50 protein-coding genes and 1 pseudogene are annotated in these 57,549 nt (G+C 62.9%); 28 read left to right on the top strand and 23 right to left on the bottom strand.

The features are described from left to right. Nucleotides 1-2: 2 nt before the first annotated feature. Nucleotides 3-1,640, bottom strand: a complete 1,638-nt coding sequence (locus MB818_RS13185) for a GMC family oxidoreductase (RefSeq protein ID WP_238905380.1) — start codon at nt 1,638-1,640, stop codon at nt 3-5. Between the two features lie 217 nt (nt 1,641-1,857). Between MB818_RS13185 and MB818_RS13180 the strand changes: the two genes are divergently transcribed. Genes MB818_RS13180 through MB818_RS13155 form a run of 6 tightly spaced genes read left to right on the top strand, consistent with a single transcriptional unit; the run spans nt 1,858 to nt 9,131 of the window. Then, nucleotides 1,858-2,859 (top strand): TRAP transporter substrate-binding protein, encoded by a 1,002-nt coding sequence (locus tag MB818_RS13180; protein ID WP_238905379.1) that lies wholly within the window; start codon nt 1,858-1,860, stop codon nt 2,857-2,859. Between the two features lie 27 nt (nt 2,860-2,886). Next, on the top strand, nt 2,887-3,366 hold the full coding sequence (locus MB818_RS13175; RefSeq protein WP_238905377.1) for a TRAP transporter small permease: 480 nt from the start codon (nt 2,887-2,889) through the stop codon (nt 3,364-3,366). Nucleotides 3,367-3,369: 3 nt separating this feature from the next. Further along, complete coding sequence (locus MB818_RS13170) at nt 3,370-4,632, top strand: TRAP transporter large permease (protein ID WP_234217047.1); 1,263 nt, start codon at nt 3,370-3,372, stop codon at nt 4,630-4,632. A gap of 11 nt (nt 4,633-4,643) precedes the next feature. Then, entirely contained in the window at nt 4,644-6,329 is a 1,686-nt protein-coding gene (locus MB818_RS13165; protein WP_238905375.1) for an FAD-binding oxidoreductase, read from the top strand. Nucleotides 6,330-6,379: 50 nt separating this feature from the next. Then, nucleotides 6,380-7,207 (top strand): TauD/TfdA dioxygenase family protein, encoded by an 828-nt coding sequence (locus MB818_RS13160; RefSeq protein WP_238905373.1) that lies wholly within the window; start codon nt 6,380-6,382, stop codon nt 7,205-7,207. Nucleotides 7,208-7,247: 40 nt separating this feature from the next. Beyond that, the gene (locus MB818_RS13155; RefSeq protein WP_238905371.1) at nt 7,248-9,131 is read left to right on the top strand and encodes an alkyl/aryl-sulfatase; all 1,884 of its coding nucleotides are present in this window, start codon (nt 7,248-7,250) and stop codon (nt 9,129-9,131) included. A 52-nt stretch (nt 9,132-9,183) separates the two neighbouring features. Here MB818_RS13155 and MB818_RS13150 read toward each other — a convergent pair whose 3' ends face one another. The 4 genes from MB818_RS13150 to MB818_RS13135 are packed head-to-tail and all read right to left on the bottom strand — an operon-like array spanning nt 9,184 to nt 13,130. After that, the gene (locus MB818_RS13150) at nt 9,184-9,798 is read right to left on the bottom strand and encodes an amino acid synthesis family protein (protein ID WP_234137631.1); all 615 of its coding nucleotides are present in this window, start codon (nt 9,796-9,798) and stop codon (nt 9,184-9,186) included. A 13-nt stretch (nt 9,799-9,811) separates the two neighbouring features. After that, the gene (locus tag MB818_RS13145; RefSeq protein WP_238905370.1) at nt 9,812-11,923 is read right to left on the bottom strand and encodes a CoA transferase; all 2,112 of its coding nucleotides are present in this window, start codon (nt 11,921-11,923) and stop codon (nt 9,812-9,814) included. Then, nucleotides 11,920-12,726 carry an alpha/beta fold hydrolase gene (locus MB818_RS13140; protein WP_234217043.1) on the bottom strand — a complete coding sequence of 269 codons (807 nt, stop codon included), beginning with the start codon at nt 12,724-12,726 and terminating at the stop codon, nt 11,920-11,922. The genes MB818_RS13145 and MB818_RS13140 overlap by 4 nt, the downstream gene beginning before the upstream one ends. Beyond that, a complete protein-coding gene (locus MB818_RS13135) occupies nt 12,726-13,130 on the bottom strand; it encodes a RidA family protein (RefSeq protein ID WP_234137634.1) in 405 nt (134 codons plus the stop codon). The genes MB818_RS13140 and MB818_RS13135 overlap by 1 nt, the downstream gene beginning before the upstream one ends. A gap of 144 nt (nt 13,131-13,274) precedes the next feature. On the opposite strand from MB818_RS13135, the gene MB818_RS13130 reads away from it, so the two are divergent. Genes MB818_RS13130 through MB818_RS13115 form a run of 4 tightly spaced genes read left to right on the top strand, consistent with a single transcriptional unit; the run spans nt 13,275 to nt 17,586 of the window. Continuing rightward, on the top strand, nt 13,275-14,756 hold the full coding sequence (locus MB818_RS13130) for an aldehyde dehydrogenase (RefSeq protein WP_234137635.1): 1,482 nt from the start codon (nt 13,275-13,277) through the stop codon (nt 14,754-14,756). Between the two features lie 27 nt (nt 14,757-14,783). Then, nucleotides 14,784-15,818, top strand: a complete 1,035-nt coding sequence (locus tag MB818_RS13125) for an LLM class flavin-dependent oxidoreductase (RefSeq protein ID WP_234143299.1) — start codon at nt 14,784-14,786, stop codon at nt 15,816-15,818. 14 nt (nt 15,819-15,832) lie between these two features. Further along, nucleotides 15,833-16,636, top strand: coding sequence for a carnitinyl-CoA dehydratase (locus MB818_RS13120; protein ID WP_238905367.1), 804 nt, complete (start codon nt 15,833-15,835; stop codon nt 16,634-16,636). Further along, the gene (locus MB818_RS13115) at nt 16,633-17,586 is read left to right on the top strand and encodes a 3-hydroxyacyl-CoA dehydrogenase NAD-binding domain-containing protein (protein ID WP_238905365.1); all 954 of its coding nucleotides are present in this window, start codon (nt 16,633-16,635) and stop codon (nt 17,584-17,586) included. Before MB818_RS13120 ends, MB818_RS13115 begins: the two co-directional genes overlap by 4 nt. Here the strand turns inward: MB818_RS13115 and MB818_RS13110 are convergent. Next, a complete protein-coding gene (locus MB818_RS13110; RefSeq protein ID WP_234137639.1) occupies nt 17,552-18,637 on the bottom strand; it encodes a GlxA family transcriptional regulator in 1,086 nt (361 codons plus the stop codon). The two genes, MB818_RS13115 and MB818_RS13110, sit on opposite strands and share 35 nt — an antisense overlap. A 576-nt stretch (nt 18,638-19,213) precedes the next feature. On the opposite strand from MB818_RS13110, the gene MB818_RS13105 reads away from it, so the two are divergent. Further along, on the top strand, nt 19,214-20,104 hold the full coding sequence (locus tag MB818_RS13105) for a cation diffusion facilitator family transporter (RefSeq protein ID WP_238905363.1): 891 nt from the start codon (nt 19,214-19,216) through the stop codon (nt 20,102-20,104). Nucleotides 20,105-20,124: 20 nt separating this feature from the next. Here the strand turns inward: MB818_RS13105 and gcvA are convergent, their stop codons facing one another. Continuing rightward, nucleotides 20,125-21,054, bottom strand: coding sequence for a transcriptional regulator GcvA (gcvA, locus tag MB818_RS13100; protein ID WP_238905361.1), 930 nt, complete (start codon nt 21,052-21,054; stop codon nt 20,125-20,127). A gap of 108 nt (nt 21,055-21,162) precedes the next feature. Here gcvA and MB818_RS13095 point away from each other — a divergent pair, with 108 nt between their 5' ends. After that, a complete protein-coding gene (locus tag MB818_RS13095; RefSeq protein WP_238905359.1) occupies nt 21,163-22,359 on the top strand; it encodes a serine hydrolase domain-containing protein in 1,197 nt (398 codons plus the stop codon). Here the strand turns inward: MB818_RS13095 and MB818_RS13090 are convergent. The 4 genes from MB818_RS13090 to MB818_RS13075 are packed head-to-tail and all read right to left on the bottom strand — an operon-like array spanning nt 22,344 to nt 26,451. Beyond that, nucleotides 22,344-22,790, bottom strand: a complete 447-nt coding sequence (locus MB818_RS13090; protein ID WP_234217039.1) for a hypothetical protein — start codon at nt 22,788-22,790, stop codon at nt 22,344-22,346. The two genes, MB818_RS13095 and MB818_RS13090, sit on opposite strands and share 16 nt — an antisense overlap. A 51-nt stretch (nt 22,791-22,841) precedes the next feature. Continuing rightward, the gene (locus MB818_RS13085; RefSeq protein ID WP_238905357.1) at nt 22,842-24,635 is read right to left on the bottom strand and encodes an ABC transporter ATP-binding protein; all 1,794 of its coding nucleotides are present in this window, start codon (nt 24,633-24,635) and stop codon (nt 22,842-22,844) included. Next, entirely contained in the window at nt 24,632-25,507 is an 876-nt protein-coding gene (locus tag MB818_RS13080) for an ABC transporter permease (protein WP_234137645.1), read from the bottom strand. The genes MB818_RS13085 and MB818_RS13080 overlap by 4 nt, the downstream gene beginning before the upstream one ends. Then, on the bottom strand, nt 25,504-26,451 hold the full coding sequence (locus MB818_RS13075) for an ABC transporter permease (RefSeq protein WP_234143313.1): 948 nt from the start codon (nt 26,449-26,451) through the stop codon (nt 25,504-25,506). The genes MB818_RS13080 and MB818_RS13075 overlap by 4 nt, the downstream gene beginning before the upstream one ends. A 201-nt stretch (nt 26,452-26,652) precedes the next feature. Between MB818_RS13075 and MB818_RS13070 the strand changes: the two genes are divergently transcribed. The 3 genes from MB818_RS13070 to MB818_RS13060 all read left to right on the top strand — a co-directional run bounded on the left by MB818_RS13070 (nt 26,653) and on the right by MB818_RS13060 (nt 30,409). Continuing rightward, entirely contained in the window at nt 26,653-27,489 is an 837-nt protein-coding gene (locus MB818_RS13070) for an alkaline phosphatase family protein (RefSeq protein WP_238905355.1), read from the top strand. Nucleotides 27,490-27,622: 133 nt separating this feature from the next. Continuing rightward, the gene (locus MB818_RS13065) at nt 27,623-29,200 is read left to right on the top strand and encodes an ABC transporter substrate-binding protein (protein WP_234137648.1); all 1,578 of its coding nucleotides are present in this window, start codon (nt 27,623-27,625) and stop codon (nt 29,198-29,200) included. 105 nt (nt 29,201-29,305) lie between these two features. Further along, nucleotides 29,306-30,409 (top strand): glycine cleavage T C-terminal barrel domain-containing protein, encoded by a 1,104-nt coding sequence (locus MB818_RS13060; protein ID WP_234237712.1) that lies wholly within the window; start codon nt 29,306-29,308, stop codon nt 30,407-30,409. Nucleotides 30,410-30,485: 76 nt separating this feature from the next. Here the strand turns inward: MB818_RS13060 and urtE are convergent, their stop codons facing one another. From urtE to urtA, 5 genes are read right to left on the bottom strand one after another with little or no spacing between them, the layout of a single operon-like run. After that, the gene (gene urtE / locus MB818_RS13055) at nt 30,486-31,181 is read right to left on the bottom strand and encodes an urea ABC transporter ATP-binding subunit UrtE (RefSeq protein WP_234217036.1); all 696 of its coding nucleotides are present in this window, start codon (nt 31,179-31,181) and stop codon (nt 30,486-30,488) included. Nucleotides 31,182-31,184: 3 nt separating this feature from the next. After that, nucleotides 31,185-31,925, bottom strand: coding sequence for an urea ABC transporter ATP-binding protein UrtD (gene urtD, locus MB818_RS13050; RefSeq protein WP_234137651.1), 741 nt, complete (start codon nt 31,923-31,925; stop codon nt 31,185-31,187). Further along, on the bottom strand, nt 31,922-33,151 hold the full coding sequence (gene urtC, locus MB818_RS13045) for an urea ABC transporter permease subunit UrtC (protein ID WP_234137652.1): 1,230 nt from the start codon (nt 33,149-33,151) through the stop codon (nt 31,922-31,924). Before urtC ends, urtD begins: the two co-directional genes overlap by 4 nt. 3 nt (nt 33,152-33,154) lie before the next feature. Continuing rightward, nucleotides 33,155-35,107 (bottom strand): urea ABC transporter permease subunit UrtB, encoded by a 1,953-nt coding sequence (urtB, locus tag MB818_RS13040; RefSeq protein WP_234217035.1) that lies wholly within the window; start codon nt 35,105-35,107, stop codon nt 33,155-33,157. A gap of 59 nt (nt 35,108-35,166) precedes the next feature. Beyond that, a complete protein-coding gene (urtA, locus tag MB818_RS13035) occupies nt 35,167-36,447 on the bottom strand; it encodes an urea ABC transporter substrate-binding protein (RefSeq protein ID WP_234137654.1) in 1,281 nt (426 codons plus the stop codon). 379 nt (nt 36,448-36,826) lie between these two features. On the opposite strand from urtA, the gene MB818_RS13030 reads away from it, so the two are divergent. The 8 genes from MB818_RS13030 to ureG are packed head-to-tail and all read left to right on the top strand — an operon-like array spanning nt 36,827 to nt 41,902. Beyond that, entirely contained in the window at nt 36,827-37,663 is an 837-nt protein-coding gene (locus tag MB818_RS13030; RefSeq protein ID WP_500808191.1) for an urease accessory protein UreD, read from the top strand. A gap of 1 nt (nt 37,664) precedes the next feature. After that, a complete protein-coding gene (locus tag MB818_RS13025; protein WP_234137656.1) occupies nt 37,665-37,967 on the top strand; it encodes an urease subunit gamma in 303 nt (100 codons plus the stop codon). An 18-nt stretch (nt 37,968-37,985) separates the two neighbouring features. After that, a complete protein-coding gene (locus tag MB818_RS13020; protein WP_234217032.1) occupies nt 37,986-38,147 on the top strand; it encodes a hypothetical protein in 162 nt (53 codons plus the stop codon). Next, nucleotides 38,144-38,449: an urease subunit beta gene (locus MB818_RS13015; RefSeq protein ID WP_234137658.1), complete on the top strand. Its 306-nt coding sequence runs from the start codon at nt 38,144-38,146 to the stop codon at nt 38,447-38,449. Before MB818_RS13020 ends, MB818_RS13015 begins: the two co-directional genes overlap by 4 nt. Then, nucleotides 38,449-40,158, top strand: a complete 1,710-nt coding sequence (gene ureC, locus MB818_RS13010; RefSeq protein ID WP_238905353.1) for an urease subunit alpha — start codon at nt 38,449-38,451, stop codon at nt 40,156-40,158. Before MB818_RS13015 ends, ureC begins: the two co-directional genes overlap by 1 nt. Nucleotides 40,159-40,177: 19 nt before the next feature. After that, the gene (gene ureE, locus MB818_RS13005) at nt 40,178-40,630 is read left to right on the top strand and encodes an urease accessory protein UreE (RefSeq protein ID WP_234143322.1); all 453 of its coding nucleotides are present in this window, start codon (nt 40,178-40,180) and stop codon (nt 40,628-40,630) included. Next, nucleotides 40,614-41,267: an urease accessory protein UreF gene (locus MB818_RS13000; RefSeq protein ID WP_238905352.1), complete on the top strand. Its 654-nt coding sequence runs from the start codon at nt 40,614-40,616 to the stop codon at nt 41,265-41,267. The genes ureE and MB818_RS13000 overlap by 17 nt, the downstream gene beginning before the upstream one ends. Then, the gene (gene ureG / locus MB818_RS12995) at nt 41,264-41,902 is read left to right on the top strand and encodes an urease accessory protein UreG (RefSeq protein WP_234137662.1); all 639 of its coding nucleotides are present in this window, start codon (nt 41,264-41,266) and stop codon (nt 41,900-41,902) included. Before MB818_RS13000 ends, ureG begins: the two co-directional genes overlap by 4 nt. A 28-nt stretch (nt 41,903-41,930) precedes the next feature. Here ureG and MB818_RS12990 read toward each other — a convergent pair. The 6 genes and pseudogenes from MB818_RS12990 to MB818_RS12965 form a co-directional block, all read right to left on the bottom strand. After that, nucleotides 41,931-42,850 (bottom strand): annotated as a pseudogene (locus MB818_RS12990) (IS5 family transposase). A gap of 263 nt (nt 42,851-43,113) precedes the next feature. Beyond that, nucleotides 43,114-44,226, bottom strand: a complete 1,113-nt coding sequence (locus MB818_RS12985) for an aminomethyl transferase family protein (RefSeq protein ID WP_238905351.1) — start codon at nt 44,224-44,226, stop codon at nt 43,114-43,116. A gap of 14 nt (nt 44,227-44,240) precedes the next feature. Next, the gene (locus MB818_RS12980; protein WP_238905350.1) at nt 44,241-46,280 is read right to left on the bottom strand and encodes an oxidoreductase; all 2,040 of its coding nucleotides are present in this window, start codon (nt 46,278-46,280) and stop codon (nt 44,241-44,243) included. A 1-nt stretch (nt 46,281) separates the two neighbouring features. Continuing rightward, nucleotides 46,282-47,517, bottom strand: coding sequence for a Tm-1-like ATP-binding domain-containing protein (locus tag MB818_RS12975; RefSeq protein ID WP_238905349.1), 1,236 nt, complete (start codon nt 47,515-47,517; stop codon nt 46,282-46,284). 25 nt (nt 47,518-47,542) lie between these two features. Further along, nucleotides 47,543-49,993: an FAD-dependent oxidoreductase gene (locus MB818_RS12970; protein WP_238905348.1), complete on the bottom strand. Its 2,451-nt coding sequence runs from the start codon at nt 49,991-49,993 to the stop codon at nt 47,543-47,545. Further along, nucleotides 49,990-50,715, bottom strand: a complete 726-nt coding sequence (locus tag MB818_RS12965; RefSeq protein ID WP_238905347.1) for an IclR family transcriptional regulator — start codon at nt 50,713-50,715, stop codon at nt 49,990-49,992. Before MB818_RS12965 ends, MB818_RS12970 begins: the two co-directional genes overlap by 4 nt. Before the next feature lie 149 nt (nt 50,716-50,864). Between MB818_RS12965 and MB818_RS12960 the strand changes: the two genes are divergently transcribed. From MB818_RS12960 to MB818_RS12940, 5 genes are all read left to right on the top strand, one after another. Further along, nucleotides 50,865-51,806 (top strand): tripartite tricarboxylate transporter substrate-binding protein, encoded by a 942-nt coding sequence (locus tag MB818_RS12960; protein ID WP_439653288.1) that lies wholly within the window; start codon nt 50,865-50,867, stop codon nt 51,804-51,806. A gap of 67 nt (nt 51,807-51,873) precedes the next feature. Next, a complete protein-coding gene (locus MB818_RS12955; RefSeq protein WP_238905346.1) occupies nt 51,874-52,410 on the top strand; it encodes a tripartite tricarboxylate transporter TctB family protein in 537 nt (178 codons plus the stop codon). 8 nt (nt 52,411-52,418) lie between these two features. Continuing rightward, nucleotides 52,419-53,942 (top strand): tripartite tricarboxylate transporter permease, encoded by a 1,524-nt coding sequence (locus MB818_RS12950; RefSeq protein ID WP_238905344.1) that lies wholly within the window; start codon nt 52,419-52,421, stop codon nt 53,940-53,942. 6 nt (nt 53,943-53,948) lie between these two features. Continuing rightward, complete coding sequence (locus tag MB818_RS12945; RefSeq protein ID WP_238905415.1) at nt 53,949-55,433, top strand: aldehyde dehydrogenase; 1,485 nt, start codon at nt 53,949-53,951, stop codon at nt 55,431-55,433. After that, on the top strand, nt 55,418-56,413 hold the full coding sequence (locus MB818_RS12940; protein ID WP_238905342.1) for a GlxA family transcriptional regulator: 996 nt from the start codon (nt 55,418-55,420) through the stop codon (nt 56,411-56,413). The genes MB818_RS12945 and MB818_RS12940 overlap by 16 nt, the downstream gene beginning before the upstream one ends. A 10-nt stretch (nt 56,414-56,423) precedes the next feature. Here the strand turns inward: MB818_RS12940 and MB818_RS12935 are convergent, their stop codons facing one another. Continuing rightward, a complete protein-coding gene (locus tag MB818_RS12935; RefSeq protein WP_234177888.1) occupies nt 56,424-57,167 on the bottom strand; it encodes an IclR family transcriptional regulator in 744 nt (247 codons plus the stop codon). Nucleotides 57,168-57,549 lie beyond the last annotated feature (382 nt).

Raw genomic sequence — 57,549 nt, 5'->3', positions numbered from 1 at the left:
GTTCACTCGGCGGCCGCAGCAGCGGCGCTGTATTCGGCCTTGATCATGTCGGCGCATTTCTCGCCGATCATGATCGAGGGCGCATTGGTGTTGCCCGAGACCAGGAGCGGCATGATCGAGGCATCGGCCACGCGCAACCCGTCGAGCCCGCGCACCTTGAGCTGCGGATCGACCACAGCCATGTCGTCGATGCCCATCTTGCAGGTGCCGACCGGATGATAGACCGTATCGGCGCGGTTGCGGATATGCTGTTCCCACTCGGCGTCGGTGGTGTTGTCATGCACCCCGAACAGTTCCTTGTGCTTGTATTTCGCCATCGCGGGCGCCTCCAGAACGGCGCGGGTCATCTTGGCGCCCTTGATCAGGGTTTTCAGGTCGCGATCGTCGCTGAGGAATTTCGGGTCGATACCGGGATCGGTCATCGGGTCGCCCGATTGCAGGAACACTTCGCCGCGCGAATGGGGGCGCAGCACGCAGACATGGCAGGAATAACCATGACCCAGGTGCAGTTTGCGCGCGTGATCGTCGACGATCGAGATCACGAAATGGGTCTGCACGTCGGGCCGGTCGAGGCTTGGGTCGGTCTTGAAGAAGCTTCCCGCTTCGGTGATGGTCGAGGCCACCATCGAATTGCCGTGCCTGCGCCATTTCAGAATCTCGCCGAACAGCTTTCCGGTCGCGCGCAGGCCGATGCCGATATTGTCGGTATCCTTGGTGGTGTAGCCAAGAATGAAATCGAGGTGATCTTGCAGATTCTGGCCGACGCCCGGCAACTCGTGCACCATGCCGATCCCGTGCGGGGTGATGTCCTGTGGCCGGCCCACGCCCGACAATTGCAGTATCTGCGGTGACTGGAAGGCACCAGCACTCAGGACCACTTCCTTGCCCGCCATGGCGCGATGCGTCGCCTTGCCGACCCGGTATTCGACCCCGATGGCGCGCTTGCCTTCGAACAGGATGCGCGTGGTGCGCGCCTTGGTGATCACGGTCAGGTTGGGACGCTTGTCCATCACCGGGAACAGATAGGCCGCCGCGGCCGAGCAGCGCTCGCCATTCTTGTCGGGGCTGTGGTGGATGGTCGCCTGCCAATAGCCTGCGCCGCTGTTGTCGCCCCGGTTGAAATCCTCGGTCCGGCGGATCTGCATCTGGGTGCTGGCCTCGATGAATGCCTCGGAGATCGGGCGTGGAGCCTTCTGGTCCGAGACCTGGAGCGGCCCGCTGTCACCATGCGCCGCGTCGGCGCCGCGCACGTTGTTTTCGGCCTTCTTGAAATAGGGCAGGACGCTGTCCCAATCCCAGCCATCGTTGCCCAGTTCCGCCCAGCTGTCGTAATCCTCTTTCTGGCCGCGCACATAGAGCATCGCGTTGATCGCGCTCGACCCGCCCAGCGCCTTGCCGCGCGGCTGATAGCCCTGGCGCCCGTTCAGCCCCGGCTGCGGTACCGTCTTGAAGGCCCAGTTGTTGATCTTGCCATAGCCGGGCAGCATCGCCACCACGCCCATTGGGGCGCGGATCAGGATGTCCCGGCCGCCGCCACCCGCCTCGAGCAGGCAGACTTTGACACTCGGGTCCTCGCTCAGGCGCGATGCGATCGTCGCTCCGGCGGACCCGCCGCCCACGATCACGAAATCATAGCTCATTTCCAACTCCCTGGTTCTCCCCATCGGACCGTGCCTATTGCCCTGCCATTCTTACCCTTCGCAGGGCGAATCCCAGTCCGATCCATCTCCTCGAAAAAGATTAAGCGAATTTATTGGACAAAAGTCCAGAAATTTTGTTTGCTTCCTGTAAGGCGGCGATTCCCGGAGGAGGGGGGAGCCGAAATATGAACGAAAACGTTCAATCAGGGAGAGAGTAATGAAAAAGTCCATGCTCAAGGGCCTTGCCCTTGCGTGCGGTCTGGCGGCCATCAGTGCACCAGCCGTTGCGGAAACGGTTCTCAAGCTCGGCTCGGTGGCGCCATCCGGCTCGCCCTGGGGCAAATGGGCGACCGGGGTCGCCGCCAAGATCGAAGAGGTTTCGGGCGGCGAGTTGAAGATCGAGCTGCTGCTGGATGCGCAGGCTGGTGACGAACAGACGGTGCTGCGCCAAACCTCCAAGGGGCGGTTGGATATCGCCTTTGTGTCCAACGTGCCGCTGACCCTGCTGAGCCAGGAAATGGCGATCCCTTCGGCGGCCTATCTGTTCGACAGCCCCGAACAGGGGACCTGTGTCACCTATGAGCATCTTTCGGATACGCTGGGCGGCATCATGGAGGGCGCCGGCGTGGTGCCGCTGACCTGGATGGAAGTCGGCCACTATGTCCTGTTCTCCAAGGAGCCTGTTTCCAGCCCGGCGGACCTGGCCGGCAAAAAGATGCGCATCGCCCCCTCGATCGCCGACGCGGCGCTGGCCAAGGCCTGGGGCGTTCAGGGGGTTCCTATGGGTACGTCGGACGCGATCCCGGCCTTGCAGACCGGCACTGTCGATGCGGCCTGGTTCCCGACGCTGTTCGGGATCGGGATCGGAACCCACAAGGTCGCCCCGCATGTCACCGTCACCAATCACGCACGCCTGATCGGCACCGTCGCTGTATCGGGGCGGACCTGGGCCAAGCTCTCTGACCAGGAAAAGCAATGGCTGGGTGTGTTCACCGCCGCCGGGCCGCAATTGACACAAGGTATTCTCGGGGCCGAGCCTGCGCTCCTTGGGCAACTCGAAGGCGCGGGCGTGCCGGTCAAGCATCTGAGCGCCGAGGAAGGCGCCGTGTGGAAGGCCGCGGCGGACGGCGTTTTGGCGGCGATCATCGAAGAGGCGGGCGGCGATGCCCAGGCCGTCGCCGACCGGATCGCGCAGGCCAAGGCCGCCTGCGGGTCGTGACCCCGGCCGCAACCTGGGGCTGACACGATGCAGCGCTATCTTACAATGCTCTTGCGGGTCGAAGGCATGGTCGCGGTCACCGCTTATGCGGTGACCTGCGGGCTGCTCCTGGCGGATGTCTTTGCCCGCGAATTCCTGTCCCAGGCAATCTGGGGGGCTCAGAAAATGGCCGTGTTCGGTGCCATCGTCGCCGGTATTCTGGGCCTGACCATCGCGGTGGGCAACAATGCCCACCTGCGCGCCAATTTCGCCGACCGCGTGCTGCCCTATCCCTGGGTCGACCGGCTGGGCGACCTGATCTCGGCGATCCTGTTTGGCTGCCTGTGCTGGTACGCAATCGAATTTGTCAGTGAATCCATTCAGTTCAAGGACAAGGCCGAAGTGATCCATATCCCGCTCTGGCCCATCCAGCTGGTGTTTCCCTATGCGTTCGGCACCGCCGCTTTACGGCATCTGATCTTCTTTCTCGTTCCGGGCACCAAGCCCGAACACACCGGCGAGGGCTGACATATGGAGGTGCTTGGCCTGTTTGCCCTGTTCGCCGCGCTTCTGATCCTGCGGCAGAGCGTCATTCTCATCCTGCTTGCCGCCACCGCCTATGTACATCTGGTCTGGGGCGACGGGCTGGTCGTCTACCTGATCGAGGACATCTGGACGGCGATGGACAATTCCGTCCTGCTGGCCATCCCGATGTTCATCATCGCGGGCGCCCTGATGTCGCGTGGCTCGATAGCCGAACGGCTGATCGAGATCGTGCGCGCCGCGACCGAGTGGATGCCGGGCGGGCTGGGCTTTGCCACGATCCTCAGCTGCGCGCTGTTCTCTGCCATTTCTGGATCGTCGCCCGCGACGCTGTTGGCGGTGGGGGCGGTGATGTATCCGGCCCTCAAGGAGGCGGGTTATACCCGAAAATTCGCGCTTGGGTCCGTCACCTCGGCTGGGACGCTGGGGATTATCATCCCGCCCTCGATCCCGCTGATCATCTATGGGATCATCACGGAAACCTCGATTGTCGATCTGTTCCTGGCCGGGATCATCCCCGGCATCCTGCTGACCGTGGCACTGGGCATTTACAGTCTGGTCAGCAACCGCCACGTCCCCCGGACCCGGTTTTCCCTGTCCCGCCTGATGGCGGCGCTTCGCAACGGCATATGGTCGCTGATGCTGCCGGTGATCCTGTTGGGGGGCATCTATTCGGGCTATTTCTCGCCCACCGAGGCAGCGGCGGTGTCGGTCGGCTATGCGATGCTGGTCGAATTGCTTGTGCACCGCGAACTGGGGCCAAGGGATTTCTTTGCGGTGGGCCTGCAAACCGCCCAGATGCTGGGCACGCTGTTTCCCATCGTGGCGGTGGCGCTGTCGATCAAGACCATCCTTGCGATCGAGGGCATCCCGCAGGATTTCGCCCAGTGGCTGCAAGGGGCGGTCAGCTCGAAAATCGCCTTCCTTTTGGCGGTCAATGCCGCGCTTATCGTGATCGGCTGCCTGATCGATGTGGTCTCGGCCATCCTGCTGCTCGGGCCGATCCTGTTTGCTGCCGCGCAAAGCTTTGGCATCAACCCGGTGCATTTCGGGATCATCATGGTGATCAACCTGGAAATCGGGCTGCTGACGCCACCTGTCGGGCTGAATGTGCTGGTGGCGATGACCGCCTTTCGCGAGCGGTTCTGGGATATCTGCCATGCCGTGCTGCCGTTCATCGCGATCATGTTCGCGGTGTTGATGCTGGTCACCTTTGCGCCCCAGCTTTCACTCTATTTCGTCTCGCCATAGGAGAAAGCGCGATGCCCAAAATCCCTGCGAACAAGGAGCGCTCGTTCTGGGGCTGGGGTCGGGCGGATTTTGCCCTGACCCAACCCGAGACCGCGCTGATCGACGGTATAGCGCGCGCATTCGGACGCGACCCCGCTGCCATCGCGCCGGAACCCAAGCTCGCGGATTTCAAGCTACGGGCGCCGCGCGTGACACCTCCGGCAAGCCTTGCCGAAATCATGTCCGACGGCGCCCATGACCGGCTGTCGCATTCCTATGGCAAAAGCACTGCCGACAATATCCGCATGGTGATGCGCCATGTGCCGGAACCGGTCGATCTGGTCGCATTCCCAAAGACCGAAGACCAGATCGCGGCGCTTCTCGACTGGGCCGGCGCGAATGACATCGCGGTCATCCCCTATGGCGGCGGGTCGAGCGTTTGCGGCGGGGTCGAGCCCGATGTCGGGCCAGCCTATCGCGGCACGGTTTGCGTGGACATGCAGAATTTCGACCGCGTCCTCGAGGTCGACAGCCTGAGCCGCGCCGCGCGCATTCAGGCCGGGATCCATGGTCCGGCACTGGAAGAGCAGCTGCGCCCACATGGTCTGACGCTGCGGTTCTTTCCGCAAAGCTTTGAATTCTCGACCTTGGGCGGATGGATCGCCACCCGTGCGGGCGGGCATTATGCCACGCTGATGACCCATATCGATGATCTGGTCGAGGCGACCCGGATGGTCACACCAGCGGGCATCATGGAGACCCGGCGCCTGCCCGGCTCGGGGGCCGGGATATCCGGCGACCGTATGGTATTGGGGTCCGAAGGGAATCTGGGGCTCATCACCGAGGCCTGGATGCGCTTGCAGGACCGCCCGCGGTTCCGCGCCTCGGCTTCGGTGCGGTTCGACAGTTTCTTCAGCGCCGCCAAGGCCGTGCGCGCGCTGTCTCAATCAGGGCTCTATCCGACGAACTGCCGCTTGCTCGACGAGGCCGAGGTTGCGGCCTATGGCATCGGCGACGGCAAGAGCGCGACGCTGGTCCTGGGGTTTGAGAGCGCGGATCATGCGCTGGACCCGTGGATGGAGCGGGCACTGGAGCTGATGGCCGATCATGGCGGGCGCTGGGATGCCGAGACGGTGGCGGCCTCGCTCAGGGGCGGCGACGAACACCGCAAGGGCGCGGCGGGCGCCTGGCGCGAGTCCTTTATCCGCATGCCCTATTACCGCGACCGTCTGACCCGGCTGGGGGTCATTGTCGACACGTTCGAATCCGCGATCACCTGGGACCGGTTCGAGGATTTCTATCGCAATGTCATGGCCGATGTCGGCAGGGCGATCAAACGGGCGACAGGCAAACCCGGGCGGCTGAGTTGCCGCTTTACCCATGTATACCCCGATGGCCCGGCGCCCTATTTCACCTTCTACTGCGATGGCGGCGCGCCCGGCGACATGACCGGAGCCTTGGAGGCCTGGCGCCGTATCAAACAGGCCGCGAATACCGCCGTCACCACGCATGGTGGCACGGTCACCCATCACCACGCGGTGGGCCGTGATCACCGTAGTGGCTATGAGGCCCAAAGCCCGGCCCTGATGCGCGCCGCGATTGCCGCGATGAAAAGCCGCTTCGACCCTGCGGGCATCCTCAACCCCGGCGCCTTGATCGACCCCGAGAACAGGCAGGTCGGTCGGCGCGGCGTGCTGATGACGCAACCATCCGAATGACACCTCAAACGCCCGAGGACCGGGCACCACAGACAAGCAAGGAGAAGGCAATGGAAATCATACCCATGACCACCGCGCTGGGCGCCGACATCTACAGCGCGGATGTGCGCAACCCCGAACATGTCGCCCGGATCAAGGACGCCTTTGCCAAATACTCGGTCCTGTCGATCCGCGATCAGCATCTCGAGCCGGAAGAGCACATCGCCTTTGCCGAGGCGATTGGCAAGATCAACATCAACCGGTTCTTCACGCCGCTGGATACCCATCCGAACATCGCAATCGTTCTGAAGGAAAAGGACCAGACAGGCGCGATCGGCGAGGTCTGGCATACCGACCATTCCTATGATGCCGAACCGGCGCTGGGTTCGATCCTGAGCGCCAAGGAGATGCCGCCGGTGGGCGGTGACACCGCCTTCAGCTCGATGGCGGCCGCCTATGACGCCCTGTCGGACCGGTTCAAGAAAATGCTGGAGGGGCTCGAGGCCTGGCACGGCACCTATCATGTCTTCGTCAACAGCCCGGCGGCCAAGAAGGCGCGCGAAGAGGGGCGGCTGAACGAAAACGCCATGCCCGAGCCGGATGTGAAACACCCGATGGTGATCCGGCATCCGCTGTCCGGGCGCCCGTGCCTGTTTGTGAATCCGCAGTTCACCACCCGTATCGACGGGATGTCCCCCACCGAATCCGACGCGATCCTGAACGGTATCTACCAGCATTGCCAACAGCCCGAGTTCCAGTGCCGCGTGCGCTGGCGCGAGGGCGATCTGACCATGTGGGACAACCGGTCGACCTGGCACAAGGCGATCAACGATTATCACGGCTACCGCCGCTACATGCACCGCATCACCATCGAAGGCTGCGCCCTGAGCGCCGCCTGAGCCTCTCGCCGCATCGCCGATCCCGCCCAGGAGGTTTCCAATGTGCAAGAACCCCGCAACCGACCATACCGCCGCCGCCAACCGGGCGGTGCTGGACCTGCTGAACTTTGGCGACCGGCAGGATTTCGAGGATGCCAGTCGCGGCTTTGTCGCGACCTTTGAAGAGGATGCAATCACCGGGGCCGAGGGCAAGACCGTTTTTGACCTGAATCGCTATGCGTTCATGCAGGGCGCGGCGCCCGATACCGTGAACCCCAGCCTTTGGCGGCAGGGTCAGTTGAACGCCATTCACGGGCTTTTCACCATCCATCCGCGTATCCATCAGATACGCAATGCCGACATCTCGAACATGACGCTGATCGCGGGTGACACCGGCTGGATCGTTATCGACCCGCTGTTGACCGTGGAAACCGCGCGCGCCTCGCTGGCGCTGGCAAACCGGCATCTGGGCGAACGTCCGGTGGTGGCGGTGATCTATACCCATTCGCATGCCGACCATTTCGGTGGCGTGCGCGGTGTTGTCGATCAGGCGGATGTGGCGGCGGGCAAGGTGCCGATCATCGCGCCCGACGGGTTCATGGAATACGCGATCTCCGAAAACGTGCTGGCGGGCAACGCGATGAACCGGCGGGCGCAGTACCAGTTCGGCATGGGGTTGGACGCGGGCCCCCGGGGCCATGCCGGCTGTGGTCTGGGTCCGGCGGCCGGGGCCGGTTCGATCAGCCTGATCCCGCCGACCGACACGGTGTACCGGACCGGGGAAACCCGTATCGTGGACGGGGTCGAGATCGAATTCCAGATGGCCAACGGCTCCGAAGCGCCCTCGGAGTTCATGTTCTATTTCCCTCAGTTCCGGGCGCTTTGTGCATCCGAGGTCACCACGCATAACATGCACAACATCCTGACCCCGCGCGGCGCCGAGATCCGCAATACCCTGGGTTGGGCCAAGTATATCGACGAATCCATCGCGCTTTTTGCCGAGCGGACCGACCTGATCTTTGCCTCGCATCACTGGCCGCAATGGGGCACCGAGCGCATTCGGGGTTTCCTGACCCGGCAGCGCGATCTCTATCGCTTCATCCATGACGAGACGCTGCGGCTGGCCAATCACGGCCATACGATCCACGAGATCCCGGACATGGTGGAACTGCCCGAGGGGTTGCGGCACGATTTTGCCTGTCGTGGTTATTACGGCACGCTGAAACACAACATCAAGGCGGTCTATCAGTTCTATCTGGGCTGGTGGGACGGCAATCCGTCGACCTATGATTGCCTGCCGCCCGCAGAAAGCGCCACGCGGCTGGTGCGCGCCATGGGCGGCGCTGATGCGGTGCTGGCCGAAGGGCAGCGGGCCTATGACGAAGGCGACTATCGCTGGGCAGCCGAGATCCTGAACAAGCTGGTCTTTGCCGAACCGCAGAACGCGGCGGCGCTCAAGCTTCAGGCCGATACGCTGGAACAGATGGGGTATCAGGCCGAGGCCGGAACATGGCGCAACATCTTCCTGCTGGGGGCGCAGGAGTTGCGCGAGGGCATCCGCCCTTCGACCGTCAATACCTCGAACCCGGATGTGCTGTTCAACATGGGGGTGGGGATGGCGCTCGATTTCCTGGGCGTGAAGTTCAATGCGGCCAAGGTGACGGGCGATTTTACCGTTCTGTTGAACTTCTCGGACAGCGGCCAGAGCCATCTTCTGGCCGCGCAGAACGGCGTGCTTGCCAACACCACCTATCACGACGGCACGGCGGACCTGGTCCTGACCCTGACCGAGGCGGCGTTCTTTCAACTGCTGGGGCAGATCGCCGGGGTCGAGGACCTGATCGGACAAGGCATTCTGTCGATGCAGGGCGATGCCACGAAACTCGGCGCCCTTTTCGGAGCGCTGGATGCGTTCGACCCGAATTTCGCAATCGTGACGCCCTGAGGCCGTCGCGCCCGCTCCTCCCGGCAGTGCCTCGGGAGGAGCGGGTCTGGTCCTAGCCGTCCTTGCCGACGCCGGCGGGGTCCTGCACGTCGCGGCCCAGCGCGGCCAGATCGGAATAGCGGTCGCCGATACGGTGATGCGGCCGCCCGCGTGTCGCGGCGCCCAGCGCGACCACCAATTCGTCACAGGCGGGCGCGTCATAGATTGAGAACTGCACCGTCAGGTAATGCGAGCGGCGGCCGGTATCGTGCTTGTCCATCAGCGGGATCTGGATCTGGGTGTTGGCGGGGCCGCGCGTGTTGGTAAAGCCCAGATAGCTTTTGGCGCCCACCGCCTCGCGATAGAAATTGCCGAATTGCAGCGTATGGATCAGCGCCGAGGCGTGTTCGACCTCGCAATTGGTGCCCGAGATGCAGGCCTTGCCATAGGCCTCGATCGCGTCGCCCGATCCGGCCAGCGCGATCAGGCGGTCGGTCAGCAGCTTGCCCAGAACCGGCGCCATGCGGCGGATCTCGGGCGAGAGATCCTCGACGAAACCGCGCCCGGCCCAGGGGTTGGCCACCACCGCCGCGACCCCGATCATACGCAGGACCGGGTCGGCGGCGCGGCCGCCCTCGGTGTGGATATCCTCGTCGAAGGTGACGACTTTTCTCAGTTCCGGAAGCATTGGGGGTCTCCTGTCAAACGGTGTATTCGGTGTGATCGGCAATGGAATGGACGATGCCGCTGCGTTCGGTGCCGTGGTAAATCCCGAAACTGCCATGGCGGTATTCGCGTTGATAGCGCGCCAGCATCGAGCGTTCGGTATCGTTGGCGACCTGATCCAGCGGCAGCGCGGCAAGGTCGTGATAGCGCATGCCCTCGGGCGCGGCGCCGCTGACCGTGCCGTGATAGACGATCGAATGCGCGCCGGTCTGGCTGTTCTGGAACACGGCATAAAGGTGGTCGAGCCGGGCGGTCAGGCCGCGACTGTCCATGTGCCGCACAAAGCCCGCGACCGTGTTGTCGCGCGCGGGTGACTTGGGAACCGTCAGCGTGCCGTCTGGTGTCTCTTCCAGCAGGATCCGCTCACCTTCGGCCAGAACGGCGGCGATGACCCCGTTTGTGTCCTTGGTCGCCGCGTCGGCCAGCCGGTTTTCCAACCCGAGGTCGAAATAGGCGCCGTTGTGAAACCCAAGCGGTTTGCCCTCGGTCACCGCGTGGTTCAGGACGCGCCCGATCAGGATCATGTGATCGCCGGCATCGACCAGCTTGTGACGGGCGCAGGCAAATGTCGCCAGCGCCCCGTTGATCAGCGGCAGATCTTGCGGGCCTGGATGCCAATGGGGGCCGGCGAATTTTTCGGTCGAGCGCGAGGCGAACAGGCCCGAGATCTCTTTCTGCGCATCCGACAGGATGTTCACAGCGAAATGCGGCGCCTGGGCAAAGACATCGCAGCTATGCGCGGTCTTGGCGAGGCAGACCAGCAGCAGCGGCGGGTCGAGTGAGACCGAGGTGAACGAATTGGCGGTAAAGCCGCGGGGCGTTCCATCCTCTTGCCGGGTGGTGAGTACCGTCACCCCGGTGGCGAACTGCCCGAAGGCGCGGCGCAGGTCGCGCCGGGCCTCGTCGTCGAGCGGCGCGCTTTCTGCCAGCGTGTCGAGCATCGCGTCATGCTCGCCCAGCCGGGGCGGGGCAGGCAGGGGAGGCGCCGCCTGCCCGGCAAAGCGCAGCGGATTGGCGGCCACGGTCCAGGGGGCATGGCCGGGTTCGGGATGGGGAATATGCGCCAGCATCTGCCGCGCCGCGACATGCGGATCGGCGGTGATATCGGCCACCGTGTTGAGCGGGCCAAAGGGAACCTGACCACCCAGCAGGCCGGTCAGGTCCGCCTTGCTGCGGGTGGCGGTCCAGCCCGAGACGATCGCGTTGATCTCGTCCGCATGGGCGGACCGCCCCGCACGGGTGGAAAACCGCGCATCGCTGCCCAGGTCGGGCCGGTTCATGATCGCGGTCAGCTTTTGCCAGAAACTGTCATCGACAATGCCCAGTGCCACCTGACCATCGGCGGCGGGAAACAGGCCAAAGGGCGCCAGCAGCGGATGGCCGTTGCCCTCGGGGCCGGCTACCTGTCCGGTCATGTCATGCAGATAGACCATCCGCTCGCACATCGAGATCATCGCGTCATACATGGCGACGTCGACGAACCGCCCCTTGCCGGTCGCCTCGGCCTCGCGCAGGGCGGCGAGAATGCCAAAGGACATCATCATGCCGGCAAAGATGTCGCCGATGCCGGGGCCGACCTTGGTGGGCGTGTTGGCATCGGGGCCGGTCATCGCCATCAGCCCGCCCATCGCCTGCGCCACCACGTCATAGGAGGGCCAGTCGGCATAGGGGCTGGCCCCGGTGCGCGGGTCGCCAAAGCCGCGAATGGCGGCGTAGACCAGCCGGGGATTGGCCTCGGTGAGCGATTCATAGGACAGCTCGAGCCGGTCCATCACGCCGGGCCGGAAGTTCTCCAGCACAACATCAGCTGTTGCCGCCAGCCTGCGAAAGGCGGCCTTGCCCTCGGGCGATTTCAGGTCCAGCCGGATGCTTTTCTTGCCCCGGTTCAGGCTGACGAAATAGCCCGCCCAGTCATGGCCCGGATCGTCGGCGCGATAGGGGCCGTTGTTGCGGCTGGTGTCGCCGCTGCCGCCCTCGATCTTGATGACCTCGGCGCCGTGATCGGCCAGGAACATGCTGCAATAGGGGCCGGACAGCATGCGGCTGAGATCCAGCACGCGTATCCCCTTGAGGAGAGTGCTGCTCATCCGGTCGCCCCCTTTGGCAGGCTATCCAGAAACCGGCGCAGCGGGGTGTTGACGGCGTCCGGGTCCTCGGCCAGTGCCATGTGGCGCAGTCCCGGCAGGATCAGCGCCTGCGCACCCGCGATCTCGGCGGCGATGGCGCGGGTCATCTCGGGGCCGTTGCCATAATCCTCGTCCCCGGTGATCACCAGCGCCGGGCAGGTGAGCGGCGGGACAGGGGCGGTGATCTCGTCGATCCCCTCGGCCAGAACCCGGTAGATCCGGTGATAGACCTCTTTGCGGTTTGCCGTGACCCAGCCGCGCACGGTGTCCATCATCGCAGGGTTGGCAGCGCGGAAACCTTCGGTGAACCAGCGCTCCAGCGCTGCCTCGACGGTAGATTGCGGGCCCTGATCGCGGGCCTGTTCGACCCGTGCCAGGATCGCGGCCTGCGCCTCGGCGCTGCGTTGATGCGGCGAATGCAGGATGACCAGCGCGCGCGCGCGGTCTGGGCAGTCCTGCGCGAAACGGCGCGCGATCATGCCTCCCAGAGAAAAGCCGACAATGACCGCATCCGCGATACCACAGTGATCAAGCAGGCCCTGCAATTGCCGCGAAAAGAGCGACAGGCTGGGCGTCTCGGGCGGAACCGCCGACTCGCCGTGACCATACAGGTCATAGCTGAGCACGCGATAGCCATCGGCCAGCGCCGGACCGGTCCATTGCCAGCAGGCCCGGTTCAGCCCCAGACCATGGATCAGCACCACGCAGGGCGCATCCGCTGGGCCGGTAATCTCATAGGTGCTGCCGTCAGGTGCTACCGGCATCAGCCCTCTCCCTCCAGCGGCTTGTACGCCATCACCTCGACCTCGACCCGGACATCGACCAGCAGATCGCTGACCACGGCCGAGCGGGTCGGCGGATCGTGCGGGAAATACTCGCCATAGACCGCGTTGAAGCCGGGGAAATCGCTGCGGTCGCGCAGCCAGACCATCGCCTTGACCACATCGTCGCGGGTACAGCCAGCGAGGGCGAGCGTGGCGGTAATGTCGTCCAGCACGGCGCGGGTCTGTTCCTCGACCGAGCCGGTGGTCAGCGGGACACCGTCCCGCATCGGGACCTGGCCGGTCAGAAAGACAAAATCGCCGGCCCGGATGGCGCGGGAAAGCGACAGAACCCTGCCGCCTATTTCAAGGGGGCCGCCAATCACCTGTTTCTTGCTGCTGGTCACGTTCGCATCTCCTTTTGCGGCCAGCCTGCCCTGATCCCCAATCCTCAACTTAAGAATTTTCGACACATGGATGCCGATTTTTCGCACAACTCATCGCCGATTCGCCGCTTTGTATGAGACGAGAGACAAAAAGGGAGGACCGAGATGGCCGATATCCAGAGCTATCGGATGCTGATCGACGGCGCTTGGGTCGATGCCTCGGACGGGGCGCTGTTCGACAGCACCAACCCCGCCGACGGCAAGGTGTGGTGCCGGGTTCCCGAGGCCACCGAGGCGGATGTGAACCGGGCGGTCGAGGCGGCGCATCGCGCCTTTACCTCGGGGCCATGGGCCCGGATGACACCGACCGAGCGCGGCAAGCATCTGCGGCGGTTGGGCGATCTGCTGGCCGACCGGTCCGAGGAACTGGGCCGGATCGAGTCGGTGGATACCGGCAAGATGCTCAAGGAAACCCGCTGGCAGGCGAAGTACATCGCCGAATTCTTTCACTTCTTCGCAGGCTGCGCCGACAAGGTCAGCGGTGAAACGCTGCCGATCGACAAGCCGGACATGTTCGTCTTTACCAAGCGCGAACCGCTGGGCGTGGTGGCCGCGGTGGTGCCGTGGAACAGCCAGCTGTTCCTGGTCGCTGTCAAGATCGGCCCGGCCCTGGCCGCAGGCAATACGGTTGTTCTGAAAGCCTCTGAACATGCCAGTGCCGCGATGCTGGAATTCGGCAAGCTGATCGAAGAGGCCGGTTTCCCGCCGGGTGTCGTGAACATTGTCACCGGCCACGGCGAACCCTGCGGGCGGGCGCTGACCGGGCATCCTCTGGTGGCGCGGGTTTCCTTCACCGGCGGGCCGAATGCCGCGCGCCACGTGCTGGAAAACGCCAAGCGCAACTTTGCCGAGGTCTCGCTGGAACTGGGGGGCAAATCGCCCTTTATCGTCTTTGAGGACGCCAATATCGAAAGCGCGGTCAACGCCTCGATTGCGGGCATCTTCGGTGCAACCGGGCAAAGCTGTGTCGCCGGATCCCGGCTCTATTTGCACGAGGATATCGCCGATGAGTTCCTCGACCGGATGGTGGCACAGGCCCGCGCCATCGTGATCGGCGACCCGCTGGCCGACGAGACCCAGATGGGGCCGCTCTGCACCACCGGGCAACTGAAGCATATCCAGCGCGAGGTCGCCCATGCGCAATCCGAGGGCGGCACCGTGCTGACCGGCGGCAAGCAGCCCGAGGGGCTGGACGGTCTCTACTACGAACCTACGATCATCGACTGCCCGCGCCAGGACCTGCGCATCGTCGATACCGAACTGTTCGGCCCGGTCCTGAGCGTCCAGCGTTTCCGCACCGAAGAAGAGGTTCTGGCGCTGGCCAATGACTCTGAACACGGGTTGGCGGCGGGAATATTCACCCGTGACAGCGCCCGCTCGCTCAGGATGGCGGGCGCGGTGCGCGCGGGCATCGTCTGGGTCAACACCTATCGCGTGGTCTCTCCCATTGCCGAATTTGGCGGCATCAAGGGATCCGGTTATGGCCGCGAAAGCGGGTTTCAGGCGATCTACGATTACACCCGGCCCAAGACGGTCTGGATGAACACATCCGACGAACCCATGGCCAACCCCTTTGTCATGCGCTGAGCGAGAGCCCGGAAAGGAACACGGACAATGAAATTCCAACTTGCCATCAACCTGGAACGGATCGACGACAGTCTCGACATGAACGACGTCGCGCGCCACACGCTTGAAATGGTGCAAATGGCCGAAGAGGGCGGTTTCGACATCGTCTGGGCCGCAGAACATCACGCCATCGAGATGACGATCGCGCCGAACCCGTTCCAGATCCTGACCTGGTGGGCCGGAGAGACCAGCAATATCCGGCTGGGCACCGCGGTCGCCACGGCGGCCTATTGGCACCCCATCAACCTCGCGGGCGAGGCCGCGTTTCTTGACCTGATCAGCGGCGGGCGGCTGGAATTCGGCATCGGCTCGGGCGCCTATCAGCGCGAGTTCGACCGGATGAAACCGGGTCTCAAGCAATCCGATGCCTGGCGCTACATGCAGGAAATGCTGCCGGCGGTACGCGCGCTGTGGCAGGGCGATTATGCCCATGACGGCGAGTACTGGCAGTTCCCGACCTCGACCTCGGTGCCCAAGCCGGTACAGGCCGACATGCCGGTCTGGGTCGCCGCACGTTCGCCCATCACCTATGACTATGCGGTGCGCAACCGCTGTCATATCAACTGCTGGCCCTTGACCCGGCCCTTTGCCGAGGCGGAACTGTACAAAAAGCAGTTGGACGAGGCCATCGCCAAGGCCGATAACGGCTGGTCGCCCCGTTTCGCGCTGATGCGCCATGCCTGCATCTATGACAATGCCGCCGACCGCCAACAGGCGCTGGACGCGATCCGGCGGTTGCTGTCGCAATTCGAGAACCTGTTCCGCAATGCCGGTGATGTGGTCAACGGCTTCCCCGCCGCGCTGCCGCTGGACCAGATCGCGGGCCGCGAGCAATACGATCCCGAGATGCTGGAAGAGAACCTGATGTTCGGCTCGCCCGAAACCGCTATTGCCAAGCTGAAACGGTACGAGGACCTGGGTGTGAACGAGTTCATCTATTACGCGTCGATGGGGCTGGATCATGACGCGCAGAAGCGCTCGCTCAGGATGTTCTGCAATGAAGTCATGCCGGAATTCCGGTGATGGAGGAGACCCCGATGAGCGAAGGTGTCAGCACCCGCCGTGAAGGCCATGTCCTTGAGGTCACGCTGTCGCGTGGCAAGGTCAACGCCATCGACGTGCCGACTAGCCAGGCACTGGCGGCGGCGTTTCAGGAACTGCACGAGGACAAGGAGTTGCGCTGCGCGATCCTGACCGGTGGCGGCGACAAGATCTTCAGCGCGGGCTGGGATCTGAAGGCGCTGAACGCGGGCGAGATGCAGCTTGATAACTGGTGGGAGAGCGACGACTACGGGTTCGGTGGCTTTACCGGCCTGACCGAAAACTGGTCGCTGAACAAGCCGGTCATTGCCGCGATCAACGGGTTGGCCATCGGCGGCGGGTTCGAGATGGCGATGGCCTGCGACCTGCTGATCGCCGCCGATCACGTGGAATTCGGCCTGCCGGAAATGCCGCTGGGCATCGTGCCGGATGCGGGCGCGCTGCAACGTCTGCCCCGGCGCATTCCGCATAACATCGCGATGGAGATGTTCCTGCTGGGCCGCCGCATGTCGGCGACCGAGGCCGCCCATTACGGTCTGGTCAACAAGGTGGTGCCCAAGGAGCAACTGATGGATGCGGCGCGCGAATGGGCGGCCTCGATCGCCTGGTCGGCGCCCTTGGCCATGCAATCGGTGAAAGAGGTTCAGCGCGAGATCGAATGCGTGCCGCTGGAACAGGCGTTCCACAAGATGCGCACCGACCCGATGCCGACCTATCGCAAGATGCTGAAATCCGACGATGCTGCCGAAGGCGTGGCCGCCTTTGTCGAGAAACGCGAACCCAGGTTCAAGGGCGAATGATGTATCCCGATCCCACCTCCATCACCCGTGTCGCCAGTATCGGCGGCGGCCCCATCGGCGGCGGCTGGGCCGCGCATTTCCTGGCGCGGGGTTATGACGTCACCAGCTATCTGCACGACCCGGCCGAGGAGGGGGCGTTTCGCACCATCCTCGATACCGCCTGGATCAGCCTGACTGCATTGGGGCTTGCTCCGGGCGCGTCGCTGGACCGGCTGCGCGTCGTTCATGACCTTGACGCGGCGGTCGAGGGGGCGGGGTTCATCCAGGAAAGCGCGCCCGAAAATCTGGCGATGAAACAGGCGCTTTATCACCGACTGGGGCGGATCGTGCCCGAGACTGTGGTGATCGGCTCCTCGACCTCGGGGCTGATGATGACCGACATCCAGGCCCAATGCGAAACGCCCGGACGCACGGTGATCGGGCATCCGTTCAACCCGCCCTATCTGCTGCCGCTGGTCGAGATCGTGGGCGGAGAGAAAACCGACCCGGCGGCGGTGGAATGGGCCGGCGAATTCTATCGGATCGCGGGCAAGGCGCCGTTGATGATGAAAAAGGAGATCCCCGGCTTTGTCGCGACACGTCTGCAAGAGGCGCTGTGGCGCGAGGCGCTGCACATGGTCGCCAATGGCGAGGCCACGCCCGAGGATATCGACATCGCACTGATGAACGGCCCGGCGCCGCGCATGGTCAGCCAGGGGCAATGCATGGCGTTTCACGTCGCCTGTGGCGCGGGCGGCATGGCCACCAATCTGGATCAGTTCGGCCCGGCGCTGAAACTGCCCTGGACCCGGCTTCAGGCGCCCGAGCTGACGCAAGAATTGCGCGACCGCATGGTCGATGGCTGCAATGCCGTCGCCGGTGACCGGCATTTTGCCGACATGGCGGCGCAGCGTGACCGCGAGATCGTCGCCGTGCTCAACGCCCTTCGGGAGGCGCGAGCGGCGCTTTAGAGCGCTTGTCCCCCGAATTGAGCGCGTGCAGGAAATCCGACAGGGTGCCCGGCCATGTCGGCGCGGTCTCGTTCGACGGCCAGGCCTCGCGATATTCCGACGGCCTGCGCCCGAAGAACTTGCTGAACGAATACGAGAAATGCGACAGCGTGTTGAAGCCCGAGGCGGTGGCGATCTCGCGCACACTGAGTTCGGTCGCGATCAGCAGGACGCGTGCGTTCTGCAACCGGCGCAGCAGGCCGAACTGGACCACGGTACAGCCCACGTGTTTCTTGAACTGCCGCTCCAGCTGGCGTTGTGACACGTCCAGCGCGGCGGCGATCTGGGGCACGGTCAGCGGCTCTTCGATGTTGCGTTCGATCAGGGTCATCGCCTGCCGCACCAGCGGCAGGATCGATTCCGTCCCGCGCCCCATGGTCCGGCGCTGCGAGGAGGACCCCTTGCGGATCGGGTTGTGCAGCATCTGGTCGGCAATCTCGCCCGAGAAACTGGCCCCGTGCGACTGCTCTATCAGCCGCAGCATCAGGTCGACACCCGCCATGCCACCGGCACAGGTCAGGATCCGCCCGTCGATGGTAAACAGCTGTTCGACCACGGAAATCTGGTCGAACTTCTCTTGGAAACCGTTGATCCAGGACCAATGGGTCGTGGCTTCCTTGCCATCCATCAGGCCGGCACGGGCGACCAGATAGCAGCCAAGCTCGACCGCGCAGATGCGCTCGCCCCGCCGCGCGCGCTTGCGCAGCCACGAGGCCAGCGCCTTGTTCTGGTAATGCTCGCCCCCCCAGCTGGCCAGCACAAAGACCTGGTCGGCCGGTGCGGTCTGGTCTGGCTCGACGTCCAGATGCACCCGCACGCCATTGCTGGCGCCCAGTTTCAGCCCATCGAACGAGGTGACTTCCCATGAGAACAGCCGCTCGGAAGACAGGTAATTCCCGATCCGCATGGTTTCGATCATCGTGATCAGGGTCGTCAGGTTGAACCGCGGCACCACCACGAAAACCGAATGGAGCTGGCCTCTGTCCTGAGGGGGCAACAAGTCGAGTTGCATGATATTTCCTAAGGTTACTCTCCTTTGCATCTTATAAATTTTTTTCGACGGCAACACATCAGCTATGACGAATATTCGCCAGCTTTTCGGAGGGTCCAGCCAGCAAACCGAAAGAACTTTGAGGAAAGTTGCACGAGCCAAGAGGCTGTGCTGCCCGGTACCGCCACTGTTGCCAAAGGCGCGACTTGCAAATGCCCACAAGCCCCGGTCACCCCCATGGCTGTTCCAGCCTTTGGCCGAATCCATGCCCGAATCGGGTACCGGTATGAACTGCCCCGAGGCGCGGCTGGCTCAGATCGGTGGATGGCTGCCGAGTTTCTTCAAAAGCGGGGTCATCGCGCTGTCGATCTCGCTGCTGGCCTCCTTTTGGGAAACGCTCAGTGCCATCACGGCCATCGCCTTTGTCATTTCGGTGATCCTGTCGCGGCGCAACGCAGGGGGGCAGGGCCACGGAGAACGTCGTCCAGCCGAGGCTCTGCCCTCGTTGCAAGACCGAGTTGGTCGCGGAGCGAGGCATCGCTTGCCCGTTGCCGCTGACGGGGCTACTCAGTCCACCTGCCGCATTGGAGGGAATCGATGTCCGCGACCATCCGGATCGCCATTGCCAGCATCTTCGTCGGTGCCCTTGTTCTGGGCATCAAAACGCTTGCTTGGTGGCTCACGGGTTCTGTCGCGCTGCTTGCGGATGCGCTTGAAAGCACCGTCAACGTGGCAACGGCCATCGCAGCGCTCATTGCCATCCGTATCGCAGCACGACCGGCGGATGCGTCTCACCCCTACGGGCACCACAAGGCCGAGTTCTTCAGCGCCGTGCTTGAGGGGGTCATGATCATCGTCGCCGCGCTGCTCATCCTGCGCGAGGCCTATACGGGGTTTCTGGCCCCCCGGGCGATGGACCTGCCGATCGAGGGGCTGCTGGTCAACGGCGCTGCCACGGTGATCAATGCGATCTGGGCCTGGGTTCTGGTGCGGCGTGGTCGCGCCGCCCGCTCTCCGGCGCTGGTGGCGGATGGCAAGCATCTCTTTACCGATGTGATCACCTCGGCCGGGGTGGCGCTGGGGATATTGCTGGCCATCGTCACCGGCTGGTGGCTGCTTGATCCGCTGATGGCGGCCTTGGTCGCGGTCAATATCCTCTGGTCCGGCTTTCACCTGGTGCGCCAGTCGCTCAGCGGGTTGATGGACGAAGCGGTGTCAGAGGATACGCTGGCTAAGGTGCGCGACATCATCTCGAGGGAGGCGGGCGGCGCGGTCGAGGCGCATGATCTCAGAACGCGGCACGCGGGGCAGGCCACCTTTATCGACTTTCACCTTGTGGTCCCGGGCGAGACCACGGTGTTTGACGCGCATGAGATTTGCGACCGCGTCGAAGCGGCGCTGAAAGTGGCCGTGGAGGGCGCCAAGATCACCATCCATGTCGAACCCGAGCACAAGCAGAAACACTCCGGCATCGTGGTACTCGACTGAGCCCGATAGAGCGCCACGCCTCAAGTGCGATAGGTTGTCCGGATCCTCCGGTTCTCGGGGTCGTTCGCCGCAGTCTCGACAAGCCAGTCGCTGAACTTGCGCGCATCCGGATGGTCGCGGCCTGTCTCGGGCGAGATCAGATAGAACGCCTCTTGCAGGGGGGCCTCGATCTCGAAGGGGGTGACCAGGCGCCCGCGTTCTATTTCGATGCCCAGCATCGAGGATCGCGCCAACGCTACCCCGCCCTCGCGCGCCGCGAATTCAAAGGCCAGAAGCGAGGTATCGAATTGCAGACCCTGGCCCGAGTTCACCCCGGTCGTCTGGGCATAGCGTAGCCAGTCGGCCCAGCCTTCCTCGTATCCCAGAACATGCAACAGGCGGTGATGGACAAGGTCTTCGGGCTGCCGAAGCGCCCGTTCCCCGTTCAGCAACGCGGGGGCGCATACCGGCTTGATCACCTCCCATGTCAGCCGTTCGGCCGTGTAGCCCGGCCACCTGCCGGTGCCGTACTGAATGTCGAGGTCGAACCGCTCGTTGTCGAACTGGTCGCCCCAGACGCTGGACACCAGCCGCACCTCGCTCTCCGGGTGACGGTCGAAAAAGCCCTGAAGCCGGGGTGCGATCCAGTTGACCGAATAGCCCACTGGCGCGCGGACGGTCAGAACCTCGGACCGCCTGAGGCCAAATACCTCTTCGGTGCCCGCCGCCAGACGTTCGAACCCGTCGCGGACCTTTGGCAGATAGGCGGCGCCGACCTTGGTCAGCACCAGGCTCCGGGGTTTGCGCTCAAACAGGGGTTCACGCAGGTAATGCTCCAGCAGCTTGACCTGTTTGCTGATCGCGGCCTGGGTCAGGTTCAGTTCCTGCGCGGCATGGGTGAAACTCAGATGCCGGGCGGATGCTTCGAAGGCACGCAACCATGTCAGATGGGGAAGTCGCCGGGTGCTCATGACCAACTCATGCATAACTCTGATAGTGTTATAGGGCGATTATCCATCGCTTGAAAGCGAGGAATGATCTGCCGCAAAGTTGTGGCGAAGGATCAAGGAGGACCGGCCTTGCCGCAGGACCATATCGATGGTGTCGACCCCAACCGCCTGAGACGCATTTCGCGCTGGATGGAGGGGCATGTGCGTGACGGGCGCCTGAGCGGTCTGGCGGTGCAGATCGCGCGGCGGGGGCAGGTCGTCTTTTCCGAACGGGCCGGCCTTGCCGACGCGGCGACCGGGCGGGCGGTGGCGCCGGATACGATCTGGCGCATCTATTCGATGACCAAGCCGGTGACCTCGCTTGCGCTGTTGATGCTGTACGAGGAAGGGGCGTTCCAGCTTAATCAGCCAGTCGCCGACTTCCTGCCCGCCTTTGCCGATCCGCAGGTCTGGACAGGCGAGGGGCATGCCCTGACCGAGACCGAACCCGCGCGCCGTCAGATCACCATTCACGACCTGCTGACCCATCAGGCAGGGATCGTCTATGGCGACCCGCATGGAAACGCATTGGAACAGGCGCTGTCGGCGGCGGGCCTCGATTTTGACCGCGGTTTTGCCACCATGGCCGAGGCGGTCGAGGCGCTGGCGGCTTTTCCGTTGGCCTTTCACCCCGGAGCGCGGTGGTTCTATGGGTTGTCGACCGATGTTCTGGGGCACTTGATCGAGGTGATCAGCGGCCAGACGCTGGGCGGTTTTCTCAAGTCACGGATCTTCGATCCGCTTGGCATGACCGATACCGGCTTTTCGGTGCCCGAGGACAAGGCAGGACGATTGGCGACGCTTTATGATCATGCCGGCGGGGGATATGTACCCTCTGCCAGTCAGGATCGCTGCCATGCGCCGGTCACGCTGGAAAGCGGTGGTGGCGGGCTGGTCTCGACTATGGCCGATTACCAGCGTTTCGCGACCATGCTGTTGCAGCGCGGCGCCTATGACGGCGGCAGGCTACTGGGGCGCAAGACGTTCGACCTGATGGTGTCGAACCAGATGGGCGGCGATCTGGCCAGCCGGGGGCAGGCGCATTTCAGCGAAACGACCTTTGAAGGGATCGGCTTCGGCCTGGGCGTGTCGGTGATGCTGGACCCGGTCCGTGCCAGGATCGTCGGCTCACCCGGCGAATTCGCATGGGGCGGCATGGCCTCGACCGCGTTCTGGGTGGACCCGGTCGAAGAGATGACCGTGATCCTGATGACGCAACTGATCCCCTCCAGCGCTTACACATTGCGCCGACAGCTGAGGGTTTTGAGTTATCAGGCGCTTGTTTGATCCTCGCCGTGGCGCCTCAGGAAATCGATCAGGGGCTGCATGCTTTTGCTATCCCCCCTTGTTTCGGCAAGGGCGAAATCGACAATCGCCTGCTCATGCGCGACCAAGGCTTCGAGGGCGGCTCGATCTGCGGATGGCGCAATATGCAGCAGATCGGTCATCTCCTGGATGTAGGCGGGGTAATCATTGGCCATAGACCAGACGAACTCGAGCCACGGCCTTTGTTCGACCGCCGCCTCGGCTTGACCCTTGCTGTTCAGGAACTCGGGATCGCCCGGCGTGATTTCAGCACGTGTGACTGGGGGCCGCAGGATGCTGGCCGTGACGGCCTCTATTCGTGCGATCAATTGCAACGCCTGACGCTGCTCGGGATACTTTCTTGCCAGCATCAGAAAATAGGCTCGGCCGGCGATCTCCTCGTCAAAGGCCACCTTTAGCGCGGTTTGGTAGTCAGGAAACCGGCGTGGTTTCGGGGGCATGTTTCAAAGACCTCGATCAGGCAACTCGCCCGTCGGCAGATGGCAGGCGATTTCCAACCCATCGGACAACACTTTGAGCGGCGGTGCAACGGTGTCGCAGGTCCCAGATATCACATGAGTGCAACGGTTGGAAAAGGGGCAGCCCTTCGCTCCGATTACGACACTGCCGGCGCTTGCGGCCTTGGCCTCGCCGGTATCGGCCACGCCCTCCAGCCAGCCTTGCCGCATCTCGGGGACCGAGGAGAGCAGCAGTTTTGTATAGGGGTGAAAGGGCGGGCCGAAGACCGCAGCGGATGGCCCTTTCTCGACCACCCGGCCGGCATAGAGAACCACCACCTCGTCGGCGAATGACGCAACGGTCGACAGGTCGTGGCTGATGAACATGTAGGCGACGCCCAGTTTCTCCTTGAGCGATTTCAAAAGCTCGATGACCCCCGCCGCGACCACGGTATCCAGCGCCGAGGTGACCTCGTCGCACAGGATCACCTTTGGGTCGGCGGCCAGCGCGCGCGCCAGGTTGATCCGCTGTTTCTGGCCCCCCGACAGTTCACCGGGAAAGCGCGAGGCAAAGTTGCGCGGAAGGTCGACGAGTTCCAGCAGGTCACCCACCTTGTCCGCGCGCGCGCGCCCCTTGAGCCCCTGATAGAACTCCAGCGGGCGGCCCAGGATGTCTCCGATCCGCTGGCGCGGGTTCAGCGCCGTGTCGGCCATCTGAAACACGATCTGGCAATCCTTGAGCGTATCGCGGGGGCGATCCTTCACGCTTGGAGCGGCAACCTTCCCATCGAGCTTGATTTCGCCCTTTCGCAGCGGTGTCAGGCCGGCGACGACCCGCGCCAGCGTGCTTTTCCCACAGCCGCTTTCGCCGATCACCCCGACGACCGATGCGGCGGGGACGTCAACCGAGACATCGGACAGGATGGTCAGCGCGCCATAGCCCGCGGTGATGTTGCGGGCCGAGATCACCGGCGCTTGCGCCGCACTGGCGTCAACATGGTCGACCAGATGCGGTGCGGGCCGAACCGCCGCCATCAGCGTGCGGGTATATTCGTGCTGCGGGTCATGCAGGATCTGGGCGGTTGGTCCTTCCTCGACCATTTCACCGTTCTTCAGCACAAGAATGCGATCCGCCACCTGCGCCACGACCGCAAGGTCGTGGGTCACGTAGATCGCCGCCGTGCCCTGATCACGAATGATGTCCTTGAACGCCTTCAGCACCTCGATCTGGGTGGTCACGTCCAGCGCCGTTGTGGGTTCGTCCAGGATCAGCAAATCCGGCCCGCAGGACATGGCCATCGCCGCCATCAGCCGCTGCAACTGACCGCCCGAGACCTGATGCGGGAACTTGTTGCCCACGGTGTCGGGATTGGGCAGGTCCAGCTTGCGATAAAGATCGACGGCGGTGGCGGTCAGGGTCGCGGCATCGCCCGCGCCATGCCAGAGCGGTGCCTCGATCACCTGTTTGCCGATCCGTAGGGCGGGGTTGAAACTGGCCGCCGCCGATTGCGCCACATACGAGACCTCGTTCCCGCGCAGCGCGTGGCGGTCATGCGGAGACAGTTTCATGATGTCGCGCCCATTGAGCCAGATCTCGCCGCCCGAGATGCGGCAGCCGGGGCGGGCAAAGCCCATCGAGGCCAGCGAGATCGTGGACTTGCCCGACCCGCTCTCGCCGATCAGGGCCAGCACCTCGCCCTTGGCCACGTTGAGCGACACGCCCTTCACGATGGGCACATAGGTTCCCCCTGGTGGGCGACCCTCGACACGCAGGTTCTTGATGGTCAGGATGTCGCTCATTGGTCGATCTTCTCCAGAACGGTTTCACCCTGCTGACGCTGCTGGAACCAGTCGACAAGCAGGTTCATGGATACGGTCAGAGAGGCGATACAGGCGGCAGGGATCAGCGCGGCAGAAGAGCCGAGGAACAGCCCCCCCACGTTTTCCTGCACCATCAGCCCCCAGTCGGCGGCAGGCTCCTGAACGCCCAGACCCAGAAAGGAGAGACCCGACAGGAACAGGATCGAAAAGGTGAAGCGCAAGCCGAATTCCGCGATCAGTGGCGCCATCGAGTTTGGCAGGATCTCGCGGGTCAGGATCCACCAGGTGCCTTCGCCTCGGGCGCGCGCGGCCTCGACAAAATCCATGACGCCGATGTCATAGCCCAATGCGCGCGACACCCTGAAGACGCTGGTCGACAGCACCAACCCGACCGTCAGGACCAGAACCGTGATCGAGGTGCCGAAGGCGCCGATCACCACCAGCGCCAGCAGGGTCGAGGGAAAAGCCATGAAGGCCTCGACGATGCGACTGACCACGATATCGAACCAGCCCTTGAGGATGGCAGCGGCAAAGCCCAGCGTGACGCCAAAGGTAAAGGAGATTACCGTTGTCACCAGCGCCAGCAACAGCGTTGTGCGGACGCCGTAGATCAGCCGCGAAAACACGTCGCGCCCCAGCTTGTCGGTGCCGAGCCACCCGCCTTCGCCGATCGGAGCGAATGTCTTGGTCGAGATGATATCGGCCTCTCCATGGGGGGCGATCCACGGCCCGAACAGGGCGAGGACCAACCAGAACAGCAGGATGCCACCCGCGAAAATCGCGGTCCGGGTCAGGCGCAGGCCGGCAAAGACCGAAGCACGCGGCTTGGCGAATTCGGTTGCGTCGCTCATTTCGGATACCTCAGGCGCGGATTGGCCATGATGGACAGGACATCGGCCAGCAGATTCAACAGGATATAGACGGCGCCGAAGATCATGGCGCAGGCCTGGATCAGCGGGATGTCCCGCAGCGTGACGCCATCGACCAGCAGGCGGGTCAGACCCGGCACGCCAAACACGGTTTCAACGATGATCACGCCCGAGACCATGTAGCTCAGGTTCAGGGCGATCACGGTCAGGATCGGGGACAGCGCATTGGGCAGGGCGTGCAGCACCACAAGGCGGCGTTTCGGCAAGCCCTTGAGCGCGGCCATCTCCATATAGGGAGATGTGAAGATGTTGATCACCGAAGAGCGCGTCATCCGCATCATGTGTGCCAGCACCGCAAAGCTGAGTGTGGCGACGGGCAGGGCAAGCGCGCGGGCATTCTGCCAGAAGTCGAAATAGGGCCGCGTGTTGGCCGAGGCAGACAGCCATTTCAACTCGACCGCAAAGACCTTCATCAGGATCAGGCCGATAAAGAACTCGGGCACCGCGATCAGCGCGAGCGTGGTCATGGCCAGGGTCTTGTCGACCCGCCCACCGGCGCGCATCGCAGACCAGAGGCCCAGCGCCAGCGACAACGGCACAGAGATTGCAGCCGCAAGCAGGGCCAGGCGGAGCGTGTTCCACATCCGGCTTTCGATCATGTCGGCCACCGGCCGCTTGGTCGCCAGCGAGGTGCCCAGGTCCCCCTGGACCATGCCGCCCAGCCAGTCGAAATAGCGCACGATCGCGGGGCGGTTGAGGCCCATCTCCTCACGCAGGGTCGCGAGCGCCTCTTCGGTTCGGCTTTGGCCCAAAATGGCTTCGGCCACGTCACCGGGAAGAATCTCGGTGGCGCCGAAAATGATAATGGATGCCAGCAGCAGGGTGAGCACACCCTGCGCCAGACGGGTCAGAATGATCCGGTGCACCTTGTTCCTCCCTTCAAGGCTGCCGGTATATTCGGCCCAAGCCCGGGTTCGGACAAACAACCATAGCAACCCGAATGGGGTCGTTTTGGTTATGGCAACGGCATGCGTTTTCGACTTTTTGGGCAATGACCGTTTTTTTGTTGTTTGTCGGGGCGGTTTGCAAGGCAGCAAAACGGAGTGGAACTGCAAAGGACATCGACCATGCCCGCCAAACTCTTGCTCATCGTTCTGGACGGTGTTCCCTACAGGAACTTCCGTCGGTTGTTCGGCAATCTCGAAGGACTGGTCGCATCGGGAGAGGCCCGCGTAAGGCGCATGCGTTCGGTGCTGCCATCGACGTCTTCGGCCTGCTATGCCTCGATGCACACCGGCTTGCCGCCGCATCGCCATGGTGTCGTCGGCAACAAGCACAGGCGGCGACTGGAGGTGCCGGACGTGTTCTCGGAACTGGCGGGCGCCGGGCGAAAAACCGGTGCCGTGGCGCTGAGCTGGTGGAGCGAGCTGTTTCACCGGATGCCCTTTGACCCGGTGCGTGACATCGAGAGCGACAGCGCAGTTGGCCCGATACATCACGGTCGGTTTCACACGATGGCGGATGCGACCGATGCAAACCAGATGAGCCCTTCGGATGCCGATCTCTTTGCCACCCTGACCTATCTTTGCGAGGCGAAAGACCTGGATTACGGATTGCTGCACACGTCGACGCTCGACAGCATGGGGCATCGCTTTGGTCATGGACGAAAGGAAATGAGCGATGCCTGTTATTATCTGGATGCGGCCCTGGCGCCCTATGTGACCCGCTGGCGCGAACTGGGGTATGACGTCATTGTCACCGCCGATCACGGGCAGGACGATCTTGGCCATCACGGTGGCGCCGGAGAAGATCAGCAGGATGTGGCATTGTACTATTTCGGCAGCAGCGCCCTGCCATCCGAAGATGTCCTGTTGGACCAGCTGGCGCTTGCTCCTTCGATCCTGACGAGGATGGGGGTCTCTGTTCCCGAAGGTATGACGGGCGCTTCGTTCCTGTCTCGCTGAAGGAGCGGATGCAATGCATAACCACAGTTATGGCAAAGTCATGAAATCGGTTGTTTGTGCCACGCACGCGCGCCCCGCACTCTTTGCGGCATAGCGGGGACTGCCCGTCATCGGTCATCTGGGAGGTAACGACATGTCCGACATCGACAGCCTGGTACGGCAATACAAGGCCGGCGCGCTCAGCCGCCGCGGCTTTTTCAAACGCGCAGGCGCCTTTGGTCTGCTGATGCCTGCGGCAAGCGGTATCCTCACGATGGCTGGCCCGGCACATGCCGAAGAACCCAAGCGCGGCGGCTGGCTGCGGATCGCGCAGGGCAACACGGACAACACGCTCGAGCCGGTGCGCATGGTCGACACCGATGACGGCATTTACTCGAACTGCGTGTATCAGCGCCTTACCCGGTTCGCTCCGACACTGGAGGTCGAGGGCGACGCGGCCGAGGAGTGGAGCGTGAATGCACAGGCGACCGAGTGGAGTTTCAAGCTGCGCGGCGGGCTGACCTTCCACAACGGTCAGTCGGTGACGGCGGCGGATGTGGTCGAAAGCCTGTCGCGGCACATCGCCGAAGGTTCGGAATCTCCGGCCAAGGCACTGCTTTCCACCGTTACGGCAATCGAGGCGCCGGATGCCTCGACCGTCAAGATCACCCTGTCCTCGGGCAATGCCGACCTGCCGGTGATCATGTCGGACTATCACCTTGCCATTCATCCGGCAGGCCATACCGATTTCGCAATGGCCATCGGTTCAGGCCCGTTCAAGGTGATGGAGTTCATCCCCGGCGAGCGTGTGGTCCTTGAGCGGTTTGAAAACTATTACGAAGAAGGCAAACCCTATCTCGACGGGATCGACTTCATCCCGGTTCCGGACGCCAATGCGACGCTCAGCACATTGCTGGCCGGTGACGTGGACGCCATCCGCGATGTGCCCGCCTTTGCGGTCGAACAACTGAGCGGCAATGATGCGATCACGCTCTACAACACGCCCACGGGTGGCTTCACCAACATTGTCATGATGGTTGACCGGGCGCCGACGGACAACGCGGATTTCCGCAAGGGGATCAAGCATGCGCTGGATCGCGAACTGATCCTGAACCAGGTGTTCAAGGGCATCGGCACGATTTCGGCCGACACGCCGATCGGACCAACCTACAAGTACTGGTGCAAGGACGTGAAGCCCGCCGAATACGACCTCGACAAGGCGAAGTTCCATTTCGACAAGGCCGGGGTCAACGCTGTCGAACTCTATACCTCGGAGACCGCCGGCAGCACGGCCAATGACATCGCGCTGACCTTCCAGCAATCCGCGAAGGGCGCTGCCGATATCAAGGTCATCAAGACCCCTTCGGACGGGTATTGGTCGAACATCTGGATGCAGAAGCCGATGACCATGTCGGGCTGGCAGGCGCGGCCCACCGTGGACGCCTTTCTGACCATCGCGCACATGAAAGGCGGCAGCTGGAACGAAACCATGTGGGGTTCGGATGCGTTCGACGCCATGATCCTTGCCGCGCGTGCCGAACTGGATGAGGCCAAGCGGGCGCAGATGTATTGCGACATGCTGCACATGATGAATGACGACGGCGGGTTCGTGAACCCTGTGTTCCAGAACCAGCTTGAGGCAACGGCGAAAAACGTCATGGGCTATACGCCGCATTCGGTCGGTGCGATGGGTGGATTTGGCCAGACCTTGCGCAACGTCTGGCTCGCCTGATCCGGATCACTCCCCGTCAGTGACACCAGCAGACTGACCCCTGGCCGCCGGTCGACCCGGACTGGCGGCCGTTTTCTTGCGTCCACCCGAACAACCGGTGCAATCATGTTCTCCATCTCGCCCTCGACCCGCCTGCGGACGTCGCCCTTTTATGAGGCCACGCTGGCCGACGGTGTCTGCGCCATGACGACCTATAACCAGATGCTGATGCCGACCTCTTACGGTCATCCCGAAGAAGAGTACTGGCGCATCATCAACGGCGTTTCGATGTGGGATGTGGCGGTGGAACGCCAGGTCCAGCTGAAAGGGCCGGATGCAGGGCGGCTGGCGCAGATACTGGCGCCCAGGGATCTGACGAAATGCAAGGTCGGGCAGGGCAAATATGTGCCATTGTGCAATCACCATGGCGTGTTGATCAACGACCCGATCCTGCTGAAGCTGGACGAGGAACGCTATTGGCTCTCGATTGCCGACAGCAACATCTGGTTCTGGGCCGAGGCGATTGCGCGCGAGCGCGGTCTGGATGTCGAGGTGAGCGAGCCGGACGTGTCGCCGCTTGCGGTGCAGGGACCCAAGGCGGAAACCGTGGTCGCCTCGATCTTTGGCGATTGGGTGCGGGATCTGAAGTATTTCTGGTTCCGCGAGACCGAGATAGACGGCATTCCGGTCGCGGTGGCCCGGTCCGGCTGGTCGAAACAGGGCGGTTTCGAAATCTACCTGATGGATGGCTCCAAGGGCAGCGCGCTCTGGAATATCGTCAAGGAAGCGGGTCAGCCGTACGGCATCGGGCCGGGGAACCCGAACTGGTGCGAACGGGTCGAAAGCGGCCTCGTCTCCTATGGCGGCGACTCGGACGGGCACACCAACCCGTTCGAGGTGCGGATGGGCAAATATGTCGATCTGCATGTACCCGACGACACCATCGGGATCACTGCGTTGCGGCGCATCGCGGCCGAGGGGCCGAAACGGCACCAACTGGGTGTGGTTCTGGACGATCCCGAACCGGCCAAGGCCGAATTCACCTGGAGCGACATCGAGAGGAACGGGCAGAAGATCGGCGACCTGACCACCTGCGTCTGGTCCTACCGGATGAAGAAGAACATCGGTTTTGCCCTGGTTTCGGTCACGGCAAAACCCGGTGACCGGGTGCTGGTGCAACGTGGGTCGGGCGCGGTCGAAGGAACCCTTTGCGAGCTGCCTTTCCTCTGACGGCCGCAGCAAGTGCAGCAGGGAACCGCCGCCGCGAACAGCGCAAGCGGGGCGGTTCTCGGGGGCGGTCTTGCGCTCAGACAGAGAGCCCGGCCAAGACCGCCTCTCGCGACAGGTCCGCCTTGCTGCCGCGGGTGATGACTTCTCCGCGCCGCAGCACCAATATCCGGTCGGCAAGTTCATAGGCGAAATCGAAATACTGCTCGACCAGCACGATGGCCATGTCACCCGAGGCTTTGAGATGCCGGATGACCTCTCCGATCTGCTGGATGATATTGGGCTGGATGCCTTCGGTGGGTTCGTCCAGAAGCAACAGACGTGGTCTGGTGATCAGCGCGCGGGCAATGGCCAGTTGCTGCTGCTGGCCCCCTGAAAGATCGCCGCCGCGCCGGTTCTGCATCTGCTTGAGCACCGGGAACAGGTCAAAGATCTCGTCGGGGATGACATGCGCATCCTTGGGCAGACAGGCAAAGCCGGTTTCCAGGTTTTCGCGCACCGTCAGCAGCGGAAAGATCTCGCGCCCCTGCGGCACATAGGCGACGCCTTTCCAGGCCATCCCGTGTGCAGGCAAGATGCCGACTTGCTCGCCATCCAGTTCCAGCGTGCCGCCCGAGCGCGGATGCGTGCCCGAGATCGCCTTCATCAGGCTGGTCTTGCCGACGCCATTGGTGCCCATCACACATGTCACCTCGCCCTGCCTGGCCTCCATCGAGATACCGTTGAGGATTTGCGAATGCCCGTAATGCAAGGTCAGATCGGTCAGTTTCAGCATGGTCTAGCGTCCCAGGTAAACGTCGATGACGTCCTGATTGGAGGTCACGTGGTCAAGGCTGCCTTCGGCCAGAACCGACCCCTCGTGCAGCACGGTTACCTTGCAGTTCAGGCGCCGGACAAATTCCATGTCATGCTCGACAACCACAACGGCGCGGGTCCTGGCAGCCTGTACCAGCAGGTCGGTGGTGTGTTCGCGTTCTTGTGGGGACATCCCGGCGGCGGGTTCGTCCACCAGCAACAGGCGCGGTTCCTGCGCCAGCAGCATGCCGATTTCCAGCCATTGCTTCTGACCATGGCTCAATTCGCCGGACTTGCGCGTCAGCTCTTGCCACAGGCCGATTTCGGTCGCCAGATCATCGACCTTTTGCAGATCGGTTGCCGTCGGGCGATAGAAGAGCACGCCCAGCCAGCCGCGCGTGTTCTTCAGCGCCATCAACAGGTTCTCTTGCACGGTCTGGTCTTCGAACACGGTGGGTTTCTGGAACTTGCGCCCGATGCCCATCTGCGCGATCGCGGCCTCGCTCAGGCGCAGCAGCGACACGGATTTCTCGCCCCAGATCACGCGGCCCTCGTCGGGGCGCGTCTTGCCGGTGATGATATCCATGAATGTGGTCTTTCCCGCGCCGTTCGGCCCGATCACGGCGCGCAGTTCGGCGTTGCCGATGCGGAACGACAGGTTGTTGATCGCGCGAAATCCGTCGAACGAGACCGAGACGCCGCTCACTTCCAGCAGGGTGCTCATTGCGTTGCCTCCTTTTCGCGCAGGGAACCGGCGTCGGGGCCCAGATTGGCGCCATGGCGATCCGGGTGCCGCCGGTTCGACCAGAGGTCGAAAAGCCCTCCGATCCCCTGCGGCGCGAACAGGGTGACCAGCACAAAGGAACCGCCCAGCAGCACCTGCCACCAGTCGACCCATTTGATCGTGTAGAAACCCAGCGGGATATCCGGGGCCTGGCCGCCGGTGAACCAGGTGCTGAGCAGGCTGACAAAGGCCGCCCCGATCACCGCGCCATAAAGACGCCCGCGCCCGCCGATCGCCACCCAGACGGCCAGATAGATCGAGGCGATGGGCGCCATCTCCTCGGGGTTGATGATGCCCGCCTGCGGATAATAGAGCGCGCCCGCGATGGCCGCGAGACAGGCGGTCAGGGTGAACACCGCCAGCTTGTAGACCTCGACCGAGTAGCCCAGAAAGCGAACCCGTGCCTCGTTGTCGCGGATGCCGCGGATCACCGAGCCAAACTTGCCCGACACGATCCAGGCGGCCAGCAGGTATCCCAGACCCAGCGCCAGCGCCGAGGCCCAGAGGAACCAGATCGACACGATATCCTGCGCGGCGGTGACACCCGGCAGGTTTTGCAGGCCGGACAGGCCGTTATTGCCGCGCAGACCGCTGTCGTTCTGGAACAGGTAAAGCGCCAGTGCCAGCGTCATCGCCTGGGTCAGGATGGACAGGTACACGCCGGTCACGCGGCTGCGAAAGGCCAGCCAGCCAAAGACCAGCGCCAACAATCCGGGCACCAGCACCACCAGCACCAGTTGCAGCGCGAGACTGTCGGCAAAGGCCCAGACCAAGGGAAACTCGGATGATCCGACCACGCCAAAGATCTGGCTGCCGATTGCATCGACCACCTCGGATGGGGTGGGCGGGATCTCGGCCTGGGACATTGCGTCGACCACGATCAGGCGGGTGCGCTCGTACATCAGCCACATGCCGATCATGTAGCCGCCCAGCCCGAAAAAGGCGAAATGGCCCAGCGACAGGATGCCGGTAAAGCCCCAGACCAGATCCATCGCCACCGCGATCAGGCACAGGCACAGGGTCTTGCCCAGCGTCTTGACGAAACTGGTCGAGATCACGCCGATGCCGAAGCCCTCGGACAGGACGGTGACGACGAGGGTGAACAGCGACAGCAGGGCCAGAAAGACCAGCACCGACGGGTTTCTTGCAACAAAGCTGCGGTCCATGGCTCAATCCCCCGCGGCGCGGCCCTTGAGGGCGATGATGCCCCTTGGCCGGAACTGGATGAAAATGATGATGAAGACGATCATGTAGGTCTGGGCGGCGAGCGTGTTGGACGGGTTCATCCATTCGATCCCCTTTTGCAGGAAACCGATCATTCCGGCTCCGGCCAGAGCGCCCCAGATGTTGCCGACACCGCCGACAACCACGGTCATGAAGCTTTGCACGATATAGTCGCTGCCCAGATCCGAAGTGACCTTGGCAAAGAGACCGATGGCGACGCCGGCGATCCCGGCAATGCCCGAGCCCAGCCCAAAGGTCAGCATGTTCACCCGGCCGGGGTTGATGCCCATTGATCCTGCCATGCGCGGGTTCTGCGTCACCGCCCGCATTTCAAGGCCGAGCCGGGTGCGTTTCGCGATGTAGAGAAACAGCGCCAGAAAGATCAGCGCCAGCGCGAAGATGGCGATGCGGATATAGCTGATCGACACCACGTCGTTGAGCACCCATGCTCCATCCAGCCAGCCGGGTGCCGTCAGCGGGCGGGCCTGGGTGCCAAAGATGTTCTTGGCCAGCTGTTGCAGCGCGATCGAGATGCCAAAGGTGGCAAGCAGGGTCTCGAGCGGGCGGGCATAGAGCCAGCGGATCACCAGCCGCTCCATCGCGACGCCGGCGGCAAAGGTGACGGCAAAGGCCATCGGGATCGCGACGATGATCGAGAGCGTGTGATCCGGGATGACCTGTTGCACCACATAGCCGGTATAGGCGCCCATCATGATGAACTCGCCATGGGCCATGTTGATCACTCCCATCACGCCAAAGGTGATGGCCAGTCCGATGGCCGCAAGGAAGTAGATCGACGCCAGCGAGACCGCATCCAGCGCCAGGTCGAGCGTCTGGTTCATGCCGACCTTCAGGTCGATCCTGTCCAATGCCTGTTGGGCCGCCTCGGTGACAGCCCTTGACGGTTCGACATAGGCATCGAAGAACACATGCCCGGCCACTGCGGCAGCCATATCGGCCTGGGTGACCAGCGCGGGCACCGCGCCGGCACGGGCCAGTGCGGCATAGGCCTGCGCGCGCGCGGCGTCGGTATCGAGTTGCGCGACCGGCACGTCGCCGACGCGCCCGCCAACGATATGTGCCGCCAGGGCATTTCGAATGTCATCCCGCGAAACGCGTGGCGGGGCGAGATCCCTTGCGACGAGCAGGTCATAGGCGTCGACAACGGACAGACCCTCTCGTCCCGGTTCGAGAACGGCGGCGATATTGGCCTCATCCGGCAGCGCGGGCGCCACATGGCGGGACGTGACAAGCAAAGGGTTCAGGGCGGCGCGCAGGTCGAGGCCAAGCCCGGCGGACATGTCGTCGATGGCCTGAACACGGGCGCGGGGGTCGGTGTCGTAGCCGATGGTCAGCAACCGCTCCAGCCGCTGCTTGCGCATCTTGATCTCGGCGTCGGGTTCAGCTTCGATCGACGCACGCAAGGGGGGCAAAAGGGCGGCTTCGGGCGCGCGCTGGATCGAATCGAGCGCAGACAGCCGCTTGCCCCGGTCGGGGTCGGACAGCTGGAACCGCACCAGCGCGGTACCGATCATCGCCCGTATGCCGCTATTGGGTTTCAGCTGTGCCAGTTCGGACGAGGCAAAGCTGCCGACGGTCGCGCCGGTATCGAAATCGGTCAGGACATAAGTGCGCCCCTCACCCTTTCTGCCGGCAAAGAAGAGACCGTCGGATTTGCGCATCCACATGTCCTTGGCGGCCCATGTCTCGAGCATCCGTTGGGCCTGCGGCAAGCCGCTGGCGGCAATCGCGTCAATCGCCGGTCCGATCGTCTTGCGCGAGCTTTCGGCAATCGTCGCCCGATGTTCTTGCAGGATTGTCTGCAATGCGGCCTCTTGCGCCGAGGCCGTCAGGCAGGTGCCCACGAGTGCGAGGCTCGCGAGGAGAAGTCTAAACATGTGGTGAAACCCGGATGTCCTGAGGCAAGGCGGGCAGGGCGCCCGCCTTGCAATTGGGATCAGTAGTTCGACAGGGTCTGAACGCAGGTCTGGGTCTGGGTGTTGTACATGCCGCAGCCCAGATCCTTCCAATCCGATTTCAGGACGGCGGATTCCGGCAGATAGTCGGTCCAGGCGTCGCCCGGCACCACGTCGGTCTCGCTGATGATGTCGAACTGACCGTCGGCCTGGATTTCGCCGATCAGGACCGGCTTGGCCAGATGGTGGTTCGGCAGCATGACCGCGGTGCCGCCGGTCAGGTTCGGGAATTCCTGCCCGTACATGGCGGCCCGCACCGCGTCGACCTCGGTCGAGCCCGCTTGTGTCGCGGCGTTCACCCACATGTTGAAACCGATGTAATGCGCCTCCATCGGGTCGTTGGTGACCCGATCCTCGCCCATCGTGGCCTTCCAGGTTTCGACGAACTCGGCATTGGCCTCGGTATCGGCCGACTGGAAATAGTTCCAGGCCGCAAGGTGGCCGACAAGGTTGGTCGTATCCAGACCCGAGAGTTCTTCCTCGCCCACCGAGAAGGCCACGACGGGGATGTCATCCGCCGAAACACCGGCCGCCGCCAGCTCCTTGTAGAACCCGATATTGGCATCCCCGTTGATGGTCGAGATGACGCCCACCTTCTTGCCATCCGCGCCCAGGGCGACCACATCGGCCACGATCTTGGACCAGTCGGAATGGCCGAAAGGCGTGTAATTGACAAAGATATCCTCGTCGGCGATGCCCTTCTGCTTCAGATAGCTTTCGAGGATGTTGTTGGTGGTACGCGGATAGACATAGTCGGTGCCCAGCAGCGCGAATTTCTCGACTCCCAGTTCATCCAGGAAATAATCGGTGGCCGGGATCGCCTGCTGGTTCGGGGCGGCGCCGGTGTAGAACACGTTTTTCGACGATTCCTCGCCCTCGTACTGCACCGGGTAGAACAGCAGCCCGTTCAGCTCTTCGATCACCGGCAGAACCGATTTGCGGCTGACCGAGGTCCAGTTGCCAAAGATCACGTCGACCTCGTGCACGGTCAGCAATTCGCGCGCCTTTTCGGCGAACAGCGGCCAGTCCGAGGCCGGGTCGACCACGACCGCCTCAAGCTGCTTGCCCAGCAGCCCGCCCTTGGCGTTCTGTTGGTCGATCAGCATCAGCATCGTGTCCTTCAGCGTGGTCTCCGAAATCGCCATGGTGCCCGACAGCGAATGCAGCACGCCCACCTTGATCGTGTCTTCGGCCGCAAGCGTGGCGGTGGCCATGGCGGCAAATACGACCGAACCGGCAAGTGTGGATTTGAAAGATGTCATATGATCCTCCTGGCGGGGCCGGGAGAGAGGGCTTGCGTCACGGCGTGCTCTTCTACTACCTGATCCCCGCAACTGTTGTTGCGTTCCGTGTGGCGGTTGTGTCCGAGGTCCAATTCGCGCAGCCGTCACACACCCTTCGGAATGTCTCTCCGCTGTGGGCATTCATACGATTTCTGCATTGCAGCAATTTGCGCAACCGGCCTGTTCAGCATTTCCACATTTCGGCTGTATCTGCCTGTTTTTTGATCTGTGGGCCGGACTGCTGCCTAAAAGATGACCAGGGGCGAGGGAATCGGGCCGGCTGGCCGCATGGTGGAATAGTGCTCTGACGCTGCAGCGGCGAAACAGGTGGTGCGAAACAGCCCGTTGAAGGTGCCCCATTACCCACCTTGCTCCCATATCGCCCGACAAGGCACAGGCGGCCCCGCGCGCCAAGGGTGCGATTCGGCTGCGCACCAAGCCTTTGGGCGACAGGTCTGTTCTGGACCACCTGCATCAGGCGGGGTCGTTCAAATGCCTGTTTCCCCGCCCGGCGGGCCGGGGATTGGACGCGGTCCTGCTGAACACCGCGGGTGGCATTACCGGGGGGGACAGGTTCCGGTTCACCGGCGCGGCCGCCTCGGGTACGACGCTGACCCTGACCTCGCAGGCATGCGAACGCATCTACAAGGCGCAACCCGATAGCTGGGGGCAGGTCTCTACAAGCCTGACGATCGAACCCGGCGCAAGACTGAACTGGCTGCCGCAAGAGACCATCCTGTTCAACCGCAGCGCGCTTGATCGCCGTTTGCGCATCGACATGGCGCCGGATGCAACCCTGCTGATGGTCGAGCCGCTGGTCTTTGGCCGTGCCGCGATGGGAGAGACCCTGACCGATATCCGCCTGCGCGACCGGGTCGAGATCCGGCGCGGCGCGGCGCCGGTCTTTCTGGATGCGATGCGGTTCTCTGGCGATCTGCACGCCCATCTCGCCAGGCCGCATATCGCCAATGGCGCCGGGGCAATGGCGCTGGTCGTTCTTGCCGCGCCAACCGCCGAGGCGCGGTTGACCCCGGTCCGCGCGCTGCTGCCCGACACAGCCGGTGCCAGTTTGATCAAACCGGACCTGCTGGTGATCCGGATGCTCGCTGAAAACAGCTTTACCCTCAGGCGCGATCTGCTGCCGGTTCTGCGCCTGCTCAATGACGACACCTTACCCCGATGCTGGATGCTCTGACATGAACCTGACACCGCGTGAGAAAGACAAGCTGTTGGTCGCCATGGCCGCCGAGGTTGCCCGCAGGCGGCTGGCGCGCGGCGTCAAGCTGAACCACCCCGAGGCGATTGCCCTGATCACCGAGGCGGTTGTCGAGGGCGCCCGCGACGGCCGTTCGGTCGCCGAGATGATGCAGGCCGGGGCCGAGGTCGTCACCCGCGATCAATGCATGCAAGGCGTGCCCGAGATGATCCACGACGTTCAGGTCGAGGCCACCTTTCCGGATGGAACCAAGCTGGTCACCGTCCACAACCCCATCCGCTGATCTGACAAGGAGTTTCCAATGACCCGCATGCTGTTTGCCGCGCTCGTGTTCGCAAGCCCCGCCATGGCCCATACCGATACCCATATACACGCTCATGGAACCGATCATGCGAGCCTGGGCGTGGGGCTGGCGTTGATCGCCCTTATCGTCATTGCCCTGTTGTCGCGGTTGCCCAGATGATCCCGGGAGAGCTGTTCCCGGCAGAGGGGCTGATCCTTTTGAACGCGGATGCCATGGCGACCACACTGATGGTGTCGAACACCGGCGATCGCCCGGTTCAGGTCGGGTCACACTATCATTTCGCCGAGGCCAATCCCGCCTTGCAGTTCGACCGCGCAGCCGCGCGCGGGATGCGGCTGGACATCGCACCGGGCACCGCCGTGCGATTTGAGCCGGGGCAGAGCCGTGAGGTCTCGCTGATCCCGATCGGCGGGGCACGCAAGATCTACGGGTTCAACCAACAGGTCATGGGGCCTCTCTGATGCCGGCACAGATAAAACGCAGCGACTATGCCGCAATGTTCGGCCCCACCACCGGCGACAAGCTTCGGTTGGCCGATACCGATCTGATCATCGAGGTAGAGCGGGACCTGACTGTTCACGGAGAAGAGGTCAAGTTCGGCGGTGGCAAGGTCATCCGCGACGGCATGGGGCAGTCGCAGGCCACCCGTGCGGCGGGGGCGGTGGACACGGTGATCACCAACGCGCTGATCGTCGATTACGCGGGCATCACCAAGGCCGATATCGGCCTCAAAGACGGGCGCATTCACAAGATCGGCAAGGCCGGGAACCCGGATACCCAGCCCGGCGTCGACATCATCATCGGACCGGGCACCGAGATCATCGCCGGCGAAGGGCGGATCCTGACCGCTGGCGGATTCGACAGTCATATCCACTTCATCTGCCCGCAACAGATCGAGGATGCGCTGCATTCGGGCCTGACCACCATGCTGGGCGGCGGCACCGGACCGGCCCATGGCACGCTGGCCACCACCTGCACGCCCGGCCCCTGGCATATCGGGCGGATGTTGCAGGCCGCCGATGCCTTTCCGATGAACCTTGCCTTTGCGGGCAAGGGCAATGCCGCGCTGCCCGCCGCGCTGGAGGAACAGGTGCTGGCCGGGGCCTGCGCCCTGAAACTGCACGAAGACTGGGGTACGACACCCGCGGCCATCGACTGTTGCCTGTCGGTGGCGGATGCGATGGACGTGCAGGTGATGATCCACACCGATACGCTCAACGAGAGCGGTTTCGTGGAACATACGGTCAAGGCCATGAAGGGCCGGACGATCCATGCCTTTCACACCGAGGGTGCAGGCGGCGGCCATGCCCCCGACATCATTCGGATTTGCGGCGAGGACCATGTTCTGCCCTCCTCGACCAATCCGACGCGCCCCTTTACCGTGAACACGGTCGAGGAGCATCTCGACATGCTGATGGTCTGTCACCACCTGGACAAGTCGATCCCCGAGGACGTGGCCTTCGCCGAAAGCCGCATCCGGCGCGAGACCATCGCGGCCGAGGACATTCTGCACGACATGGGCGCGTTTTCCATCATCGCCAGCGACAGTCAGGCGATGGGCCGGGTGGGTGAGGTGCTGATCCGCACCTGGCAGACCGCCGACAAGATGAAGAAACAGCGCGGCAGGCTGGCAGAGGAAAGCGGCGACAACGACAATTTCCGGGTTCGCCGTTACATCGCGAAATACACGATCAACCCGGCTATCGCCCACGGCATCGCGCATGAGATCGGCAGTATCGAGGAAGGCAAACGCGCCGATCTCGTCCTGTGGGATCCGGTTTTCTTCGGGGTGAAACCGGAAATGGTGCTGCTGGGCGGCACCATCGTCTGCGCCCAGATGGGCGACCCCAACGCCTCGATCCCGACGCCGCAGCCGGTCTATTCCCGGCCGATGTGGGGCGCCTATGGCCGCTCGGTCGAGCACTCGGCCGTGATCTTCGTCTCCGAGGCGGCGCAGGCCGATGGCGTGCGCGCAAGGCTGGGGCTGGCGAAACAGACGGTTGCCGTGCGCAACACCCGCGCGATCGGCAAGCGCGACCTGCTGCTGAACAACGCGACCCCCCGGATTGAGGTCGATCCTGAAACCTATGAGGTTCGCGCCGATGGCGTGTTGCTGACCTGCCAACCTGCCGACGTGCTGCCAATGGCGCAGCGCTATTTCCTGTTCTGAGCCCGCAAGGAGACCCCCGATGAGCACCGCGATAAAGACCGCCCGCATCTACCGCGATCACCCTCATGCGCCGGCTTGCGCCCAGGTTTCGCTGGACTATGACGGCCGCTTTCTGCGCCGCAAGATGCTGGCCACGGATGCGGGAGAGACCTTTCTGGTCGATCTGGCGCAGACCCGCTCGCTCGACCATGGTGGCGTGCTGGTGCTGGAGGACGGGCGCGAGGTCGAGATCGTCGCGGCCCCCGAAGAACTGCTCGAGGTTGGCGGCGACAACCTGTTGCAACTGGCCTGGCATATCGGGAACCGGCACACGCCCTGCCAGATCGAGCCGACCCGCCTGCTGATCCAGCGCGATCATGTCCTGCGCGACATGTTGTTGAAACTGGGGGCCGAGCTGCGCGAGGTTGTCGAACCCTTCACTCCCGAAGGCGGGGCCTATGGCCACGGCAGGACCCATGGTCACGCCCACTGACACCGCTATCCTGACGCTGACCCAATGGTTGTCCCCGGCCTACCCGGTGGGGGGGTTCGCCTATTCCCACGGGCTGGAGGCAGCGATCGACGCGGGTGCGGTCACAACCGTGCAAGACACCGGCGCCTGGATCGCGGATGTGCTGGAACACGGGGCGGGCTGGAACGATGCGCTGTTTCTTGTCGCGGCCCATCGGGCGGGGGATGCAGGCGCACTGGCGGGTATCGACGCCACCGCGCGGGCCTTTTGCGCCTCGTCCGAACGGGTAATGGAAACCTACCTTCTGGGGCAGGCCTTTGGGTCCGTGACCGGCGATGTCTGGGGCTTCGAGTTGGGCGGACTTGCTTATCCGGTCGCAGTGGGACATGCGGCGCGCTTGCAGAACCTGCCGCTCTTGCTGACGACGCAGATTTTCCTTCAGGCTTTCATGAGCAATCTGGTCGCCTGCGCCACCCGCCTTGTGCCCCTGGGCCAGACAGAGGCGCAGCGGTTGATCCGTGAGCTGACACCACTCTGCGCGCAGCTTGCGGAACAGGCGCTTGCGGCTGGGCTGGACGATCTGAGTTCGACCGCGTTCCTGGCCGATATCGCGTCGATGAAACACGAAACCCAGTATTCAAGGATTTTTCGAACATGAGCAGCATGAACGGCCCCCTGCGCGTGGGCATCGGCGGACCTGTCGGTGCCGGAAAGACCACCCTGACCGCCGCCCTGGCCGAGGCCCTGCGCGATGTCTGTTCCGTCGGTGTCATCACCAATGACATCTATACGCAAGAGGATGCCGAGGCCCTGATGCGGATGCAGATCCTGCCACAGGACAGGATCATCGGGGTTGAGACCGGCGGCTGCCCGCATACCGCGATCCGCGAGGATGCCTCGATCAACCTGGCCGCCGTGGCCGAGCTTTGCGCACGCCATCCCGACCTGGATATCGTCCTTATCGAAAGCGGCGGCGACAATCTGTCGGCCACTTTCAGCCCGGAACTGGCGGATGTGACGCTCTACGTGATCGACGTCGCGGCTGGCGAGGAGATCCCCCGCAAGGGCGGGCCGGCGATCACGAAATCCGATATCCTGATCATTAACAAGACCGATCTGGCCCCGCATGTGGGCGCGTCGCTGGAGGTGATGGAGCGGGATGCGCGCAGGATGCGAAAGGAGCGTCCATTCGTATTCACCGCGCTGCGTCATCGGACCGGGATCGATCAGGTTGTCGAACTGCTGGCGCGTATCGGGGGGCTGAACGGGCATTGTTGCAGAACTCCGGCTTGAGGCGTGATTTCCCCTTACCCCACTGAGGTCATTCCATGCGGACGATTTCGGCGGTGCCGAGGGCGTTGAAGCGGTTCATGAGAGCAATGCGGATGTGGATTTCGGCGGTCTGGCGGTCGGGGTCTCTCGCCATGATGCGCTCACCGAAGGCTTTCAGGCAGCGCATCTTCGCCTCGATCCGGCTGCGGGCGTGGTATCCAGTCCAGCGCTTCCAGAACTCCCGGCCGTAGTAGCGGGTCGCGCGCAAGGTCTCATTGCGGACCTTGGCGACCGGGCAGTCTTCTTTCCAAGGCCGCCCATTCTTGCGTATCGGGATGATCGGCACAGCATCACGCGCGATTATGGCGGTGTGGCAGCGGCGCGTGTCATAGGCACCGTCAGCGGTGACCGTGCCAATTTGCTCCTCTGCCGGGATTTGGGCAGCACGGGGCTGTCGCCATCCCGGTTGGGGGTAAATTCGACGGCACGGATGTCGGACGTGGTCGGGTCCATGGCCAGATGTACCTTGCGCCATTGGCGCCGCACCTGCACCCCGTGCGTGCGCGCCTGCCATTCGCCATCGCCGAGGAACTTGATGCCCGTGCTGTCCACGAGCAGGTTGAACGGTCCGTCGCCACGGCGATACGGGACCTGAACGGCAAGGGTCTTCTGCCTGCGGCAGAGGGTGGAAAAGTCGGGCACCGGCCAATCCAGTCCCGCCAGCTTCAACAGGCTCGCGACCATCCCCTCGGCCTGTCTGAGAGGCAATTTGAACAGCACCTTGATCGACAGACAGAATTGGATCGCTGCATCAGAGAACACCGGCGGGCGCCCAGGGCAGCCTTCATGCGACGCGAACCACGCCATCTCCTTGTCCAGCCAGATGAGCAACGACCCACGTTTGCAGAGCGCAGCATTGTAGGTGGACCAGTTTGTCGTGCGGTAACGGGCGGGCTTGGGCTTGCTCATATCATCCGTCTAACCGCATGGATTCGTGATGTGAATCCTTCATGGTCAGAGTTCTTCAACAACGCCGTATGATGGGCAGAAATTGGTCGTTTGCTGCACCAATCGTCTACGCCCGATCTGAAAAATCTTCTGCGGACTGGAGTTTGCCATGACCTGTTTCCGGCCCCAGTGCCGAGTATTGGCAGGTCATGGCGTTGACGACAATGAACCATCAGTCGACAGCCCAGCCGCAAACGGGCCGGGCCTTGGGGCTTGGATCGGCTTCAAAGTCGCGACCGGCCGTTCTGTGGGTCGTAGATGGCGCCGGTTCGGATTGTCGCGACCACATTGCCTGCCAGGTCAACCATTTCTCCATCACGCGCCAGTTCGGAAGAGACATAACCCATCGCCAAAGCGCGACCGACAGAATGGCCCATGGCAGATGATGTGACATGGCCAATGGTTGCGCCGTCGACGTGAAGCTCTGCGCCGCCTTCCGGCGGGCTGGCACCTTCGGGCAGTTCAAGCAGAACAAGACTGCGTGTAGTGCCGCCAGATTTCAACTCTTCGACAATGGCTTTGCCAGGATAATCGACATCCTTCGTGCGCACGGTCCAGCCCAAGCCAGCCTCGACCGGGTTGTGTTCTTCGGTGATGTCACGCCCAAAGATCGGGTATTTCTTTTCGATCCGCAGGCTGACCATCGCGGCCACCCCACAAGGCACCAGGCCCTTGTCGGCACCCGCCTCAAGAATTGCCTCATAGAGGTCTTCGGCGTTTTGGGTGGGGATGAACAGCTCATAGCCCAGCTCGCCCGTGAACCCGGTGCGCGAGATGATCACATCCTCGACCCCAGCCAGGGTGGTCTGCACGATTTCGAAGGGTTTCAGCGCCTCATTGGACAGATCCGCAGGCGTCATCGGCTGCAAGCAGTCGCGCGCGGCGGGGCCTTGCAGCGACAGGGACGTATAGCGATAGCCAAGCGAGACAACGGTGACGTCCATGCCCGCGCCCTTGTCGTTCAAGTGCGCCTCGATCACGCCAACACGATGCGGAGCGGGGCAGACCCAGAATTTGTCCTCGGACACGCGCCAGGTGATCACATCATCCAGAAAACAGCCATCTTCCTTCAGGATGCCGCAATAGGTGCCCTTGTTGTCGGGCAGCTTGGCCATGTCGGCCACGTGGGTTTCATTCACCAGCCGCAGCGCGTCGCGGCCCGAGACCTGTAACAGGAACTGGCCAAAGATCTCGAACAGCCCGGCCTTTTCACGGGTGGTCAGGTGTTCCGTTTTCGGGTCGGAGAACGCAATAGGCGCGTAGTATCCGGCAGCCGCGCGCACGTCGGCATTACGCGCCATGAAGGCGTGATACAGCGGGGTTTTCTTGGTGGTCATGACGGGTCCTTGGGTCAAAGAAAGAGCATCGGGCGCTCGCGTTTGAAGATGCGATCAGCGGGTTCGGAACCCAGGATCTCGCGGGCATGGCGGTGGCCGGAGTAGATCGCGGTCTGGATCGTGCCGGGCACTTCGGCGTCACCGATCACCCGATGGGCCGTTCCCCGGGCGGTCAGGGTATCCGACAGTGCCGTATCAGGCATACGTCGGGTGACGGCGATCAGAGTAGCGCCCGGGATGGCCTTTTGCGGTTCGCGCGTATCCGAGCGCACCACCTGCAACGCGCCCTCCTGCCAGCCGGTCGCGGTTGTGTTGGGCGACATGCGCACACCAACGGTCAGAAGTTCGGCCACCATGCGGGGTTGTTCCAGCGTGTTGCCCATCCACCCGGCCAGCGTGGGCATAGGCGTGACGATATGAACCTCGTGCCCCTTGGCCGCCAAATTTGCGGCCAGCGCATTGGCCATGTAATAATGGTCGTCATCGTAGATCACGACCGGACCCGTGATCTCGGCCCCGTCCAACACATCGTCGGGGGTCAGGGCAGCATTCTGGAAACCGGGGATCGGGGCCAGGTTCGACCGCCCCTGCCCATCGCGCAGCCAGTGCGAGCCAGTGGCGAGGATGATCTGATCCGCCTCAAAATCGGCTATACCGTCGGCGTCCAGATCACTTCCCGGGAACAGATACACATTGCCCATCTGTTGCAGCTGATACAGGCGATAATCGACCACACGGCCCCATGTGGCGAGGTTCTTGATTGTCGCCTCGCGGCGCACGCGTCCGCCCAACTCGTCCGCCTTGTCGGCCACGGTCACCTGATGCCCGGCACGCGCCAGGGTCAGGGCTGCTTCCAGCCCCGAAGGCCCGCCGCCGACGATCAGCACGTTTTGCGCAGCCGTGGTTGCAGGCACCTTTTCAGGGTGCCAGCCGCGCCGCCATTCCTCGGACATGGTGGGGTTCTGGGTACAGCGCACCGGCACCCCGGCCAGTTCGGTAGAGACACAGATATTACAGGCTATGCATTCACGAATATCTTCGATCCGGCCTTCGCGGATCTTGGTGGGCAGGAACGGATCGGCAATCGAGGCGCGGGCCGAACCGATCATGTCCAGCACCCCGCGCTTGATCTGGCTGACCATCGTGTCGGGCGAGGTGAAGCGGCCCACACCCAGTACGGGTTTGTTGGTGACCTGTTTGACAAAGGATGTGAATTCTTCCTGATACCCCTGCCTTGCGTAGCGCGAGGTGGTGCTGTCGACGCTCCAGCCAGATACGTTCACGTCCCAAAGGTCGGGCAGATCGGCCAGGGCCTCGACCACGTCACGTCCTTCACCGTTACAGGTGATGCGTTTGGGGCCCGAGGCCTCGTGCACCGCAAAGCGCAAGGCAATGGCCATGTCGCCTGCGGCCTCGTCCCGGGCCTCTTCCAGCACTTCGCGCAGCAGGCGTAGGCGGTTTACGAACGACCCACCGTATTCATCCGTCCGCTGATTGTAATGGGGCGACAGGAAATGCCACAGGATCGAGGCGTCATGGCTGGCATAGACATAGGCCATGTCATAACCCGCCCGTTTCGCCCGCCCGATGGCAGCCCGGAATGAGGCGCGCAGGCGTTTGATGTCCGCCTTGTCCATCGCCTTGGCTGAATAGGGCATTTCCGGCTTCAGGGTCGGCAGTGACGATGGACCCATCGCCGGGTATCCGTTTTCCGCCCCGCGCGATCGAAGCCCGGTATGGGCCAGCTCGATCGAGGCCAGCGCGCCATGGGCATGGATGCGTTCAACCGATTTGGCGTGAACCGCCACATCCCCCTCATCCCACAATCGTTCATAGGGAAGGCCGGACAAGTCCGAGGTCGGGTCGATCTCGCTCAGCTGCATGCCGATGATGCCCCAGCCCCCTTCGGCGCGCATCTCGCGAATGCCGATGGCACCATTGGGCATCAGATAGCTGTGGCCATTGGCATAAGGCATCATCACGAACCGGTTGGGGGCGGTGACGGGGCCGATTTTCAGCGGCTCGAACAGGATGTCATATTGGCCGTTCAGCATATCAACCCACCTTGATCGTGCCGTCTGCCACCCAGGCGTCGAAGATCGCGAGCACCTTGGTGACAAAGGCCTCGTCGTTGATGTGGCAGTCCAACTCGCTGAAAATGATCGGGTCGGTCATGACCTTGCGCATTTCGTCGCAGAACTCGGCGAAGGCATCCGGGTCGTGGGCTTCCTGGCCGGGGCGATCCCACTCCTCGATCCCCTGGTTTGTCAGGATCACATGGGCCGGTGTATCGCTGGATTTGATCCGCTTGGCCATCTCCCGCGCGGTTTCGCGCCGTTCCTCGGCGTTCAGGCCGGAAGATTTGATCAGACGGTTATGCGCATGGAAAGGCCGGTCCTGATAGCGTTCGGGGATTTCCTGCCAGCCGGCGAAATCAATCAGGTCGATGCAGCCCGGCGCGATGATCTGCGGAATGCCTGCACGCCCGGCACTGAGCATCCGGTCACGCCCGCCATTGATGACCGAACCCACCATCAGGTTGCCCAGTTCGGGCAGGGCGAAATCCATGACGCAGGCAAAGCCACCCTCGGCGGCGATGCTTTCGAAGGCGGCGCCGCCCATGCCGGTGGCGTGGAAAATGGCGACTTCAAAGCCGCGCTCCTCCAGCGCCGGTTTCAGCGCTTTCATGTATTTCAGGCAGGACGACCCAAGCGAGGTCATCCCCACAACCGGCTTGTCCCGGACCGGTGGCTCGACCAGACGCGCCGCGCCCAGCACCGCGCCCGCCGCTTGGGATAGCGAGGATTTGCAGACCGAGTTCAGCCCGTAAAGCCCGCCCGCCCACAAGATCATCTGAATATCTGCCGACAGGCGTTCGGCGGGGATCAGCGGGCTGAAAGAGACAGTGGACACCACGTATTTCGGCACCCCAAGCGGCAGCGCCTGACAGACGTCCAGCGCCAGGTCGGTGCCCATCGTGCCACCCAGGATCACAACGCCGTCGAACTTGCGTTCGTCATAAAGCCGCGTAGCCAGTACGCAGGCCCCGGTCGCCATGATCTGCATGGCCGAGTTTTCATCACCGCTGTCGATCGCCGCCTGAATTGACGAACCCCCCGCCTCGGCCACGTCGTGTTTGGAATGGTCCGTCGGGTTGGCCGGGTCACCCAACACGCTGACATCCATGGTCAACACACCGCCCCCGCCTGCGCGGATGCGGCTGGCCATATAGTCGAGCTCGTCATTCTTGGTGTCATAGGTGCCGATGACCAGAATTGTCTTGTCAGCCATTTTCTTTCTCCTCCCTGATTGCGCCTTAGCTGCGCATGATGTCTCCCTTGGGGTCATAGAACGGGGCCAGTTGCGCCGTGATCGGATACATCTGCCCCGCGATCTGAACTTCGAAACCGCCTTCGTCGATCCAGGCTTTGGACACGCCTTCGGGGTTTTCCAGCGATGCCAGACCGACCATTTGTTCGATCCGCACGCCCCAATCGCCCGAGGTCACGTGGCCGACGATGGCCCCGCCTTTCCAGATCGGTTCGTTGTGGATCAGATAGGGGCCGTCCTGTGCCGTCAGACCCGGCACAATGATCGAAACCGTGCGGTGTTTGGTGGCGGGGCCTTTGGCCTTTTGCGCCGCCAGAACCTCGCGGCCCAGAAATTCGCCCTTGTCCAGCTTCACGGCAAAGCCCAGCCCGGTTTCATAGGGCGTATCATCTTCGCCAATGTCATGGCCAAAGTGGCGGAAGCCCTTTTCCAGCCGGCAGGCATTCATTGCGAACATGCCCATATGGCGCAGCCCATGGGAGGTCCCGGCCTCGAGCAGGGCGTCATAGACCCCGGCCATGAACTCGGTCGAAACCATCAGCTCAAACCCCAGTTCTCCCAGAAACGAGCGGCGAATGGCCCAGCCCCGCGCATAAGCGATGTCGATCTCGCGCGCTGCGCCAAAGGGGAAGGCATCGTTGCCGAGGTCGTCGCCGCTGATCGCTTGCAGGATATCGCGCGATTTCGGGCCATGGATGGACAGCAGGCCATAGGCGGCCGTCGCATCGAAAATCTGGAACTGCCAGTCGTCCTCGGCATGGGATTTGACCCAATGTTGGTCGCGCATCTGGCTGGGGTGGCCGGTGACCACCATGAAGGCCTGATCATCGGTGCGGGTCACGGTCACATCCGCCTCGATCCCGCCACGGGTGTTCAGAAACTGGGTATAGACCGAGGTACCGACCGCCACGTCCATCTCGGCGCCGCAGACCCGGTTCAGCGCCTTCACCGCATCTGGTCCCTGGATCAGGATCTTGCCATACATGGATTGATCCAGCACCACCGCGGCATCCCGCGCGGCCTCGCATTCTTCGCGCACATGGTCGGACCAGGGTTTCCAGCGGATCGAGGGGGTATCGCGCCAGTCGTCCCCGTAATACATCGGCACTTCCCAGCCGATCCGCTCGGCAAATTGCGCGCCTGCGGCCTTCAACCGGTCATGCAAGGGCACCTGCCGCACGCCGCGCGCACTGGTAACCTGCCGCCCGGCCCAATGGATGCCATAGTGGAACCCCACCGCCTCGGCGGCACGCTCGGCATTATAGGCGGTATTTTTCTGGAACGGATGCGCGCGCACGGCCAAAAGCGGCAGCATCGAGCGCGATGGCATCCCGTCGATCATCCATTCTGCCATGGTCAGCCCAACACCGCCCGAGTTCAGAATGCCGTTCGAGTTCATTCCCGTGGCCAGGAACACCCCATCGACTTCTGAGGACGGCCCCAGATAGGGACGCCCATCGGGGGTGAAGCTTTCCGGCCCGTTGAAGAAGGTCTGAATCCCCATCTCGGCCAATGCGGGCATCCGGGCGAACATGCGTTCCAGCTCGGGCTCGACATGTTCCATATCAAAAGGCAGCTCATCAAACTCGAATTCCGCAGGTATGCCATCACGCCCATAGGGCTTGCCCATCGCCTCGAACCCGCCAATCAACAGCTTGCCGGCGTCTTCTTTCCAATAGGTGCGCTCTTCGGAAATGTTCAGAATAGTCTGATTGCGGGGCAGGTCGGCCACGGGTTCGGTGACGATATAGAAATGCTCGGCCGCGTGCAGGGGCACGGTGACGCCATGCGCCTTGGCGAACAGGTGGCTCCACATGCCGCCCGCGATCAGCACTTTGTCAGTGGCGATGGTGCCGCGATCGGTTTCAACGCCTGTGACCTTGCCCCCTTGCAGAACCAGGCGCGTGACGGTGGTGTTTTCGAACACCTGCGCGCCTTGTGCCCGCGCGCCCTTGGAGAGGGCCACGGTCACATCCAACGGGTTCACCTGCCCGTTCGAGGGCACGAAGAATGCTGATTTCACATCATCGACTTCAATCTGAGGCCAATGTTCCAACAATTCCTCGCGCGACAGCATCCTTGTGTCGATCCCCATGCGGGCGGCGTGGTCATGGCTGCGCAGCAGCTGTTCGTGACGTACATCGCCCAAGGCAATGTTGATCGTGCCGTTCTGCTTGTATCCAGTGCCTTGGCCGGTCTCGACCTCCAGCGTCTGGAACAGCTTGGCGGTGTATTTACCCAGCTCGGTCTGCGAAGTGCTGTCGCGCAGCTGGCCGACAATGCCGGCCGCGTGCCACGTGGTTCCAGAGGCCAGTTTCTTACGTTCGATCAGAACCGCGGGCACACCCCGGTGGGCAAGGTGATAGAGGGTCGAAACCCCGATGATCCCCCCTCCGAGGATGACAACAGGAGCACGATTGGGAAGCGGGCGGGTCATTGGAGTCTCCTGTTGGGGTGAAACGGTATGGGCTGGCCGCCGATGGCGACAGTTGCGGCTGTTGCCGTCAGGCAGAGGGCCGTTTCATGCGTGTCGATAGAGTGGCCCTGCGCGCCGGGCGGTGGCAGGACAAGAGTGGCGACAAAGGCCAGACTGCCGCTGCAGCCAAACACAGGTGCTGAAAGAGATTGCAACGCCCCGGCCTGCGCACCGGGCGTGCGGGCCATTCCCGCATGGCGGCAGTCCAACACCGCAGTCTTCAGAGCCTCGGGTGTATCAAGACCATTTCCAAAGGCATGACAGACGATTCCCGTGCTGCTGCCTTTCAGGCTCAGGCCGGAGCCGATTGGCACCCGGCCCGCATCCTCGGCGACGCCGTCGTGATAGAGTGCGACCGGGGTTGCAGACCCTTCCGCAGCATCAAAGAGGATGGCCCAGCTGTTCAACCGCGCCGACAAGGCGGCGACGATTGGCGCGATGACCTCACGTGCGCCCCCCCGCCGCTTGCGCCCTTGTGCAAGCCGCGTCAGGGCAGGTCCGACCCGGTATTTCCGTGTTTCATGATCCTGTTCAACAAAGGCGTTTGATTCGAGTTCGCAGAGGTAACGATAGACCGTCGCCTTGTTCTTGCAGCTGGCGCGGGCCTGGTCGCTCAACCCGATTCCTGCGGAATCCAGGGGGAAATGGTCCAGCATTTTCAGCGCGTTGGATACCGTTCCCATGTCCTTCCTTCCCTGTAAACCTGGCCTGTTGCCGTCTTGGTGCGCCTTGAGTGTTGACAGAAACCGTTCACGCGCTCAATATTTATTTGCACCACTGGTGACAATAATGAACCATAAAGACGCGCAAAGACAGACAGGGAGAACTGAAAGTGCTGAAGAAGACACTTGCCGCAAGCTTGCTTGCCATAACCGCCATCGCGCCCGGCGCGGCGCAGGCGGAATACCCCGAAAAACCCGTTGAATTTGTCGTGCCCTGGCCTCCGGGCGATCTGGAAGACGTGCTGACGCGCATGATCGCCGAGGATTTCCAGGCCGAATATGGCGTGCCGGCTGCCGTGGTGAACAAACCCGGCGGCGGCGGTGGGCCGTTCCCCGGCGCCGTGGCAGTCGCGGGGGCCGCACCCGATGGCTATACGGTGGGATCGTTCATCCTGGCCGTGCCGGTCGTCGGCCCGCAACTGGGCATTCCCGAACTGAACCCCAACCCGTTTGAGCCGCTTGGCGCCTTCCTGACCTATCCCTTCGTCATCGTCGCAGGCAAGGATGCGCCCTATGACGACATCGACGGGTTGGCGGCTCATGCAAAGGAAAATGACGTGGCGCTTGGCCATTTCGGTGCGCCTCTGGTGCCGACCCAGGTCACCATGGCCCTGGCCAAGTCCAAGGGGTTCAGCTGGGGTTCGGACGCGGCCTTTGACATGCTCGACTGCAACTCGCTGGCGTCAGGCGACGTGGACGTGATGAACACCACGCTGCAACTGGTGTTGCCGTGCAAGGACGACATCAAGGTGCTGGCATCTATCGGCGGCGAACGCATCAGCCTGACCCCCGACACCCCCACCGTGTCCGAGATCGATCCGGCGCTGGATATTGCCCTGTGGAACGGGCTGTTCGTTCACAAGGACACGCCGCAGGACGTGCGCGACAAGATCATCGCCGTGGCGCAAAAAACCATGGCCTCGGAGCGTGCGATCGAACTTGGGGCCCAAACCGGTGCGCTGGTCTATTGGCAGAGCGCCGACGACGCCACGGCCCAGGTCGAGAAAGATATCGCCACGCTCGACGCTATCGGAAAGATGCTGGCCGAGTGATGAGCGATCTCCCAGGAGCGGTCGGGGCCCTGTGCCCCGGCCGCTTTTGCAAGGATTGGAGGCTTCGATGATCCGCGCGAAGACATTGCAAGACCTGTTCAAACGCTATCGGCGCCCCGGCGATCTGGTCTTTGCCGTCGCCTTCCTGGGGTTCAGCCTGTTTCTTGCGCTGAACCTGGGCGGCCAGGCGAAATGGGGCAACGGCAAACTGTTTGCCCAGCCCGCGTTCTGGCCACATCTGGCTGTGTGGATGATGGTCGGCTTCGGCGGCCTGCATTTGATCGGCTCACTGGTCTCGCCCAAGCTTGATGGCCGTTGGACCGAGGTTGCCTTCTGGGTCCGCTCGCTTGAATTTGCCGGGTGGTTTTTGGCCTATGTTCTGTTGGTGCCACGTTTGGGCTATCTGCCTTCGACACTGCTGTTCATGACAATGCTGACCTTCCGGCTGGGCTATCGCCGCCCGGTCATGCTGGTTGGGGCTGCGGGTGTCGGGCTGAGTATCGTACTGGTCTTCAAGACCTTCCTGCAAGTCAAGGTGCCTGGCGGACAGATCTATGAGCTGCTGCCTGATGTGCTGCGCAGCTTCATGCTGACAAATTTCTGAGGATCGATATGGAAGATTTCACCTCTGGCCTGGCCTTGCTGGCCAGTTGGGACGTGCTGGCCGCCCTGTTGATCGGATCAATCGGCGGTGTCGTCATCGGTGCGATCCCGGGGGTTGGCGCGGCAGTGGCGATTGCCATCCTTCTGCCCGCCACCTTCTCGCTTGACCCGTTGGTCGGGCTGACGATCCTGCTCGGGATCTATGGCAGTTCGATGTATGGCGGCGCGCTGCCCGCCATTCTGATCAACACACCGGGTACCGCGGTCAATGCGCTGACCACTTATGATGGCTATCCGATGACCAAACGGGGCGAGGCGCGCAGGGCCTTGTCGCTGGCCTATTCGGCGTCGTTCTTCGGCGGGGTTTTTGCCATTCTCTGCCTGATCCTGCTGTCGCCGCTTTTGGCCATGATCGCCCCCCATTTCGGATCGCGTGAGATCTTTCTGGCGGCCCTTCTTGGTATCATCCTGGTGGTGCTTGCCCACCGCGGGCAGGTGTTGGCCGCAGGGATGTTGGCGGGGTTCGGCATCCTCTTGCACACCATCGGGTTGGAGCCGGTCACCTATACCCGTCGCTTCACTTTCGACCAGACCTGGCTCGCGGGCGGTGTTGACCTGATTGTCGTTGTGCTGGGCCTGTTTGCCCTGTCCCAGGCGTTCCTGCTGCTGGCTGACAAGGATACAACCCCACATCCGCAACCGGTCAAGGGATCGATGTTTGGCGGCATGAAAGAGCTTTGGCTCTATCGCCGGGTCGCATCGGCCGCTTCAGGCTTTGGCGTGTTGATGGGCATGATCCCGGGCGTGGGGGAGTTCACCGCACAGTTCCTGTCCTATACCTATGCGCAAAAAACCTCCGACACGCCCGAGGCGTTCGGCGAAGGATCCCCCGAAGGGCTGATTGCATCCGAGGCCGCCAACAACGCCGTGCCGGGAGCGGCGATGATCCCGCTTTTGGCTCTGGGCATTCCGGGCGAGGCACTGACCGCGATGATGCTGTCGGTCTTCTATGTGCACAACGTCATCCCCGGCCCGCAGCTCTTTCAGAACCAGATGGATTTCGTCTATGCGCTCTATGCGGCGATGCTGATCCTGAACGTGCTTGTCATCGTGTTCCTGCTATTTTCAACCAACATCCTGACCAGGGTGATCCAGATCCCGACCCGGTTTTTGGGCCTGATCATCCTGACGCTCAGCTTTGTCGGGGTCTATTCGCTGCGCAATTCGGTTGTGGACTGCGCGATTGCCAGCGCCTTTGGCATCCTCGGGCTGGTCTTGAAACGGCTGAACCTGCCGCTGGTGCCGATCATCCTCGGCATGGTCCTGGGCGGCATCATGGAGGCCAAGCTGCGCACCTCGATGATGCGGGTGAAAACGCCCTGGGACTTCGTTGACCGTCCGATAGCGGCGATCCTGGCATTGATGATCCTCGTGGTGATCGGGCTGCACATCCGCACGCTGGTCAAGGAACACCGGGATCGGATCGCCGAGATGGACCACGACCACGATATCCACACGTCACAACAGGGGTAGGCCATGCTGGACCAAGGCGAAATCAATGCGCTGCGCGCTCAACCCGTGGCCCCGCGCGGCCATTTGATCAACGGTGAAATCTGTCCGTCACAGACCGGCGAGGTTGCCGAGGTTCTGTCACCGATCGACGGTCGGGTGCTGACCACCACGGCGGCGGGCACGGCCGAGGACGCCGCCCGCGCCATCGCCGCCGCCCGCGCGGCATTCGAGGGCGGTCGCTGGTCGCGCATGCCCCCCGCTGGCCGCAAGAAGGTCATGCTCCGCTGGGCCGATCTGATCGAGGCGCAGGCGCTTGAACTGGCCGTGCTGGGCGTGCGTGACAACGGCACCGAGATCGCGATGGCCATCAAGGCCGATGTCGGATCCGCCGTGAACACGATCCGTTACTATGCCGAAGCGATCGACAAGGTCTATGGTCAGGTTGCACCGACCGCTTCCGATATTTTGGGCTTGGTGCATCACGAGCCGGTCGGCGTGGTCGCCGCCATCGTGCCCTGGAACTTTCCGCTGATGATTGGCACCTGGAAACTGGGCCCGGCCCTTGCGGCGGGCAATTCGGTGGTTCTGAAGCCGGCGGAAACAGCCTCTCTGTCGCTCTTGCGTATAGCAGAATTGGCGCTTGAGGCCGGGCTTCCCCCCGGAGTTCTGAACGTCGTGACCGGCGCGGGCCGCGTAGTGGGCGAGGCCTTGTCGATGTCGATGGACGTTGACGTGATGGTGTTCACCGGGTCGGGCGGGGTCGGACGGCGGCTGTTAGAAAACGCGTCGCGGTCGAACATGAAACGCTGTTACCTGGAACTGGGTGGTAAATCGCCCAACATCGTTTTCGCCGATGCGCCTGACCTATCCAAGGCGGCCAAGGTCAGCGCCGCCGGGATCTTCCGCAATTCGGGACAAGTCTGCGTGGCGGGGTCACGCCTGCTGGTGCAGCGTTCGATCCACGATGAGTTTGTAGCCGAACTGGCCAAACACGCAGGCGCGATGAAGGTTGGCGATCCACTTGACGTTGCCACTGACGCAGGCGCTATAAACAATCTCACCCAGTTGGAGCAGAACCTGCGCTTTGTCGAACTTGCCCGGTCCGAGGGCGCGCAACTGTTCCAGGGTGGGCAACGCATCCTGGAGGACACGGGCGGATATTACATGGAGCCCACTGTTCTGACCGGCGTCAAACCCGGCGACAGCGTGGCCCAGCAAGAGGTGTTCGGCCCGGTTCTGGCCGTCACTCCGTTCGAGGATGAGACCGACGCGATCGCCATCGCCAACAGCACTGACTATGGCCTGGCCGCCGGAGTTTGGACCGCGGACCTGTCGCGCGCGCATCGCATGGTGCGGGCGGTGCGGGCCGGAGTTGTCCATGTGAATACCTATGGCGGCCCGGACATCACCGTACCGCTGGGTGGCGTCAAGCAATCGGGCAACGGGCATGACAAGTCCCTGCACGCGCTTGAGAAATTCCATGACCTCAAGACCGCGTGGATTCAGTTGTGAGGCATGATCGGCATATCGAGTGCCAAACGAAGGCGGCGCAGGATCAGACAATCCGCTTTGCCTTTGTCCTGTTTGACGGGTTCTGCCTGATCGACCTGGCCACCGCGATCAGCGCGCTGGGCGCGGCAAACCGCGTGGCAGGACGGGAACTGTATTCCTGGACCATCGCGTCGCCCGATGGCCAGCCGGTCAACTGCTCTAATGGCGTGGCCTATCCGGTCGACATGGCCCTGGCCGATGTGCCGCCCCGGGTCCGTGCCGTTCTGTTCGCCTTTGATGCGCCCCTGCGCCATGACGCGCCGGCCACTTTGGCCTGGCTGCGCAAGGCCGCGCGGGGTGGCGCGATGATAGGGGCGTTCGGCACCGCCGCCGTGATCCTGGCGCGGGCCGGCATTTTGTCGGGGCGTGAGTTTACCCTGCACTGGACGGCCCAGCCCCTGTTTGCCGAGCTGTTCCCCGATTTGCGCCCGCAAAACACGTTGTTCACCATCGACGAGCGCATCTTCAGTTGTGCGGGGGGGCAGGCGACCGGGGATATGATGATTGCGATCCTGTCGCAGGATGTGGACCACGCCTTTGGCGTGCGGGTTGCAGACTACCTGCTTGGCCCCGCGCCGCGTCCTGCCGATACACCGCAACGGCAGGCAACGGCCAACCGATATGGCACACGCAATCCGCATTTCCTGGCCATCATGGATGCCATCCACGCCGATGAAATGTGCGAGCTGACGATCAATGACCTTTTGGAAACACAGCGGGTTTCACGACGCCAGTTGGAACGCCTCTTCCGGCAATACTGTAACTCGACCCCGGCACGGTATCTGAAAGACCTGCGCCTGGATCGGGGGCGTGATCTGCTGGACCAGACCAGCATGAGCGTGCTGGACGTGTCGGTGGCCGTAGGCTTTTCGTCGGTGTCGAATTTTTCGAACTCCTTCGCGAAGAAATTCGGCTGTACGCCGACGCGCTACAGGCTCTGAACAGGCGGAATCAACCGCCGGTCAGCGCCAATTCGATGCGCGCAATCGCTTCGCGCAAGGGTGGCAGCAGCTCCGCCAGGCGGGCATCATCCATGTTGGCGTCCGGAACCGCGATGGCCACCGTGCCCGCCGGGTCCGCACCGCCGGTAAAAAATGCCATCCCGACCGAGGCCACGCCGACTTCCAGCGCGTTACGGCTTTGTGAATACCCGTCGGCGCGGGTCTGTTCCAGCTTGGCCATCAACTCGGGTTTCGAGGTTAGCGTGAAGTCGCTTTCCTTCTTGCGCTTCAACCCTAGAACGCGCTTTCGCGTCGCTTCGCTGGCAAAGGCCAGAAACGCAATGCCCGAGGCGGTCGCGTGATAGAGCAACACCTGCGAGCGGATGATGTTGATGCAATTGCCCTTGTTGGGCAGGCGATATCCAACTGTGGTCATCCCCGTTGCGCCCGGTATGGCAACGTGGGCGGTGTCATTCACTTCCAACGCCAGCCAATCCGCGACTTCCTGCGCGGCGCGCTCCATCGGCACAGTGTCCTCGCGCAGCCGAGCGAGGCGCAGAAAACCGTGCCCCAGGCGATATTTGCGTGTCTCGGCCACTTGTTCAATAAACCCGTGCTTGGCCAGGGCCAACAGCAGCCGCCGGGTCGCGGCCTTGTCCAACCCGGCCATCTGCGAAAGCTCGGTCAAACCGATCTCCAGATGCTCGGCCGAGAACTGGTCCAGCAGGCTCATGGCTTTGTCTACTGTCTTCACGTGCTCACCTATTGCAACGAAGTCATTTGATATCTGTGTCGCACTTAGAGTGGGTGGTGACAATAGTGAACCGATCATTGCTTGGGGTTGCGAGAAATCAGTGCCTTTCCGCTTCTTAATAAAATTGGGCGCATTTGAGGAACGGTACCACTGGTTCCAGAAGGTTTAATGCAGTTGCTCGCTTAACATTGGACAAAGGTCAGCTCGGGACTGGAAAGCACCAGTTGAGATTTACCCCTCCGAGGTCAGTTGAGTCCCGCATTGCCGACACCGAATGAGCCGCAATCCGAGGTCTGCTATGCGGAGATGCTGTTGAAAAAGTCGATGTGTAAGCGCGGCGAAAATAGCGGCTGAAGTCTTCCTGCTCGGCTCTTCACGCCGA

Source organism: Ruegeria alba (assembly GCF_022321465.1).
Lineage (GTDB): Bacteria > Pseudomonadota > Alphaproteobacteria > Rhodobacterales > Rhodobacteraceae > Ruegeria_B > Ruegeria_B alba.
The sequence above is the reverse complement of the archived record's forward strand: the minus strand, read 5'-3'. Positions and strand labels throughout refer to the sequence as shown.

Excerpts from the sequence above, each read along its gene's own strand:
- MB818_RS13145 (WP_238905370.1), bottom strand. The coding sequence starts at position 11,923 with ATGAGCAGCACTCTCCTCAAGGGGATACGCGTGCTGGATCTCAGCCGC.
- ureC (WP_238905353.1), top strand. The coding sequence starts at position 38,449 with ATGCCGGCACAGATAAAACGCAGCGACTATGCCGCAATGTTCGGCCCC.
- MB818_RS13115 (WP_238905365.1), top strand. The coding sequence starts at position 16,633 with ATGATGTATCCCGATCCCACCTCCATCACCCGTGTCGCCAGTATCGGC.
- MB818_RS13170 (WP_234217047.1), top strand. The coding sequence starts at position 3,370 with ATGGAGGTGCTTGGCCTGTTTGCCCTGTTCGCCGCGCTTCTGATCCTG.
- MB818_RS13110 (WP_234137639.1), bottom strand. The coding sequence starts at position 18,637 with ATGCAACTCGACTTGTTGCCCCCTCAGGACAGAGGCCAGCTCCATTCG.
- MB818_RS13140 (WP_234217043.1), bottom strand. The coding sequence starts at position 12,726 with ATGCCGGTAGCACCTGACGGCAGCACCTATGAGATTACCGGCCCAGCG.
- MB818_RS13060 (WP_234237712.1), top strand. The coding sequence starts at position 29,306 with ATGTTCTCCATCTCGCCCTCGACCCGCCTGCGGACGTCGCCCTTTTAT.
- urtD (WP_234137651.1), bottom strand. The coding sequence starts at position 31,925 with ATGAGCACCCTGCTGGAAGTGAGCGGCGTCTCGGTCTCGTTCGACGGA.
- urtA (WP_234137654.1), bottom strand. The coding sequence starts at position 36,447 with ATGACATCTTTCAAATCCACACTTGCCGGTTCGGTCGTATTTGCCGCC.
- MB818_RS13185 (WP_238905380.1), bottom strand. The coding sequence starts at position 1,640 with ATGAGCTATGATTTCGTGATCGTGGGCGGCGGGTCCGCCGGAGCGACG.
- MB818_RS13065 (WP_234137648.1), top strand. The coding sequence starts at position 27,623 with ATGTCCGACATCGACAGCCTGGTACGGCAATACAAGGCCGGCGCGCTC.
- gcvA (WP_238905361.1), bottom strand. The coding sequence starts at position 21,054 with ATGAGCACCCGGCGACTTCCCCATCTGACATGGTTGCGTGCCTTCGAA.
- MB818_RS13070 (WP_238905355.1), top strand. The coding sequence starts at position 26,653 with ATGCCCGCCAAACTCTTGCTCATCGTTCTGGACGGTGTTCCCTACAGG.
- MB818_RS13175 (WP_238905377.1), top strand. The coding sequence starts at position 2,887 with ATGCAGCGCTATCTTACAATGCTCTTGCGGGTCGAAGGCATGGTCGCG.
- MB818_RS12975 (WP_238905349.1), bottom strand. The coding sequence starts at position 47,517 with ATGGCTGACAAGACAATTCTGGTCATCGGCACCTATGACACCAAGAAT.
- MB818_RS13105 (WP_238905363.1), top strand. The coding sequence starts at position 19,214 with ATGTCCGCGACCATCCGGATCGCCATTGCCAGCATCTTCGTCGGTGCC.
- MB818_RS13015 (WP_234137658.1), top strand. The coding sequence starts at position 38,144 with ATGATCCCGGGAGAGCTGTTCCCGGCAGAGGGGCTGATCCTTTTGAAC.
- MB818_RS13120 (WP_238905367.1), top strand. The coding sequence starts at position 15,833 with ATGAGCGAAGGTGTCAGCACCCGCCGTGAAGGCCATGTCCTTGAGGTC.
- ureG (WP_234137662.1), top strand. The coding sequence starts at position 41,264 with ATGAGCAGCATGAACGGCCCCCTGCGCGTGGGCATCGGCGGACCTGTC.
- MB818_RS12965 (WP_238905347.1), bottom strand. The coding sequence starts at position 50,715 with ATGGGAACGGTATCCAACGCGCTGAAAATGCTGGACCATTTCCCCCTG.
- MB818_RS13080 (WP_234137645.1), bottom strand. The coding sequence starts at position 25,507 with ATGAGCGACGCAACCGAATTCGCCAAGCCGCGTGCTTCGGTCTTTGCC.
- urtE (WP_234217036.1), bottom strand. The coding sequence starts at position 31,181 with ATGCTGAAACTGACCGATCTGACCTTGCATTACGGGCATTCGCAAATC.
- MB818_RS13180 (WP_238905379.1), top strand. The coding sequence starts at position 1,858 with ATGAAAAAGTCCATGCTCAAGGGCCTTGCCCTTGCGTGCGGTCTGGCG.
- MB818_RS12950 (WP_238905344.1), top strand. The coding sequence starts at position 52,419 with ATGGAAGATTTCACCTCTGGCCTGGCCTTGCTGGCCAGTTGGGACGTG.
- MB818_RS12985 (WP_238905351.1), bottom strand. The coding sequence starts at position 44,226 with ATGACCACCAAGAAAACCCCGCTGTATCACGCCTTCATGGCGCGTAAT.
- ureE (WP_234143322.1), top strand. The coding sequence starts at position 40,178 with ATGAGCACCGCGATAAAGACCGCCCGCATCTACCGCGATCACCCTCAT.
- MB818_RS12970 (WP_238905348.1), bottom strand. The coding sequence starts at position 49,993 with ATGACCCGCCCGCTTCCCAATCGTGCTCCTGTTGTCATCCTCGGAGGG.
- urtC (WP_234137652.1), bottom strand. The coding sequence starts at position 33,151 with ATGGACCGCAGCTTTGTTGCAAGAAACCCGTCGGTGCTGGTCTTTCTG.
- MB818_RS13125 (WP_234143299.1), top strand. The coding sequence starts at position 14,784 with ATGAAATTCCAACTTGCCATCAACCTGGAACGGATCGACGACAGTCTC.
- MB818_RS13155 (WP_238905371.1), top strand. The coding sequence starts at position 7,248 with ATGTGCAAGAACCCCGCAACCGACCATACCGCCGCCGCCAACCGGGCG.
- MB818_RS13020 (WP_234217032.1), top strand. The coding sequence starts at position 37,986 with ATGACCCGCATGCTGTTTGCCGCGCTCGTGTTCGCAAGCCCCGCCATG.
- MB818_RS13150 (WP_234137631.1), bottom strand. The coding sequence starts at position 9,798 with ATGCTTCCGGAACTGAGAAAAGTCGTCACCTTCGACGAGGATATCCAC.
- urtB (WP_234217035.1), bottom strand. The coding sequence starts at position 35,107 with ATGTTTAGACTTCTCCTCGCGAGCCTCGCACTCGTGGGCACCTGCCTG.
- MB818_RS12980 (WP_238905350.1), bottom strand. The coding sequence starts at position 46,280 with ATGCTGAACGGCCAATATGACATCCTGTTCGAGCCGCTGAAAATCGGC.
- MB818_RS13130 (WP_234137635.1), top strand. The coding sequence starts at position 13,275 with ATGGCCGATATCCAGAGCTATCGGATGCTGATCGACGGCGCTTGGGTC.
- MB818_RS13000 (WP_238905352.1), top strand. The coding sequence starts at position 40,614 with ATGGTCACGCCCACTGACACCGCTATCCTGACGCTGACCCAATGGTTG.
- MB818_RS13085 (WP_238905357.1), bottom strand. The coding sequence starts at position 24,635 with ATGAGCGACATCCTGACCATCAAGAACCTGCGTGTCGAGGGTCGCCCA.
- MB818_RS12955 (WP_238905346.1), top strand. The coding sequence starts at position 51,874 with ATGATCCGCGCGAAGACATTGCAAGACCTGTTCAAACGCTATCGGCGC.
- MB818_RS13160 (WP_238905373.1), top strand. The coding sequence starts at position 6,380 with ATGGAAATCATACCCATGACCACCGCGCTGGGCGCCGACATCTACAGC.
- MB818_RS13025 (WP_234137656.1), top strand. The coding sequence starts at position 37,665 with ATGAACCTGACACCGCGTGAGAAAGACAAGCTGTTGGTCGCCATGGCC.
- MB818_RS13165 (WP_238905375.1), top strand. The coding sequence starts at position 4,644 with ATGCCCAAAATCCCTGCGAACAAGGAGCGCTCGTTCTGGGGCTGGGGT.